At 55.7% G+C, this 57,671-nt stretch carries 50 protein-coding genes, 1 other RNA gene and 1 riboswitch (1 of these 52 running past the window's edge); of the genes, 33 read left to right on the forward strand and 18 right to left on the reverse strand.

All coding sequences use genetic code 11. The features are described from left to right. The coding region (locus ABNS66_RS04575) for a penicillin-binding protein activator (protein ID WP_348655232.1) at positions 1-1,636 on the reverse strand (1,636 nt) is incomplete at its 3' end. Between the two features lie 15 nt (positions 1,637-1,651). Between ABNS66_RS04575 and rsmI the strand changes: the two genes are divergently transcribed. The 21 genes from rsmI to mutT all read left to right on the forward strand — a co-directional run bounded on the left by rsmI (position 1,652) and on the right by mutT (position 25,490). After that, positions 1,652-2,497: a 16S rRNA (cytidine(1402)-2'-O)-methyltransferase gene (gene rsmI / locus ABNS66_RS04580; protein WP_286838408.1), complete on the forward strand. Its 846-nt coding sequence runs from the start codon at positions 1,652-1,654 to the stop codon at positions 2,495-2,497. 45 nt (positions 2,498-2,542) lie between these two features. After that, an RNA gene (rnpB, locus tag ABNS66_RS04585) (RNase P RNA component class A) lies at positions 2,543-2,893 on the forward strand. A gap of 291 nt (positions 2,894-3,184) precedes the next feature. Next, the gene (gene mraZ, locus ABNS66_RS04590; RefSeq protein WP_027874545.1) at positions 3,185-3,628 is read left to right on the forward strand and encodes a division/cell wall cluster transcriptional repressor MraZ; all 444 of its coding nucleotides are present in this window, start codon (positions 3,185-3,187) and stop codon (positions 3,626-3,628) included. A 9-nt stretch (positions 3,629-3,637) separates the two neighbouring features. Further along, entirely contained in the window at positions 3,638-4,570 is a 933-nt protein-coding gene (rsmH, locus tag ABNS66_RS04595) for a 16S rRNA (cytosine(1402)-N(4))-methyltransferase RsmH (RefSeq protein WP_286838411.1), read from the forward strand. Continuing rightward, entirely contained in the window at positions 4,571-4,906 is a 336-nt protein-coding gene (ftsL, locus tag ABNS66_RS04600) for a cell division protein FtsL (RefSeq protein WP_204997299.1), read from the forward strand. It begins immediately after the preceding gene. Beyond that, entirely contained in the window at positions 4,890-6,611 is a 1,722-nt protein-coding gene (locus ABNS66_RS04605; protein ID WP_204997300.1) for a penicillin-binding transpeptidase domain-containing protein, read from the forward strand. Before ftsL ends, ABNS66_RS04605 begins: the two co-directional genes overlap by 17 nt. Next, entirely contained in the window at positions 6,608-8,098 is a 1,491-nt protein-coding gene (locus ABNS66_RS04610; RefSeq protein ID WP_286838414.1) for a UDP-N-acetylmuramoyl-L-alanyl-D-glutamate--2,6-diaminopimelate ligase, read from the forward strand. Before ABNS66_RS04605 ends, ABNS66_RS04610 begins: the two co-directional genes overlap by 4 nt. After that, positions 8,095-9,456 carry a UDP-N-acetylmuramoyl-tripeptide--D-alanyl-D-alanine ligase gene (gene murF, locus ABNS66_RS04615; protein WP_286838416.1) on the forward strand — a complete coding sequence of 454 codons (1,362 nt, stop codon included), beginning with the start codon at positions 8,095-8,097 and terminating at the stop codon, positions 9,454-9,456. Before ABNS66_RS04610 ends, murF begins: the two co-directional genes overlap by 4 nt. A 1-nt stretch (position 9,457) precedes the next feature. Then, positions 9,458-10,540, forward strand: coding sequence for a phospho-N-acetylmuramoyl-pentapeptide-transferase (mraY, locus tag ABNS66_RS04620; protein WP_027874539.1), 1,083 nt, complete (start codon positions 9,458-9,460; stop codon positions 10,538-10,540). Between the two features lie 13 nt (positions 10,541-10,553). Then, a complete protein-coding gene (murD, locus tag ABNS66_RS04625; RefSeq protein WP_286838418.1) occupies positions 10,554-11,900 on the forward strand; it encodes a UDP-N-acetylmuramoyl-L-alanine--D-glutamate ligase in 1,347 nt (448 codons plus the stop codon). Then, complete coding sequence (gene ftsW, locus ABNS66_RS04630) at positions 11,893-13,032, forward strand: putative lipid II flippase FtsW (protein ID WP_286693868.1); 1,140 nt, start codon at positions 11,893-11,895, stop codon at positions 13,030-13,032. The genes murD and ftsW overlap by 8 nt, the downstream gene beginning before the upstream one ends. Further along, positions 13,022-14,107 (forward strand): undecaprenyldiphospho-muramoylpentapeptide beta-N-acetylglucosaminyltransferase, encoded by a 1,086-nt coding sequence (gene murG, locus ABNS66_RS04635; protein ID WP_286838420.1) that lies wholly within the window; start codon positions 13,022-13,024, stop codon positions 14,105-14,107. Before ftsW ends, murG begins: the two co-directional genes overlap by 11 nt. Beyond that, positions 14,097-15,515, forward strand: coding sequence for a UDP-N-acetylmuramate--L-alanine ligase (murC, locus tag ABNS66_RS04640; protein ID WP_286838422.1), 1,419 nt, complete (start codon positions 14,097-14,099; stop codon positions 15,513-15,515). Before murG ends, murC begins: the two co-directional genes overlap by 11 nt. 3 nt (positions 15,516-15,518) lie before the next feature. Then, the gene (locus ABNS66_RS04645; protein WP_286838424.1) at positions 15,519-16,472 is read left to right on the forward strand and encodes a D-alanine--D-alanine ligase; all 954 of its coding nucleotides are present in this window, start codon (positions 15,519-15,521) and stop codon (positions 16,470-16,472) included. Further along, the gene (locus tag ABNS66_RS04650) at positions 16,462-17,241 is read left to right on the forward strand and encodes a cell division protein FtsQ/DivIB (protein WP_286693872.1); all 780 of its coding nucleotides are present in this window, start codon (positions 16,462-16,464) and stop codon (positions 17,239-17,241) included. Before ABNS66_RS04645 ends, ABNS66_RS04650 begins: the two co-directional genes overlap by 11 nt. A gap of 84 nt (positions 17,242-17,325) precedes the next feature. Next, complete coding sequence (gene ftsA / locus ABNS66_RS04655; RefSeq protein ID WP_204997309.1) at positions 17,326-18,555, forward strand: cell division protein FtsA; 1,230 nt, start codon at positions 17,326-17,328, stop codon at positions 18,553-18,555. Positions 18,556-18,652: 97 nt separating this feature from the next. Next, a complete protein-coding gene (ftsZ, locus tag ABNS66_RS04660; RefSeq protein WP_204997310.1) occupies positions 18,653-19,810 on the forward strand; it encodes a cell division protein FtsZ in 1,158 nt (385 codons plus the stop codon). 90 nt (positions 19,811-19,900) lie between these two features. Next, complete coding sequence (gene lpxC, locus ABNS66_RS04665) at positions 19,901-20,815, forward strand: UDP-3-O-acyl-N-acetylglucosamine deacetylase (protein ID WP_286838427.1); 915 nt, start codon at positions 19,901-19,903, stop codon at positions 20,813-20,815. A gap of 266 nt (positions 20,816-21,081) precedes the next feature. Further along, positions 21,082-23,826, forward strand: a complete 2,745-nt coding sequence (gene secA / locus ABNS66_RS04670; RefSeq protein ID WP_286838430.1) for a preprotein translocase subunit SecA — start codon at positions 21,082-21,084, stop codon at positions 23,824-23,826. A gap of 45 nt (positions 23,827-23,871) precedes the next feature. Continuing rightward, positions 23,872-25,089, forward strand: coding sequence for a bifunctional glutamate N-acetyltransferase/amino-acid acetyltransferase ArgJ (gene argJ / locus ABNS66_RS04675; protein WP_286693874.1), 1,218 nt, complete (start codon positions 23,872-23,874; stop codon positions 25,087-25,089). After that, positions 25,089-25,490, forward strand: a complete 402-nt coding sequence (mutT, locus tag ABNS66_RS04680; protein ID WP_204997312.1) for an 8-oxo-dGTP diphosphatase MutT — start codon at positions 25,089-25,091, stop codon at positions 25,488-25,490. The genes argJ and mutT overlap by 1 nt, the downstream gene beginning before the upstream one ends. 14 nt (positions 25,491-25,504) lie before the next feature. On the opposite strand, the gene ABNS66_RS04685 is transcribed toward mutT, so the two are convergent. The 5 genes from ABNS66_RS04685 to pilB all read right to left on the reverse strand — a co-directional run bounded on the left by ABNS66_RS04685 (position 25,505) and on the right by pilB (position 30,266). Beyond that, complete coding sequence (locus tag ABNS66_RS04685; RefSeq protein ID WP_348655233.1) at positions 25,505-25,732, reverse strand: DNA gyrase inhibitor YacG; 228 nt, start codon at positions 25,730-25,732, stop codon at positions 25,505-25,507. Continuing rightward, positions 25,729-26,343 (reverse strand): dephospho-CoA kinase, encoded by a 615-nt coding sequence (gene coaE, locus ABNS66_RS04690; protein WP_286838432.1) that lies wholly within the window; start codon positions 26,341-26,343, stop codon positions 25,729-25,731. Before coaE ends, ABNS66_RS04685 begins: the two co-directional genes overlap by 4 nt. Before the next feature lie 19 nt (positions 26,344-26,362). Continuing rightward, on the reverse strand, positions 26,363-27,241 hold the full coding sequence (locus ABNS66_RS04695) for an A24 family peptidase (protein WP_286838434.1): 879 nt from the start codon (positions 27,239-27,241) through the stop codon (positions 26,363-26,365). Positions 27,242-27,312: 71 nt separating this feature from the next. Beyond that, positions 27,313-28,527 (reverse strand): type II secretion system F family protein, encoded by a 1,215-nt coding sequence (locus ABNS66_RS04700; protein WP_286838436.1) that lies wholly within the window; start codon positions 28,525-28,527, stop codon positions 27,313-27,315. A 20-nt stretch (positions 28,528-28,547) separates the two neighbouring features. After that, positions 28,548-30,266 carry a type IV-A pilus assembly ATPase PilB gene (gene pilB, locus ABNS66_RS04705; RefSeq protein WP_286693878.1) on the reverse strand — a complete coding sequence of 573 codons (1,719 nt, stop codon included), beginning with the start codon at positions 30,264-30,266 and terminating at the stop codon, positions 28,548-28,550. Positions 30,267-30,424: 158 nt separating this feature from the next. Between pilB and ABNS66_RS04710 the strand changes: the two genes are divergently transcribed. The 3 genes from ABNS66_RS04710 (at position 30,425) to ABNS66_RS04720 (ending at position 34,247) form a co-directional block, all read left to right on the forward strand. Further along, the gene (locus ABNS66_RS04710; protein ID WP_286838439.1) at positions 30,425-31,723 is read left to right on the forward strand and encodes an O-antigen ligase family protein; all 1,299 of its coding nucleotides are present in this window, start codon (positions 30,425-30,427) and stop codon (positions 31,721-31,723) included. Positions 31,724-31,854: 131 nt separating this feature from the next. Beyond that, complete coding sequence (locus tag ABNS66_RS04715) at positions 31,855-32,316, forward strand: pilin (RefSeq protein WP_286838441.1); 462 nt, start codon at positions 31,855-31,857, stop codon at positions 32,314-32,316. Positions 32,317-32,852: 536 nt separating this feature from the next. After that, positions 32,853-34,247, forward strand: coding sequence for an LTA synthase family protein (locus ABNS66_RS04720; protein ID WP_286838443.1), 1,395 nt, complete (start codon positions 32,853-32,855; stop codon positions 34,245-34,247). 7 nt (positions 34,248-34,254) lie between these two features. Here ABNS66_RS04720 and nadC read toward each other — a convergent pair whose 3' ends face one another. After that, entirely contained in the window at positions 34,255-35,094 is an 840-nt protein-coding gene (nadC, locus tag ABNS66_RS04725) for a carboxylating nicotinate-nucleotide diphosphorylase (protein WP_204997409.1), read from the reverse strand. A gap of 399 nt (positions 35,095-35,493) precedes the next feature. Here nadC and ABNS66_RS04730 point away from each other — a divergent pair, with 399 nt between their 5' ends. From ABNS66_RS04730 to ABNS66_RS04745, 4 genes are all read left to right on the forward strand, one after another. Further along, a complete protein-coding gene (locus tag ABNS66_RS04730) occupies positions 35,494-37,758 on the forward strand; it encodes a DUF1631 domain-containing protein (protein WP_348655234.1) in 2,265 nt (754 codons plus the stop codon). Between the two features lie 123 nt (positions 37,759-37,881). Next, positions 37,882-38,430, forward strand: a complete 549-nt coding sequence (gene ampD / locus ABNS66_RS04735; RefSeq protein ID WP_204997411.1) for a 1,6-anhydro-N-acetylmuramyl-L-alanine amidase AmpD — start codon at positions 37,882-37,884, stop codon at positions 38,428-38,430. 35 nt (positions 38,431-38,465) lie between these two features. Further along, on the forward strand, positions 38,466-39,317 hold the full coding sequence (gene ampE, locus ABNS66_RS04740; RefSeq protein WP_204997412.1) for a regulatory signaling modulator protein AmpE: 852 nt from the start codon (positions 38,466-38,468) through the stop codon (positions 39,315-39,317). A 37-nt stretch (positions 39,318-39,354) separates the two neighbouring features. Next, entirely contained in the window at positions 39,355-40,233 is an 879-nt protein-coding gene (locus ABNS66_RS04745) for an ROK family protein (RefSeq protein WP_286839264.1), read from the forward strand. Between the two features lies 1 nt (position 40,234). Here the strand turns inward: ABNS66_RS04745 and ABNS66_RS04750 are convergent, their stop codons facing one another. Further along, positions 40,235-40,789: a cob(I)yrinic acid a,c-diamide adenosyltransferase gene (locus ABNS66_RS04750; protein ID WP_204997414.1), complete on the reverse strand. Its 555-nt coding sequence runs from the start codon at positions 40,787-40,789 to the stop codon at positions 40,235-40,237. Positions 40,790-40,917: 128 nt separating this feature from the next. Here ABNS66_RS04750 and cobU point away from each other — a divergent pair, with 128 nt between their 5' ends. The 3 genes from cobU to cobC are packed head-to-tail and all read left to right on the forward strand — an operon-like array spanning position 40,918 to position 43,093. Next, positions 40,918-41,436 (forward strand): bifunctional adenosylcobinamide kinase/adenosylcobinamide-phosphate guanylyltransferase, encoded by a 519-nt coding sequence (gene cobU, locus ABNS66_RS04755; RefSeq protein ID WP_204997415.1) that lies wholly within the window; start codon positions 40,918-40,920, stop codon positions 41,434-41,436. Between the two features lie 2 nt (positions 41,437-41,438). Beyond that, positions 41,439-42,488, forward strand: a complete 1,050-nt coding sequence (cobT, locus tag ABNS66_RS04760) for a nicotinate-nucleotide--dimethylbenzimidazole phosphoribosyltransferase (RefSeq protein ID WP_348655235.1) — start codon at positions 41,439-41,441, stop codon at positions 42,486-42,488. After that, positions 42,485-43,093, forward strand: coding sequence for an alpha-ribazole phosphatase (gene cobC / locus ABNS66_RS04765; protein ID WP_286839536.1), 609 nt, complete (start codon positions 42,485-42,487; stop codon positions 43,091-43,093). The genes cobT and cobC overlap by 4 nt, the downstream gene beginning before the upstream one ends. 17 nt (positions 43,094-43,110) lie before the next feature. Here cobC and ABNS66_RS04770 read toward each other — a convergent pair whose 3' ends face one another. Beyond that, a complete protein-coding gene (locus ABNS66_RS04770) occupies positions 43,111-43,587 on the reverse strand; it encodes a hypothetical protein (RefSeq protein WP_286839537.1) in 477 nt (158 codons plus the stop codon). Positions 43,588-43,659: 72 nt separating this feature from the next. Between ABNS66_RS04770 and ABNS66_RS04775 the strand changes: the two genes are divergently transcribed. Beyond that, on the forward strand, positions 43,660-45,297 hold the full coding sequence (locus ABNS66_RS04775) for an alkaline phosphatase D family protein (RefSeq protein ID WP_348655236.1): 1,638 nt from the start codon (positions 43,660-43,662) through the stop codon (positions 45,295-45,297). A gap of 29 nt (positions 45,298-45,326) precedes the next feature. Then, positions 45,327-47,357 (forward strand): metallophosphoesterase, encoded by a 2,031-nt coding sequence (locus ABNS66_RS04780; RefSeq protein ID WP_286839539.1) that lies wholly within the window; start codon positions 45,327-45,329, stop codon positions 47,355-47,357. Here ABNS66_RS04780 and ABNS66_RS04785 read toward each other — a convergent pair. The 9 genes from ABNS66_RS04785 to ABNS66_RS04825 all read right to left on the reverse strand — a co-directional run. Next, positions 47,334-48,806, reverse strand: coding sequence for a cobyric acid synthase (locus ABNS66_RS04785; RefSeq protein ID WP_286839541.1), 1,473 nt, complete (start codon positions 48,804-48,806; stop codon positions 47,334-47,336). The genes ABNS66_RS04780 and ABNS66_RS04785 overlap by 24 nt on opposite strands. Next, entirely contained in the window at positions 48,799-49,461 is a 663-nt protein-coding gene (gene bluB, locus ABNS66_RS04790) for a 5,6-dimethylbenzimidazole synthase (RefSeq protein WP_286839569.1), read from the reverse strand. The genes ABNS66_RS04785 and bluB overlap by 8 nt, the downstream gene beginning before the upstream one ends. Then, complete coding sequence (locus ABNS66_RS04795) at positions 49,451-50,248, reverse strand: ABC transporter ATP-binding protein (RefSeq protein WP_286839572.1); 798 nt, start codon at positions 50,246-50,248, stop codon at positions 49,451-49,453. Before ABNS66_RS04795 ends, bluB begins: the two co-directional genes overlap by 11 nt. Beyond that, on the reverse strand, positions 50,248-51,237 hold the full coding sequence (locus tag ABNS66_RS04800; RefSeq protein ID WP_286693895.1) for an iron ABC transporter permease: 990 nt from the start codon (positions 51,235-51,237) through the stop codon (positions 50,248-50,250). The genes ABNS66_RS04795 and ABNS66_RS04800 overlap by 1 nt, the downstream gene beginning before the upstream one ends. Next, positions 51,224-52,102 carry a cobalamin-binding protein gene (locus ABNS66_RS04805; protein ID WP_286839576.1) on the reverse strand — a complete coding sequence of 293 codons (879 nt, stop codon included), beginning with the start codon at positions 52,100-52,102 and terminating at the stop codon, positions 51,224-51,226. Before ABNS66_RS04805 ends, ABNS66_RS04800 begins: the two co-directional genes overlap by 14 nt. Beyond that, on the reverse strand, positions 52,102-52,704 hold the full coding sequence (cobO, locus tag ABNS66_RS04810; RefSeq protein ID WP_027874505.1) for a cob(I)yrinic acid a,c-diamide adenosyltransferase: 603 nt from the start codon (positions 52,702-52,704) through the stop codon (positions 52,102-52,104). Before cobO ends, ABNS66_RS04805 begins: the two co-directional genes overlap by 1 nt. A 35-nt stretch (positions 52,705-52,739) precedes the next feature. Then, a complete protein-coding gene (locus ABNS66_RS04815) occupies positions 52,740-54,614 on the reverse strand; it encodes a TonB-dependent receptor (RefSeq protein WP_286839578.1) in 1,875 nt (624 codons plus the stop codon). Between the two features lie 90 nt (positions 54,615-54,704). Then, positions 54,705-54,857: riboswitch (cobalamin riboswitch) on the reverse strand. Positions 54,858-54,964: 107 nt separating this feature from the next. Continuing rightward, complete coding sequence (locus tag ABNS66_RS04820) at positions 54,965-56,428, reverse strand: PEGA domain-containing protein (RefSeq protein ID WP_286839580.1); 1,464 nt, start codon at positions 56,426-56,428, stop codon at positions 54,965-54,967. 253 nt (positions 56,429-56,681) lie between these two features. Continuing rightward, a protein-coding gene (locus ABNS66_RS04825; RefSeq protein WP_286839582.1) for an AraC family transcriptional regulator crosses the window boundary here: on the reverse strand, positions 56,682-57,671 show its 3' portion. 24 nt of this gene lie beyond the right edge of the window; 990 of the gene's 1,014 nt are visible here — the last part of the coding sequence; its start codon lies off the right edge, out of view; the stop codon is at positions 56,682-56,684.

Consider the following 57,671-nt stretch of genomic DNA (forward strand, 5'->3'; position numbering starts at 1 on the left):
CCCGGGAGCGGTCAGTGTTGCCGCGGTAGCTATGTGAGGTCGCGTAGACGGGTAGGTCGCCCGCATAGTGGTAGGCCAAAAGCGGCTTCACGGCGCGGCCTTCGTTCGGGCGAGCCACCAAGAAAATCATGTCGGCATCGCTGCGGCGATAGGGTTCGAAGTAAGGCGTCATGCCAATAATTTGTTGCAGTCGACGTCGACGCTGTTCACTTTGGTCGATATGAAGCAGTTGTTTTATGCGCTTGGAATAGTCGTTGGATTTAGCGTTAAAGTTGGTGCTGTCGCTAATATAGCCGCCGGCTTGTTGCCAGCGCTGGGCGAAGGCCTGTGCCACCTTGCTGCCCCAGTTGCCCTCTGGGGTGATGATCATCGCTCGTTGTAGGCCTTTATTGCGCGCAATATCCGCAATCTGCTCCGCTTCATCTTGCGGGTTAAGGCCGAATTGATAGAGGCCGCTGGGGAATTGATCCCCTTCAATACGGTTGAGCGCCAGGGTGGGGATCGGCATCATTTTGGGGTGCTGACTAATCAGCTCGTCGAGCTTTTCCTTGCGCAGAGGGCCGATAGCCAATTCGCAGCCATCACTAATGGCTTGATCGAGCAGCCGATTGATGTCGCCGCTCCCGCTATCGTAGAGAATAATTTCCGGGGTCCTGGCCTGGTTTTCCTGCGCCTGCATGTAGGCGGCGATAAAGCCGTCGCGTATGGCCTTGCCATAACTGGCAAAGCGCCCGGTGAATGGCAGGATGAGCGCGAGTTTCGTGGGCTGGTCAACAATTAGGCTGTCGAGCTGATCCAGGCCGCCGGGTAGTGGGTGGCGACCGGGGTGGTTGGGCCAGCGTGCCAGCCATGTATCGCGCTGGCGAATCTGCGCTTCAATATCGCCCTGATTGTCTTTGGCAACCGAGGCAAGCTCGAGCCAGCCAAGATAGTCGCGGTTGCTGGCGCTGTCGAGTTTGTCGAGCAGTACGGACGTTGGAATCTGCATCAGCGATTGCCAAATAGCATCGCGGTTCTGCTCCTGCTGACTGCGGGTGAGCAGCGGATCGATAAATATCCATTCCCGTACGGCGGCAAGGTGGTCGCCCTCAATGGCAAACAGCGACGCCCTAAGCTGGCTGAATTGCAGTTGGCGCCGAAGGGGGGCTTCCAGCATTGCCTGCTCAATTAATGGATCTGACAGCTGGATCAGCGCCTCGCTAAATTCCGCGTGCGCGCGGTGAATTCGCGCTCTGACAAGGGCCAGGCGAAGTGCTTGATTCGGGGTTAATTCCGGTGCGACCAAATCTCGTACGGTGTCGTCCGCGCGCCCCATCTCTCCGTCTCTAAGAAGCACTTCGGCCGCGCGCAGTTGAAGCTCCTGCGCGGCTTCTGGGTCCAGACTCATGGCTTGTTGCAGCCACAATTCAACATCTTCGGATTTCGCCGTGGCAGGGTTAAACTCGAGTGCTTGCCGGTTTATCGGGGTGCTGGGGCGCTGGCGAATCTCATCGTAGCTTGTCAGGGGTTCCTGCTGCGTAGCGGTTGGCGAACTCGGTGCGCTGGAACAGGCAGCGAGTGCTGCGCCAATGATCGCGAGCGCGAAAAATCTTGTCTTCATCATTATGCCGTTGTTAGTCTTCGCCAGCTGGTTCATTAGAGGATAGTCCTTTTGGAGTCGACTCCCACGCTTTTCGTCGTTGCCACACCTCTCGGGAATCTCGCCGATATGGTACCCCGAGGGCTGGAAGTCCTACAATCGGTAGATCGGATTGCAGCGGAGGATACGCGCCGCAGCGCCCCTTTATTGGCGCATTTCGGTATTACTACCCCTATGATCGCCTACCATGACCACAGCGGCAGCAAGGATACCGATCGCTTGCTCGATATTCTGCGCAGCGGCGGTAGTATCGCGCTCATTTCTGATGCCGGTACGCCGCTGATCTCAGACCCCGGTTATCGCCTTGTCGATGCAGTGTTGGCGGAGGGGTTTCGGGTATCGCCCATTCCTGGAGCAAGCGCTCTGATAGCGGCTCTGTCGGTCGCAGGTTTGCCGTCAGACCGTTTTACATTTGAAGGGTTTATGCCCGCCAAAGAGCAGGCCCGCCGCAAGCAGCTGGATGCCCTCAAAGCAGAGCCTCGCACCATGATTTTTTATGAGGCTCCCCATCGGTTGCTGGATTGTGTGCGGGATATAGCGCGGTGCTTTGGCGGTGATCGTGTGGTGGTGTTGGCGAGGGAGCTCACTAAATTATATGAGACGGTGGCAAGGCTTCCCGCTGATGAATTGGCTGCGTGGGTGGCTGGCGATCGCAATCAGCAGCGGGGTGAGTGTGTGCTGTTGGTGGCTGGGTATCAGGCGAAGGAGGGCGACCTTAGTCCGGAGGTAGTGCGCTGCTTCGATATACTTCGCAGCGAACTGCCGATGAAGCAGGCCGCTTCGATAGCGGCGAAGCTTACCGGTGTTAAGAAAAACCGTCTTTATCAATACGGGTTAGAGCAACCCCTAAAAAAATAGCCGCTCGGGCTTGTGTCTTTTTAAAGTACTGGTTATTCTTACAGTTGAGTCGGCTGGGCGGCCGCTCTGCGCGCAAGCGCGGGGAGGAAAGTCCGGGCTCCATAGGGTAAAGCGCCAGGTAACGCCTGGGGGGCGAGAGCCTACGGAAAGTGCAGCAGAAAATATACCGCCTACGTAGCTTCGGCTGCCGGTAAGGTTGAAATGGTGCGGTAAGAGCGCACCGCGCGACTGGCAACAGTTCGTGGCATGGTAAACCCCGCTTGGAGCAAGGCCAAATAGGAATCCTACGCTGCGACCCGCAGTGGATTCGGGTAGGCTGCTTGAGGTTTGCGGTGACGCAGGCCCCAGATGAATGGTCGTCCACGACAGAACCCGGCTTATAGGCCGACTCATTTTTCTTCTCTTTCTGATTATTTCTCCGATAACGAGCTATCTACTTAAGGATTTACTTTAAGTAGTGTTTTTATGTGCTTGTTTTCTATGCCTTAGTTTTCTTTGTTTTTGCAAGTTCCGCGATTTTACCTGCCATTTCACAACATATTTGCGAAAAATCCCTGCGTTTTGCGGTGCGTCTTCCTTGACATAAATGCTGCACAGTTCATATAGTGTCGCGTAGTGGTGAAAAGTGGCATTTTGTGGGTTTAGGTGGTGTGAAAGTGGATTCTGAAGGGATAAAGGTGGGCTAGCGTGTTTATCGGCAGCTACGCAATCACAATGGATGCAAAGGGGCGCATGGCGATTCCAGCCAAAGTGCGCGATGCCCTGTCGTCCGTGTGTGAGGGGCGTTTGGTTGTCACTGCTCACACAGAAGAGCGCTGCCTGTTGGTCTACCCCGAGCCCCAATGGCTGGATTTACAGCCAAAAATTGAGGCCTTGCCCAATATCCATCGCAAGGCCAGGCGCATGCAGCGCTTGTTGCTTGGTTATGCCACGCCGCTTGAGCTTGATGGCAATGGGCGCGTGTTATTGCCACAGACCCTGCGTGACTACGCAAATTTAGAAAAGAAATTGATGCTTATCGGGCAGGGGAAAAAATTAGAGCTTTGGAGTGAGTCGGGCTGGAACCAGGAGCTCGATACCGGCGATGACGATGAGTCGATGCCGGAAGAAATGCTGTCGCTGTCACTTTAAGGGGGCGCTTTGGAACAGCATCTGACGGTACTGCGCAACGAGGCGGTTTCGGCACTCATGGGGCCAAGTGATGGCTGCTATGTGGACGGAACGTTTGGGCGTGGCGGCCACAGCCGGTTAATCCTGGAAAGCTTGGGCGAAGCGGGACTGCTAATGGGGATCGATAAAGATCCTCGTGCCTGTGAGTCTGGCGCTGCCTTAATGGCTGAAGATCAGCGTTTCCAGATGCGCAAAGGTTCATTTGCCGAGCTGGACGAATTGCTGGAGTGTGCCGGTTGGCGCGAGGGTGTCGACGGCGTGCTGCTTGATCTTGGTGTCTCGTCGCCGCAGCTGGATGAAGCCGAACGCGGCTTTAGTTTTCTGCGCGATGGCGACCTTGATATGCGCATGGATACCGAGTCAGGCCAGAGTGCAGCGCAGTGGTTGGCTGAGGCGGAAGAGAGCGATATCGCGCGGGTGCTCAAAGTCTATGGCGAAGAGCGCTTTGCCAAGCGTATCGCGCGAGCGATTGTTGAGGCTAGAGCGGAACAGCCAATAACAAGAACGCTGCAGTTGGCAAAAATTGTGGCGGAGGCGAACCCCTCTTGGGAGAAGCACAAGCACCCAGCAACGCGAGCGTTTCAGGCGATACGCATATACATCAATAACGAATTGGGCGACCTAGAGCGCCTGCTAGAAAAAGTTGTTGAGCGCCTGCGGCCCGGCGGTCGGTTGGTTGTTATCAGTTTCCACTCGCTGGAGGACCGCATCGTAAAGCGTTTTATGCGTCGACAAGCCCAGGGCGAGTCGGTGCCGGCGTATTTGCCTGTTACCGATGATCAGGTTGGGCGGACGATGCGACTGGTCGGTAAAGCAGTGAAGCCGAGTGAGCAAGAGGTGACAGCGAACCCCAGAGCGCGCAGCGCGGTGATGCGAGTTGCTGAAAAACTGGGGGAGCGCTAGGTGGCGGCCGCTGGCAAGCCGAAAAAAAAGCAGCGTGAGAATGCTGAGGTTGCGCCTTTTGGCGGGTTTTGGGTGCCGCTGCTGTTTGTTCTGGTTTTGGTGTCAGCGTTGGCGCTGATTCAAAGCTCGCACAAATCGCGCAAGTTATTTAGTGAACTACAAGATTTGCGACGCGACGCTATGCAGTTAGATGAAGAGTGGGGGCGTCTGTTGTTGGAGCAGAGCACATGGGCGTCGCCCGATAGAGTGCAGAGTCTGGCTGAAGATAAATTAAAAATGAAAGCGCCTGATATGCGTGAGGTAGAAATGGTTAGGGGTTATGGCAAAGCAGGTTAAAGCACCGATATCGCCTTGGCGGTTTCGCGTTGTTGTGGCCGGCCTGCTGGTGCTGGCTGCCATGCTGCTTGCGCGCACCCTGACCTTGCAGGTGCTTGATGTTGATCGCGGCTATGAGTTCCTGCAGGGGCAGGGTAATGCCAGGACGATTCGCAGCGAAGTCATTCCCGCGCACCGTGGCATGATCTCGGACCGCAATGGCGAACCGCTGGCGGTTAGCACACCGGTAGCGTCAATTTGGGCAAACCCCAGAGAGCTCGGCAAACAGAAAGACGCCTGGCCGAAGCTGGCGCGTGCACTGTCGATGTCGGTTGCAGAGTTGTCCAGAAAAATGGAGCGTTACAGCAATAGCCAGTTTATGTACCTGCGCCGCCATCTCGCACCGCAAGACGCGAAAGCTATCCTCGCATTAAAAGTGCCAGGGGTTTACCTGCAGCGCGAATACCGGCGGTTTTATCCCGCGGGTGAGGTCACGGCACATTTACTGGGCTTTACGAATATCGATGACCGAGGTCAGGAAGGCTTAGAGCTGGCCTATGACGAATGGCTCAACGGCGAGCCCGGCCGCAAGCGAGTATTAAAAGATCTGTACGGCAATATTATTAGGGAGATCGATGCCGGGAAGGAGGCGAGCCCCGGAAAGAGCCTCCAGCTCAGCATAGATTTACGCTTGCAGTACTTGGCCTACCGAGAATTAAAAGCAGCACTTAAACGAACCGGCGCTAAAGCCGGTTCGGTCGTTATTCTCGATAGTAAGAGCGGTGAAGTGTTAGCGATGGTGAATCAACCCTCGTACAACCCGAATAACCGCAGTCAGCTTAATCCGAGCGCGCTGCGCAATCGCGCTGTTATCGACATGTTTGAACCGGGTTCAACGGTGAAGCCGATGACATTGGTCGCTGCACTCGAGAGTGGCCGCTATCAGCCGGATACCGAAATAAACACCCACCCCGGTTATATCAAGGTGGGGCCTAAGCTACTTGAAGATCATCGCAACTACGGCGTGCTGACCGTAGCGGAAGTATTGAAAAAATCCAGCCAAGTCGGCACTACCAAAATTGCACTGTCGCTGGACGAGCAAGAAGTGTGGCGTGTTTTTCAGCGATTCGGCTTTGGCCGTGATACCGGCTCCGGGTTTCCCGGGGAGAGCAGCGGAGTACTGCCTAACCGTCCGAATTGGCGAGCGATCGAGCGGGCGACGTTGTCCTTTGGTTATGGCATGACGGTTACCAACCTCCAGCTCGCTCAAGCTTATTCCGTATTTGCGAACCACGGCGTGTTTCAGCCGGTGAGTATGCTGAAGCGTCAGGAGCCCGCCGAGCACAGGCAGGTGATTGCTCCGAAAGTCGCCCGCCAGGTGGTTGATATGCTGGAGCTGGTTACGCAGCCTGGCGGCACAGCCACGCGAGCCCGCGTAGCGGCATACCGCGTTGGAGGAAAGACTGGAACATCGCACAAAGCCGTTGCTGGTGGCTATGCGGAAGACCGCTATTTTTCGCTGTTTGCCGGCGTGGCGCCGGCCAGTGACCCGCGCATTGTTGCAGTCGTGACGATTGATGAGCCGGAAGGTGATTATTTTGGCGGGCTAGTGGCCGCGCCGGTATTTTCCAGTGTCGTTGCCGACGCGCTGCGCTTGATGAATATTGCGCCGGATGATGTTGAGCCTGAAGCCGAAGGCGAAGACCGGGGGGATGCCGCCGCATGACCTCTGTAGCCCGCTATAGCAAGCCGAGTGAGCGCAGCCTGGGTGACTTGCTGCCTGGTGTCAGTGCCGATGTGGCGGCAATTCCCGTGGCTGGCCTGTGCCTGGATAGCCGAAAAATTAAGCCGGGCCAGGTTTTTCTGGCATTAAAAGGCCATGCTCACGATGGTCGTGACCATATCAATGCGGCCGTCGCGGCAGGTGCCGTTGCGGTTATTGCCGATGCGCCGTGTGACACTTCGGCATGGTCGTTGCCGGTGTTGCCCGTTGACCAGCTGGCTGAGCGCGTTAGTGAAATTGCCGGTAAGTACTTTGCTCACCCTTCGCAGGCTATGCGCCTGATAGGCATAACGGGCACCAATGGCAAAACCAGCTGCAGTTGGATGTTGGCGCAATTGCTTGAGGCCATGGGCGAGCCCTGCGGGATCGTCGGTACCTTGGGCAATGGTCGTCTGGGCGACTTGAAACCAGCCGGAAATACCACACCCGACGCGGTATCCATACAGGCGCTGCTAGCCAGTTGGTGTGAGGGCGGCGCGCGCTGGGCCTCTATGGAAGTGTCCTCTCACGGCTTGGCGCAACACCGCGTTGAAGCGCTGCATTTCGACGCGGCGATATTTACCAATTTAAGCCAAGATCATCTCGATTATCACGGCAGCATGGCGGCGTACGCTGCGGCGAAGGCCCGTTTGTTTAATTGGCCAAATCTGGGGCTGGCGGTCATCAATCGCGACGACGAATTTGGTCGTCAATTGATAGCCAGTGCAGCGGCGTCGCAGATAATTGATTACAGCCTGAGTGATGCCGCTGCGCAGATCTATGTTGAGCGGCTGGCAAGCGATATTTCCGGCAGCCGAGCCGTGCTGCACAGCCCCTGGGGGCGGATCGATATTGATACGCCGTTGTTGGGCGACTTCAATTTGGCCAACCTGGCAGCCGCATGCGGTGTGTTGCTCGCTCGGGGCATTGCTCCACAGCAGATTGCCAATGTATTGGAGGCTCTGCAGCCAGTGCCGGGCCGAATGCAGTGCTTGCGCAGTGAAGACGGGGTGCTGGTTGTGATCGACTACGCCCATACCGAAGATGCCTTGACGAAAGTGCTCGATAGCTTGCGCCCGGTATGCAGTGGCCAGCTGTTTTGTGTGTTTGGTTGCGGTGGCGAGCGAGACCGTGGCAAGCGCCCGTTGATGGGGCGCGCAGCCGCCGCTGGGGCTGATCGTCTTTTTGTTACTAGCGACAACCCTCGCAGCGAGGCGCCACAAGACATTATCGATGATATCTGCGCTGGTATTTCTGACCTTAGTGGCGTTGAGGCAGAGGTTGATCGCGAGCGTGCCATATTGGCGGCGATTACCGGTGCTCAGCCGGGTGATGTGGTGCTTATAGCCGGGAAAGGCCACGAGCAAAGCCAGGATATCGGTGGTCAACAGCTTCCTTTTAGCGACCTAGCGGTGGCCCATCGGGCTATCGGTCGCAGGGAGGCAATATGATTCAGCCAATGTCGCTGTCGACAATCGCTGCACTTTGTCAGGGACGCGTTTACGGCGAGGATGTAGCGGTGTCTTCGGTGGAGATCGATAGCCGCCGTAGCCGTGACCAAAGTCTTTTTGTCGCGTTGCCGGGTAAGCACGTTGATGGTCACAACTTCATTGACGCAGCGGCGGAAAATGGCGCTGCTGCAGCGCTTGTGAATACAGTGAGTGAACGTCTGCCCTGCGTTCAAGTTGAAGACAGCTATGCCGCTATTGGCGCAATTGCCCGGGAGAATCGCCGACAATACCGCGGCGCGTTGGTCGCGCTGACTGGCAGCAGCGGCAAGACATCAACCAAAGAAATATTGGCGGCGCTGTTGAGCGTGCGTGGCAATGTGTTGGCAACGGCGGGCAATTACAACAATGAACTGGGTGTTCCCCTTACGTTGCTGCGACTGAGCGCTGAGCACGATTTTGCGGTGATTGAAATGGGTGCCGCCAAGGCTGGCGACATTCGCTACCTGTGCGACTTTGCTAGCCCTCGTGTCGCGATTTTGACCAACGCACAGCCGGCACATATTGAAGGCTTTGGCTCGCTGGATGGCGTGGCAAACACCAAGGGCGAAATATTTGAAGCCCTTCCGGCTGATGGCCTGGCGGTCATTAACGCCGACGATCAGTACTGCTCGCGCTGGCAAGAAAGGGCCGCGCATTGCCGACGGGTCACGTTTAGCGTCGAGTCTGCGTCGGCAGATATTTACGCCAGCGATATTCAGTTGCAGGCAGGGAAGTCGCTATTCACCTTGCACTGCCCGGAGGGCAGCGTAGCGGTCGAGTTGCCCCTGCCGGGTCGCCATATGGTTGCCAATGCCCTGGCGGCGGCGGTGGCCGCATTAGCAATGGGCGTTGAACTTGGGCAATTGCCCGAGGGGTTCCGGCGGGTACGAAATGCCAAAGGCCGGCTGTCGCGGGAAACAATTGCAGGTGTCACGCTTATCGACGACAGCTACAACGCCAACCCTGGCTCTGTGCGAGCGGCGATTGATGTTCTGGCCAATGAGCCAGGGCAGCGGGCACTGGTGCTTGGCACCATGGCTGAGCTGGGCGAGAACGCCGCTGACCAGCACCTGCGAATTGCCGAGTACGCCGCGAAAGCGGGTATCGAGCGTTTCATTGTCGTTGGCGAATATGCCAATGCGATGGCGGCGCGCTTTGGCGAGGGCGCGCGCGCTTATGGCGATAATTCAGCGCTGCTATCGCAGCTGGCTGATGACACACAGGGCATTGATGCCGTGCTAATTAAAGGATCCCGCAGCGCCGCAATGGAGGCCGTGGTGCAGGTATTACAACAACAATTGTCCAAGGGGGACAGCTGACATGCTGTTACTGTTATCAGAATACCTGAGCCAGCATATTAGCGGATTTGCGGTTTTCCAATATCTTAGTTTTCGCGGCATTCTCGGGGTGTTAACCGCTTTGGCTATTTCGTTGTTAGTCGGGCCGGCGATGATCCGCAAGTTGAACTTCTATCAAATTGGTCAGGCCATTCGCGATGATGGTCCGAAGTCCCACCTGAGTAAATCCGGGACTCCGACCATGGGCGGCGCCTTAATTCTGGTCGCGATATTTACCAGTACCTTGCTGTGGGCCGACCTGCGCAACCCCTTCGTGTGGACAGTATTGATCGTCACCTTTATTTTCGGCGCGGTGGGCTGGGTTGATGACTACCGCAAGGTTATCGAGCGCAACCCCCGCGGACTGCCCGCGCGATGGAAATACTTCTGGCAAAGTGTTGCGGGCATCGGTGCGTCGGTTTTCTTGTATATCACCGCAGACAGCCCCGTCGACACTACGCTGTACTTCCCGTTCTTTAAAAATCTCAGCTGGCAAATGGGGCCGCTGTTTATGGTGCTGTGTTACTTCGTGATCGTTGGCGCCAGCAACGCGGTGAACCTGACTGATGGTCTAGATGGCTTGGCGATTCTGCCCACGGTATTGGTGGGCGCAGCGCTGGGCTTGATCGCCTACCTTACCGGGCACGTGAAGTTTGCCGAATACCTGCATATTCCTTACGTCGCGGGCGCAGGGGAGCTCATTGTGATATGCGGCGCCCTGGCTGGCGCCGGGCTCGGTTTCTTGTGGTTTAACACCTATCCCGCGCAAGTTTTTATGGGTGATGTGGGCGCCCTGGCTCTGGGGGCAACCCTGGGTTGTATTGCGGTGATTACCCGCCATGAGATCGTGTTTTTCATCATGGGCGGCATATTTGTATTGGAAACGGTGTCGGTCATTTTGCAGGTTGCATCGTTCAAACTGACGGGACGGCGCATTTTCCGTATGGCGCCTATCCATCATCACTTTGAATTAAAGGGGTGGCCTGAACCGCGGGTAATCGTACGTTTTTGGATCATTACTGTGATGCTGGTGCTGTTTGGCCTGGCAACATTGAAACTACGGTAATAAGAGAGTCAAGGTGAGCGTAATAGCGTCGGACAATAAACGCGTCATTGTGGGGGTCGGAGCCACCGGGCTTTCTGTTGCCCGCTATTTGAGTGCGCGTGGCTTGCCCTTCACTGTTGCCGACAGTCGAGAGCAACCGGCAGGGCTCGATGCGTTTCGCCAGGCGTTCCCCGATGTTGAGCTGCAGCTTGGCCCCTTCTCCGAAGACCAGTTTATCGGCGCCAGCGAATTGCTGGTGAACCCGGGTATCCCGTTGAGCGAGCCGGCGATTGCAGCGGCCTCGGCGGCGGGCATTCGCGTCAGCGGTGACATTGATTTATTTCACCAAGCGGCGAGTGCGCCGATTGTGGCAATAACCGGATCGAATGGGAAAAGTACGGTCACCACGTTGGTGGGCTTAATGGCTGAGCGGGCCGGCATTCGCGTTGCGGTCGGCGGGAACCTGGGCACGCCAGCGCTGGAATTGTTGGACGACGATGTCCAGCTGTATGTATTGGAGCTCTCGTCCTTCCAGCTAGAGCGCTGTGCAATGCTTGGTGCAGAGGTGGCGACAGTGCTGAATATCAGTGCTGATCATTTAGACCACCACGGCACCATGCTCAACTATCACCAAGCGAAACACCGAATTTTTCAAGGCTGCAAAAAAGCCGTTGTCAATGCTGACCAGTCACTCACGCAGCCCCTGGTGCCCGACGATGTCGAGGTATGGAGCTTTTCGCTGGGCCACTCAGATTTTCGGCGCTTTGGCGTTTTGGAGCAGCCGGGCGGACGCTACTTGGCGCTGGCGCGCGAACCGCTAATGGCGGCAAGTGAATTGCGCATAGCGGGGCGCCATAACCTGAGCAATGCATTGGCGGCACTGGCCATAGGCGCCGCAGCAGGAATTGATACACCGGTAATGCTTGACGCCTTGCGAGAATTTTCGGGTCTGCCGCACCGCTGTGAGTTTGTGGCAGAGATCGATGGCGTGCGTTTTTACAATGACTCGAAAGGCACCAATGTCGGGGCATCGGTCTCGGCAATAGAAGGCTTAGCTGAGAGTGGAAAAATCGTATTGATTGCCGGTGGTTTGGCCAAGGGCGGGGAGTTTTCGCCGCTGGCTGAAGCCATGCGCAGAAGCGGCCGAGCGGCAGTGGTGATTGGCGAGGCGGCCGCCGCGATCGAAGCCTGTCTCGCAGAGCACGTACCTTGTCGACGCGAGCAGAGTATGGCTGCTGCTGTGCAAGGCGCGTTTGCCTTTGCTCAAACTGGAGACGTTGTACTTCTCTCTCCGGCCTGTGCAAGTTTCGACATGTTCCGCAGCTACAGCGATCGCGGCGAACAGTTTAGTGCCGCTGTGCGGGAGCTTGCCCATGGTTAAGCCCCTGATGATTTGGCAGGAAGTTCAGCAAATAGATCGGCACTTGCAGCTGCTGTTATTGGCATTGCTGGCAGTGGGCTTTGTCGCGATGACCTCGGCATCGGTAGAACATGCCGCGAGTCGCTATGGCGACACGTTCTTCTTCGCTAAGCGCTACGGCATGCATTTTACGTTGGCGCTGGCATTGAGTGCGGTGATGTATCTCACCCCCATCGATTTTTGGGAGAAAACCGGTTGGTTGTGGTTGCTGATTGGCTTCTTGTTGTTGGCGCTGGTGCTGGTGCCGGGCGTTGGGCGTGAAGTAAACGGCAGTCGCCGCTGGTTGGCGGTGGGGCCGTTGACGCTACAGGCCTCGGAATTTGTGAAGCTCTTTGTCATCTTTTATTTGGCGGGCTATCTGGTTCGTCGCGGCGATGAAGTGAAGGAACGGTGGTCTGGGTTTATCAAGCCGATGGCCGTGCTATTTGCGCTGACGCTGTTACTGATGTTGGAGCCGGATTTTGGTGCCACGGTGGTAACTGCTGGCACTGCCTTTGTCATGATTTTCTTGGGCGGCGTGAAACTTGGTCAGTTTTTACTGGTCATTCTTGGCTGCGTTGCGGGCGCCGTTGCGCTGGTGATTTTTGAGCCCTATCGGATGAAACGTTTAACAGCATTTACCGATCCTTGGGCGGACCAATTCAATAGTGGCTATCAGCTCACTCAGTCATTGATTGCTTTCGGTCGTGGCGAGCTGACGGGCGTTGGTTTTGGCAACAGCGTACAGAAGCTGTTTTACCTTCCCGAAGCGCACACGGATTTTGTGTTCGCAATTTTTGCCGAGGAGTTCGGGTTTATCGGCACCTTGGTCATTCTGGGGCTCTTTGTTGGGTTGGTGGGACGTATCTTGGCGATTGGGCGGCATGCGGAGCTTACCAGTAGGCGTTTTCATGCGTTCGTTGCCTACGGTGTAGCGATGATGATCAGCGCCCAGGCATTTATCAATATGGGAGTGAATACCGGCTTGTTACCGACTAAGGGCCTGACCCTGCCCTTCTTTAGTTACGGCGGTAGCAGCTTGATGGTGTGTATGGCCATGGTGGCATTAGTTGCGCGTATAGAACGTGAATGCAGGGGGGAACATGGCCGATAAACCCTGTGTACTTATTATGGCGGGCGGCACCGGCGGGCATGTTTTTCCGGCGTTATCGGTGGCCGGGGTATTGTCCGAGCGCGGTGTTGATGTGCATTGGCTGGGCACTGCTGCCGGTATTGAGGCGCGCCTGGTCCCCGCTGCGAATATTCCTTTGCATTGTTTAAATATGGCGGGCGTGCGCGGTAAGAACCCGATTTTTCGCATTGCTGCCTTGTTTAAGGCGGGGACTGCGGTGCTGCAAAGCATGAGGCTGCTGCGAAAGATCGAGCCGTTTTGCGTTATTGGTTTGGGGGGCTACGCCTCTGGGCCTGGCGGATTGGCCGCAAAAATTCTGGGTATCCCGGTATTGATACACGAGCAAAACGCCGTCGCCGGCACCACTAACCGGGTGTTGGCGAAGCTCGCGCGGCGCTGCCTGACCGGTTACCCAATTGCACTTGGCGGTGCGAAAAGCTGCTATATCGGTAACCCCGTGCGTGCCGAAATCGCAAATATTGCTGCACCGGAGCAGCGTTTATCCGGCCGTGACCAAGGCTTACGGGTGCTTGTACTGGGAGGCAGCTTGGGCGCGAAGGCCATCAATGATTGCATGGTCAATGTGTGGCCATTGCTGTCAGGGCTCACCGGGGTGCAACTGTGGCATCAGACTGGTCGCGCTCACGAGGGTGTGGTGCGGGAGGCCTACCAAGCCATCGGCGCCGAGGTGCGCGCTGACGCCTTTATTGATGATATGGCAGAGGCTTACAGCTGGGCTGATGTAGTGATATGCCGGGCGGGGGCGCTGACGGTAGCCGAGCTTGCGGCGGCAGGTTTGCCAGCCATTCTTATTCCCTTGCCGCATGCCATTGATGATCATCAGCGGGCCAATGCCCAGTGGTTTGTCGACGGTGGGGCAGGTGAAATCCTCGACCAAAAAGAGCTGACTCCCGAGGTCTTGGCGGCACGCTTAACTGACCTTGCGGCGCAGCCAGCCTTGCGTCTGAACCAAGCTCAATCGGCGCGGGCCCTGGCCAAAACTGATGCTGCCGAGGTGGCTGCGGACTACTGTATGGAGTATGCCGATGGTCACTAAGCATCCTTTCATCGTTCCAGAGATGCGCCGCGTGAAGCGCATTCACTTCGTGGGTATTGGCGGCGCAGGAATGTGCGGTATCGCCGAGGTATTGCTGAATCTGGGTTACGTTGTTTCTGGCTCGGACTTAAAGGCATCGCCCAGCACGGCGCGGCTGCAGCGCTTGGGCGCCAGTATTGCTTTCGGTCATGAGGGTGAGCGCATTGCCGGTTGCGATGTTGTGGTTGTCTCGAGTGCGGTGAACAGCGACAACCCCGAAGTTATTGCCGCGCGCGAATTGCGTATTCCCGTTGTGCCTCGCGCGGAAATGTTGGCCGAGCTGATGCGTTATCGGCACGGCATTGCAGTTGCGGGTACCCATGGAAAAACGACGACAACCAGCCTGATTACCTCCATTTTCGCCGAAGCGGGCCTGGACCCGACATTTGTTATTGGTGGGTTGGTAAACAGTGCGGGCACCAATGCGGCGCTGGGCGAAAGCCGCTACCTGGTTGCCGAGGCCGATGAGAGTGATGCCTCGTTTTTGCATCTGCAGCCCATGGTGTCAGTGGTGACCAATATTGAAGCCGACCACATGGATACCTACGACGGCGATTTTGGCCGTTTGAAGAAAACCTTTATCGAGTTTTTGCACAACCTGCCGTTTTACGGTGTGGCTGTGGTCTGCGTCGACGACCCGGTGATTCGTGAGTTGCTCCCTGAGATTGGTCGCCAAACGCTGACCTATGGCTTTTCGGAGGACGCGGATTTTCGTATTCAAGACGTCAAGCAGGACGGACTGAAAAGCCATTTCACCGTTGCGCGGCGCAGTGGCGAGGCCTTATCGCTGTGTATTGGGCAGCCCGGTATTCACAATGTACTCAACGCCACAGCGGCTGTGGCGGTGGCGAGTGACGAGCGTTTGGCTGACGAGGCCATCTGTCGAGGCATTGCAAACTTTCAGGGCGTGGGGCGGCGCTTCCAGCGTTATGGCGAACAAGCACTTGCCGACGGCAGCTTTATGTTGGTCGATGACTACGGCCATCACCCCACCGAGGTCGCCGCCACTCTGGCCGCTGCGCGTCAGGCGTGGCCGGATCGGCGCCTAGTGATGCTGTATCAGCCTCACCGCTACACCCGTACTCGCGATCTTTACGAGGATTTCGTCAAGGTACTGGGCAGCGCCGATGCGCTGGCGTTGTTGGATGTTTATGCCGCCGGTGAGAATCCGATCCCCGGTGCCGACAGTCGCAGCCTGTGCCGCAGTATCCGCTTGCAGGGGGCGCTTGAACCGCTGTTTATCGATGGGCCGGAACGCGTTTTTGAACAGCTCAAGCCTCACTTGCGCCCCGGCGATGTGCTGTTGACGCAAGGTGCCGGCAATATCGGCGCCGTTGCGCAGCAACTGGCCAACCAGGATTGGACATAAGTAATGACGAAAGTAGTGCTCAACGACATTGTGCAGGCGACAGACGGCAGAGTCGCTGTGCTGCTGGGTGGCAACAGCGCGGAGCGTGAAGTCTCGCTGCGCAGTGGCGCGGCCGTTGCTGACGCGCTAGCCGCACAAGGTTTGGCGGTCACTAAGATTGATACCGCTGGCGATGGTTGGATGAGTGAGCTTGCGGCGTTCTCTAACTGTTTTTTGGCGCTACATGGCCCCGGTGGCGAGGATGGCACCGTTCAGGGCGCACTGGAGTGCCTGGGTGTGCGTTACACGGGCAGCGGCGTCATGGCCTCTGCGCTGGCAATGGACAAGTTGCGCTGCAAATTATTGTGGCTGGGCTGCGGGCTTAGCACGCCGAAGTTTGTGGAATTGGACGAGCGCAGCAATTGGTCGGCGATCGCCAACGAATTGGGTGAGGCCATTGTAAAGCCCGCCTGTGAAGGCTCGAGTATTGGCATGTCGAAGGCGTGTAATGCCAGCGAATTAGAGCAGGCGTGGCTTGCCGCAAAACCCTATGGGCGGGTGTTCGCTGAGCAGTGGGTAAGCGGTGGTGAATATACCGTGGCGATACTCGATGGCGAGGCCTTGCCTGCGATTCGTTTGGAAACTGATGCGGCGTTTTACGACTTCAATGCCAAGTATTTGTCGGATAGCACCCGCTATCACTGCCCAGCGGGACTGAACGATCACGATGAGGCGGAGTTGCGTGACCTCGCTTTAAAGGCCTTCAACGCGGTTGGCTGTCGAGGTTGGGGGCGCGTTGATGTAATGCGTGGTGCAGACGGCCGTTTTTACTTGTTGGAAGTCAACACCGTACCGGGGATGACGGATCACAGTTTGGTGCCAATGGCCGCTAAACAAGCAGGCATGAATTTCGAGCAGTTGGTACTGCGGGTGCTGCACAGCAGCCTCGCCGGTGAGGCAGACGCGAATGGCCGCTAAGCAAAACCGCTTTAAAAGCTCGCGCAAAGAGACAGAGCGCAGCAAGCGCGGCAATCGCCGTGAGTGGGGGCGAATAGCCAACCGGCTGCTGTTGTTAGTTGCTGTGCTTGGCTTTGTTTACGGGGTGGAGCGGCTGTCCGCCAAGTTGGATGCCATACCGGTGGAGCGGGTGGTGTTTGCCGGTGACTTGCAGCGTGTGGATCGCGATGTGTTGGTTGAACGGGTTACTGGTCAGTTAGCGGTGGGATATATCGGCTTGGACCTCGAGGCTATTCAGGCCGAACTTGAGCAGGAGCCATGGGTATATCGCGCAGTGGTGGAGCGGCTTTGGCCGCGGGAATTGAAGATCACCATTGTTGAAGAAACCCCGATAGCCGTGTGGGGACGGGGCGGTTTGCTTAACCATCGAGGGCGGATTTTCGTTCCTCAGGATGGCAGTGATTACGGTGCAGACTTGCCGCGCTTAGATGGCCCGAAGGGCAGTGCGATAGAAATAATGCGGCAGTACCGGTTGATGAGTCAGTTGCTGGGTGACGAACAGCTCACCTTACAACACTTGGAAATGGATGCGCGAGGCAGCTGGACCGCCCGCATCGACGAGAATGTGGAGCTGGTGTTGGGGCGCCAGGAGCCACTGGAAAAATTACGGCGATTTCTGTGGGTTTACCGCAAGTATTTAGCGGCAGATTTCGCCACCGTTGCGCGGGTTGATATGCGCTACATAAATGGTCTCGCGGTTGCGCGGACTCAACACAGTGATAAGGGATAAACATGCACAGTGCGTTAGGAAAAATAGTTAGCGGCAATGCACGCTCACACTATGCGCCGTGCAGAGCTTGGGGGAAGTGCAGCTATGTCTAGTTCAAATGCCGGAAGAATGGTTGTCGGCCTCGATATTGGCACGTCGAAAGTCGTGGCGATTGTCGGCGCCATTAACGACGAAGACAAACTGGAGATCGTTGGCATTGGCTCTCACCCATCGCGCGGCTTAAAGAAAGGCGTGGTGGTGAATATCGAGTCCACCGTGCAATCCATCCAGCGGGCCATCGAAGAGGCTGAGCTGATGGCGGGTTGCGAGATCCACAGTGTGTATGTCGGGATTGCTGGCAATCATATTCGCAGCCTGAATTCCCACGGTATTGTCGCCATCCGCGATCGCGAGGTCTTCCAGCTGGATCTGGATCGCGTTATCGATGCCGCGCAGGCGGTAGCGATCCCGGCTGATCAAAAGGTGCTGCATATCCTGCCGCAGGAATTCGTTATCGATGAGCAGGAAGGCATCAAAGAACCGCTCGGGATGTCGGGGGTTCGGCTAGAGGCAAAGGTGCACTTAGTTACCTGTGCGGTGAATGCCATCCAAAACATTGAGAAGTGTATTCGTCGCTGTGGGCTGGAGGTTGAAGACGTCATTCTGGAGCAGCTGGCATCGAGCTATTCCGTGCTGACTGACGACGAAAAAGAGCTGGGGGTTTGTCTGGTCGACATTGGCGGTGGCACCAGCGATATCGCCATCTTTACCGACGGTGCCATTCGCCATACGGGTGTGATTCCCATTGCTGGCGACCAGGTGACCAATGACATTGCGATGGCGTTGCGCACACCGACCCAGTACGCCGAAGAGATCAAAATTAAATACGCCTGTGCCTTAACCCAGCTTGCCGGTGAGGGCGAGACGATCAAGGTTCCCAGCGTTGGCGAGCGGGCGCCGCGTGAGTTGTCGCGTCAGGCGCTGGCAGAAGTCGTCGAGCCCCGCTACGACGAGTTGTTCACCTTGGTACAGGCGGAGCTGCGACGCAGCGGCTACGAGGATTTGTGCGCGGCCGGCATCGTGCTGACCGGTGGCACCTCCAAAATGGAAGGGGTTGTTGAGCTTGCCGAGGAAATTTTCCACATGCCGGTGCGCATTGGCTCACCGCAGGATGTTCGCGGTTTGAACGACATTGTGCGCAACCCGATCTATGCAACCAGCGTGGGCCTGCTGCACTACGGCATTAAGCATCAAACCGAAAGTGGTGGTCATGGCCGCGTACGCCAAGACGGTTTCGTATCGCGGCTCAAGAGCTGGTTTCAAAACAATTTTTAACGAATCTGCAGCGGCGCCGATGTTGCCGCAGATGATAACGAAGTAGTAACGGGTCGTGTTTGGCAGCACGGCCAATATTGTAAAAGGGAGAAAGACCATGTTTGAACTCGTAGATAACGTTCCTCAGAACGCTGTGATTAAGGTTGTTGGTGTCGGTGGTGGCGGCGGTAATGCCGTTAAGCACATGATCGCTAACTCGGTAGACGGCGTAGATTTCATCTGCGCGAATACCGATGCGCAGGCGCTAACCGACGTCATGTCTAAAACTGTGCTGCAGTTGGGCACAACGATTACCAAGGGCTTGGGTGCTGGCGCGAATCCAGAAGTGGGTCGTCAGGCCGCCATGGAAGACCGCGATCGCATCGCCGAGGCGCTGGAAGGTGCTGATATGGTGTTCATCACCGCGGGTATGGGCGGCGGCACGGGTACCGGCGGTGCGCCAGTGGTTGCTGAAGTGGCGAAAGAGCTGGGTATTCTTACCGTTGCAGTCGTGACTAAGCCCTTCCCGTTTGAAGGTAAAAAGCGCTTAACCGTTGCCGAAGCGGGAATGAAAGAACTGCGTCAGCATGTGGATTCGCTGATCACTATCCCCAATGAAAAGCTGCTGCCAGTGCTGGGTAAAAACACCAGTCTGCTCGACGCTTTTAAAGCTGCTAACGACGTATTACTTGGCGCTGTACAGGGTATTGCCGACCTGATTATCCGCCCGGGTATGATTAACGTCGACTTTGCTGACGTGCGCACAGTGATGTCAGAAATGGGTATGGCGATGATGGGTAGCGGTATCGCTCGCGGTGAAAATCGCGCCTGTGAAGCGGCTGAAGCGGCGATTCGCAGCCCACTCCTAGAAGACGTGAATTTGGAAGGGGCGCGGGGCATTTTGGTTAATATTACCGCAGGATTGGACCTCTCCCTAGGCGAGTTCAGCGATGTCGGGGATACTATCAAGGAATTCGCGTCCGAGGACGCAACCGTGGTGGTTGGTACGGTTATCGACCCAGAAATGAGCGAAGAGCTGCGGGTTACTGTGGTGGCGACAGGCTTGGACGGTGTGGCACAAGAAGTGCCCTTGAAAGCCGTTGAAAATAAACCTGTTGAGCGTGCGAGTGACTACCGCAAGTTGGACCGCCCAACCATTATGCGTAATCAACAAGCGGCGGCAGCGCGCGAAGCGGTTGCGGCGGCGCCTGTCGTTGAAGACAAGGATATGGAATACCTGGATATTCCAGCGTTCTTGCGCCGTCAGGCAGACTGATACGCAGCAGCGTTAGTCGCGCGGGCGCCGCCGACCTTAGGTCGGCGTAGCGTGCGATGGCGTCTTTGCGTCTTTAAAAGAGTATAGAAAATGATCAGACAACGAACATTGCGCAATACCATCCGGGCGACCGGGATAGGTTTGCATACTGGGGAAAAAGTCTTTTTGACCCTGAAGCCAGCGCCCGTTGATACGGGTGTGATCTTCCGGCGAACGGACCTGAACCCCGTTGTCGAGATTCATGCTCACGCAGAGAATGTCGGTGATACAACGCTCTCCACAACGTTGGTTAATGGTGATGTTCGCGTGTCGACCGTAGAGCACCTGCTGTCAGCGATGGCAGGGTTAGGTATCGACAACGCCTACGTGGAGCTGAGCTCCTCAGAAGTGCCCATTATGGATGGCAGTGCGGGTCCGTTCGTGTTTTTGATTCAGTCTGCGGGAATCGAAGAGCAGGGCGCGCCCAAAAAGTTCATCCGTATTAAACGTCCAGTTACCGTGAAAGACGGCGATAAAGTCGCGAGTTTTCTCCCTTTTGACGGCTTTAAAGTTTCTTTCACGATCGACTTTGATCACCCTGTTTTCAGGGATCGGACAGGGCACGCTGAGTTGGATTTTTCCAGCACCTCTTTTGTTAAAGAGGTGAGCCGCGCTCGCACATTTGGGTTTATGCATGAAATCGAATACCTGCGCTCCAAGGGTCTAGCCCAGGGCGGCAGTGTCGACAATGCCATCGTGGTGGACGAGTACCGTATTTTGAACGAAGACGGCCTTCGCTATGAAGACGAATTCGTGAAACACAAAGTGCTCGATGCTATTGGTGACCTCTACCTCCTGGGTACCAGCCTTATCGGTGAGTTCAAGGCGTTTAAGTCTGGCCACGGCTTAAATAATGCCTCGCTTCGCAAACTCATCAAAGAGACTGACGCCTGGGAGTGGGTGACCTTTGAAGACCCCGCCGACGCCCCCATCACCTATGCCGCTGCGGCTGCAGTTAACGCGTAATTTCTGGCCATTTCCGGCGCGAGCAACGGCCGCCGGGAATGGCAATCTTTTCTCATCTATGCGATATTGCCACCCGGTAGCGCAGTGCTCGCACAGCTCCTGCTCGCGCCCACTTGCTGGGTGTCGGTCGCAGTGATCTTCACCGATACGCCCTTGAATTTTTGTCATCTGGCCCTCATTGACGTAGTTTAGCGTGGCGCTGCCATTAGGGTTCACAGGCCCTAGCACGCAGGAACTCATATTCCCCGGGAAAGCAACGACTCATCATGATCACATCCGTAGTCAAAAAGGTATTTGGAAGCAAGAATGATCGCGAGCTGAAACGCATGCGAAAAGTTGTTGCACGTATATCCGCCATGGAACAGGAGCTAACCGCTTTAGACGATGCCTCGCTCCAGGCCAAAACCGGTGAATTTCGCCAGCGATTGAGTGCCGGCGAGTCCTTGGATCAGCTCTTGCCGGAAGCGTTTGCGGTGGCCCGAGAGGCTGGCCGGCGGGTGCTCGGTATGCGTCACTTTGATGTGCAGTTGATCGGTGGTATCACCATGCACGAGGGCCGTATTGCGGAGATGCGCACGGGTGAGGGTAAAACGCTTGTGGCGACATTGCCGGTCTATCTTAACGCGCTTGCAGGCAAGGGCGTGTTCGTTGTTACCGTGAACGATTATCTCGCCCAGCGTGATGCCAACTGGATGCGGCCACTCTACGAATTTCTCGGCTTAAGTGTGGGTATCATTCGCTCTGGGCAGGGTGCGGAAGAGAAGCGCGCCGCTTATGAGTCGGATATCACCTACGGCACCAATAATGAATTTGGTTTCGACTATCTGCGCGACAATATGGCCTTCGCGATTGAGGACCGTTATCAGCGCGAATTGAATTTTGCCATTGTCGATGAGGTCGACTCGATCCTGATCGACGAGGCGAGAACGCCGCTGATAATTTCTGGGCCGGCGCAAGACAGCTCAGCCCTTTATAAACAGATAAACCGTTTTATTCCCCAGCTGCAGCCCGTGCCAGAGAGTGAAGGCGAGCCACAAGCGGGTGTTGAAGCGGCAGAAGGCCATTACACCGTTGACGAGAAAATGCGTCAGGTGGAGCTCAACGAGGCAGGCCACCAACTGGTTGAAGATCTGTTGATCCAGGCCGGCCTGTTGGAGGAGGGCGACAGCCTGTATTCGGCTAGCAATCTTAGCCTCCTGCACCATGTTAATTCGGCGCTTCGTGCCCACGTGCTGTTTAACAACAACGTGGAATACATCGTTCAAAATGACCAGGTTGTGTTGATCGATGAACATACTGGCCGGACAATGCCAGGGCGACGCCTGTCTGAGGGCTTGCACCAAGCGATCGAAGCAAAGGAAGGGGTCACTGTTCAAGCTGAGAGCCAAACGCTGGCGTCGACAACCTTCCAGAATTATTTCCGCTTGTTTAACAAGCTCGCCGGTATGACGGGCACGGCAGACACCGAAGCCTTCGAATTTAAGCAGATCTACGGTTTGGACGTGGTGGTCATTCCCACCAATAAGCCCAATGCGCGTCGCGATTTGAATGACCTTGTATACCTGAGCAAAGAAGAAAAGTACGACGCCATTGTTGAAGACGTTAAGGGCATTGTCGAAACGGGCGCCCCGGTTCTGGTGGGTACTGCCTCGATTGAAACGTCTGAGGAAATGTCCAAGCGCTTCAAGCAAGCGGCAATCCCTCACAAAGTGCTGAACGCGAAGTATCACGAGCAAGAAGCAGAAATTATTGCTCAGGCGGGGCGCCCCGGCGTGGTAACGATTGCCACCAACATGGCGGGTCGAGGCACCGATATTGTACTCGGCGGCAGCGTCGATGCAGAAATTGAACAGCTCGATTCGCCCTCAGACGCTGTGATCAGTGAGCTTCGTGAGGCTTGGAAACTGCGCCATGAGCAGGTGATTCAAGCGGGTGGTTTACATATTATCGGCACAGAACGTCACGAGTCTCGCCGTATCGACAACCAGCTTCGCGGTCGTGCGGGGCGCCAGGGCGACCCGGGTCTATCGCGGTTTTACTTGTCTCTGGAAGACAACCTGATGCGTATTTTTGCCTCGGATCGGGTTCGCGGCATTATGCAGGCATTGGGCCTGGAGAAAGGCGAAGCCATTGAGCATCGCATGGTTTCAAACGCCATTGAGAAAGCGCAGCGCAAGGTAGAGGGACGCAACTTCGATATTCGCAAGCAATTGCTGGAATACGATGATGTTGCCAATGACCAGCGGCAAATTATCTACCAGCAGCGCAATGAGCTGCTGGAGTCAGACGACATTAGCGAGATGCTATCGGCTGTTCGCAACGACGTGGTGCAAGATGTCGTCAGCGAGTATATCCCTATGCAGAGCATGGTCGAGCAGTGGGATGTTGCGGGCTTGGAGCGCCGTATCGAAGCGGACTTCGGTGTGAAGTTGCCGATTGCGCAGTGGCTGGATGAAGACAAAAAGCTGCAGGAAGAGGGCGTTCGTCAGCGTATTATCGACGCCGTCGACGCTGCCTATGCCAGCAAGTGCGCGCAAGTTGGGCCGGACATGCGCAAAATTGAGCGCCACATTATGCTGCAAGTGCTCGATACCCTGTGGAAAGAGCATCTGGCAACGATGGATCACCTTCGTCAGGGTATTCATCTGCGCGCTTTTGCGCAGAAGAACCCAAAGCAGGAATACAAGCGCGAGGCCTTCGAGTTATTCCAGCAAATGTTGGAGAGCTTAAAGCACGAGGTTGTGCGCTTCCTGTCGCATTTGCAGCTGCAGCAAGATGAGAGCGCTGAAGCACTTGAGCAGCAGCGCCGCGAAGAACAGGCAAAGCGCGCGATGGAATTCCAGCACGCGGAAAGCTCTGCGCTGGACGATGAGGGGCTGCAAGATGAGCCCAGCGACACGCCAAAAACCCCCGAGACCTTTGTTCGAGAGGGACGTAAGGTTGGGCGCAATGAGCCCTGTCCCTGTGGTTCAGGCAAAAAATACAAACAGTGCCACGGTAAGTTGGACTAACCCTTAGCCTTGTTGAAGGGCAGACAGTCAAAATAGGAAACAGTGATGGCAGTGGGTTCGGGGAAATTTGGGCATTTGCACACCGTGCCAGGTGTGCGTCTTGGTATTGCCAGTGCGGGTATCAAGAAAGTCGGCCGTAAAGATATTGTGGTTTTCGAATTGGCGCCGGGCAGCAGTGTTGCCGGCGTGTTCACGCAGAATGCATTTTGTGCTGCGCCGGTAACGGTGGCCAAGTCTCATATTGCTGGTGCTGAGAGCCGTTACCTTCTGGTGAATACCGGCAATGCAAATGCAGGCACCGGTGAGCAGGGCATGCGCGATGCTAAGCGCTGCTGTGAGGCCTTGGCTGAGCTGACATCGGTATCCCCCGAGCAGGTGTTGCCATTCTCAACAGGTGTGATCGGCGAGTCTCTGCCGGTTGATAAAATACTGACGGCGTTGCCCGATGCCTTGTCTGACCTATCAGAGGATAACTGGGCGGCGGCGGCCAGCGGTATCATGACGACGGACACGCGTCCAAAGGCCTGCTCGCGTCAATTAGAATGGCAAGGCAGCACGATTACGATCACCGGTATCTCCAAGGGTGCCGGCATGATCAAGCCGAATATGGCGACGATGCTTGGCTATGTAGCCTGCGATGCACGCATTGAACCGGGCCTGCTTCAGTCCATGGTCACGCGCTGTGCTAATGGCTCGTTTAACCGCATCACGGTTGATGGCGATACTTCGACGAATGACGCTTGCATGCTGATCGCCAGCGGCGAGTCGGGGCTGGAAGTGACTGAGCAAACGCCGGAATTGTTGGCCGCCTTGCAAGCGCTGTTGGATGAGGTTTTTCTGGAGTTGGCGCACGCCATTGTGCGCGATGGTGAAGGCGCTACCAAGTTTGTAGAAGTGGCGGTGAGTGGGGCGCGGACGTCTGACGAGGCGCTAAAAGTGGCCTACACAGTTGCCGAATCTCCTCTGGTGAAAACTGCCTTGTTTGCCAGCGACCCCAACTGGGGGCGTATCCTTGCGGCCATCGGGCGCGCAGGTGTCGAACGCCTAACGGTTGAAGATGTCAGGGTTCACCTTGACGAGGTGTTGATTGCCGAGCGCGGTGGCCGTGCGGCCTCTTACACTGAAGAGGCTGGTGCTGCCGTGATGAAGAAAGACGAGATTGCTATCCGCATTGATCTCGGTCGCGGCAATGCGCGGGAGACGGTGTGGACCACCGATTTTTCTTATGACTACGTCAAGATTAACGCGGAGTACCGCAGCTAGTGGCGGTCGTGCACGTTGCAGTGGGTGTTATCTGCGATGACCAGCACAATATCCTGATTGCCAAGCGCTCTGCAGACCGCCATCAAGGGGGCCTGTGGGAGTTCCCCGGAGGCAAGGTGGAAAGCGGCGAATCTCTGGTTGAGGCGTTAGAGCGGGAGCTGCAAGAAGAAATAGGGATTAGTCTTGTGCCTGAGCAGTGCTCGCCGCTGCTCAAGATCGAGCACGACTACGGGGATAAACAAGTTTGTTTAGATGTGTGCTGGGTCAGAGGGTTTCGCGGCCAGCCAGAGGGCCGAGAGGGGCAGCCCCTAATGTGGGTTGCACCGCAGAACTTAAGTCAGTACCCCTTTCCCGAAGCAAATCGCGCGATTATCGATGCCATAATGGCGAGTGCAGGTTAACAGGCACTCGCCAATCAGCGCGGCTTGTAGTCGTCGTTTAAGTCGCCACTCAGAATATCTTCATAATCGGGTTGCCCCGGAATATGGTGTTCCTCGTTTGACCAAGCGACAAAATCCTGATTTTTGCAGTTCTCGCTGCAAAATGGGCGGTAAGGGTTGCCGCTGTCCCATTTTAATTTTGCGCCACAGTTTGGGCAGGGCACGATGGTGCTAAGTGTCGTGGGCTTGTTTGCTGTGCTCACTGCGCTTTTTTCTCCTCGGCATAGGCCAAGTACTGCTGGTGCAGTGTTTCCACTTTTACATCCAATTGTTCGATATCGCCACTATTATCAACCACATCATCGGCGGCATCCAACCGTTGTTGGCGGCTGGCCTGGCTGGCCATAATCCGCTCTACTTGGGCCCGGTCATTGTCATCACGCGTCATTGTGCGAGCAACCTGGATGGACTCCGGAACATCGATCACTAATAGGCGGTCACAAAGCGCCTTCTGCCCACCCTCTACCAGTAATGGCGAAACGTAAATGACGTAAGCGCCTTTGGCTTGCTCAAGCTGGTTTAGCGTCTCGGTGGCAATTAGCGGGTGCAGGAGTGCCTCTAACCACTGCTTGTCTTCGGCATTGCTGAATATTCGTTTTCTCAACTCCGCGCGCCGGAGTTCCCCGTTTGCATCCACAATCGCATCACCAAAATGCTGTTGAATAGCCTTTAATGCGTCGCTTCCTGGTTCAACGACCTGGCGGGCTATCACGTCTGCGTCCACGACGGTAATGCCGCGCGTTGCAAAGCGGTCCGACACGGCGGTTTTACCGCTGCCAATGCCGCCACTGAGTCCTACAATGAAGTTGCTCACAATCGAAATTCCGTGTTTATCAAAGCGGTGGTAGCCCGGCGAACGTCAGATAGCCGTTCAATAAGGCAGGGCCCCAAAATAAGGCGATCCAGCCTGCCATCGCAAGGTAGGGGCCAAAGGGAATGGTGCCGGCATTGTCCCGACCTTTGATCGCCAGCAGCATGCCGCCGAGCACCGCGCCGACTACCGATGACAGCAAAATGATAACCGGCAGCATCTGCCAACCGAGCCAGGCACCGAGGGCGGCCAGTAGCTTAAAGTCGCCGTAGCCCATCCCCTCTTTGCCTGTTGCCAGCTTAAACAGCCAGTAAACCGACCACAGAGACAAATAGCCAAAGATCGCGCCCCAAACGGCGTCCTGAAGCGGCACGGTCCCACTCAAGGCGTTGTACGCCAGGCCGAGCCAGAGCAGTGGCAGGGTCAAGCTGTCTGGCAGGAGTTTGTGGTCGATATCTATCATGCTCATCACCAGCAGCAGCCAACTGAAGACAATGACGGCTGCGGTGTGCCAGGACATACCGAACTGAACGGCGGCAAAGACGGCGAGGATGGCCGTTGCGAGTTCTATCGCGGGATAACGCAAGCCGATTCCCGCTTTACAGTTGGCGCAGCGACCGCGTAAAAGTATGAAGCTGATAAGAGGGATATTCTGCCAGGCTCTCACGGGGGCGTGGCAATGGGGGCAGTGCGAATGGGGGTAAGACAGCGTAAAGTGTTCCTGCGAATCCGTCCCGTCCTGCTCCAGAATGAGCCTGCACTCCTGCTTCCAGCGCGCCTCCATCATTTTGGGTAAACGGTAAATAACAACGTTAAAAAAACTGCCAAACAATAGGCTAAAGACGGCGAGCAGCGCCATGCTTAGCGCTGGGTTGGAGTGTAAATAGCTCAGGGTAGACATGAATAAAACCTAGCGTTGCGCCGCGCAATGTTGGCTAGCGGCGCTTGAAGTAGTGGACAAGCCCGAGATGGTTAAATCGCGGAACCCAGCATGAAGATTGGTAGGTACATTGCGATCATCAAACCGCCAACCAGCACGCCGAGAACCGACATAATGAAGGGCTCTAGCAGCGCCGTCAGAGAGTCTACCGCATTGTCCACGGCCTCTTCGTAATGATTGGCCACTTTATCGAGCATTTCGTCCAGCGAGCCAGACTCTTCACCTATCGAGACCATCTGCAGCAGCATGGTGGGGAAGAGATTAGTAAAGCGGATGGCAGAATACAGCGTCTGCCCCGTGGTCACGTCGTCGCGAATTTGAATAATGGCTTTGTTGTATACGGCATTGCCCGCGGCGCCGGCAACAGAGTTGAGGGCATCTACCAGCGGAACACCGGCGCCGAAAGTGGTGGCGAGGGTGCGAGAGAAGCGGGCAATGACCGAGTTGTAAATAATATCGCCGACAGCGGGTATTTTAAGAGAGACCTTGTCGACCCAGTCTGAAAAAGCCTGAGAGCGCCGGCGTGCCTGACCAAAGGCATACACCGATACGCCAATAGCGGCGAACATAATATACCAATTGGCCTGCATCCACTCCGACATCCCTACCACAAGTTTGGTGAATGCTGGCAGATCTGAGCCGAAGCTTTCAAAAGTAGCGGCAAACTGGGGAACGACCTTGATAAGCAGTATCGCGGTGACCACGATGGCGACGACAATAACCGCAATGGGGTAGGTGAGGGCTTTTTTGATCTTGGCTTTTAGTGCCTCGGTTTTTTCCTTGTAGGTCGCTACACGGTCAAGCATGAGTTCAAGCGTACCGGATTGCTCGCCGGACTCGACCAGGCTACAAAACAAATCATCGAAGTACTTGGGGTGTTTGGCGCAGGCGGCGGCAAAGCTGCCGCCGGAGGCTACATCGTTTTTAATGGCGTTGACCAGCTCGGTCATTGTCGGGTTGCCCGCGCCCTCGGCGACAATGTCGAAGCTTTGCACCAGCGGCACCCCGGCTTTAAGCATGGTGGCCATTTGCCGGGTGAAAATGGCGATATCTGCCGGTTTGATTGGCTTTTTGCTACTGAACAGTGGCTTGGGCTTACGCTTTACAACCTTGGGGGCAATGCCCTGCTTGCGCAACTGCGCCTTGGCAATCGCCGGAGAAATAGCAACCATTTCTCCACGGGTTTTTCGGCCTTGCTTATCGGTACCCTGCCAGACAAAAACGGCATCTTTATTCTGTGCGGCCATAATGCTTCTCGAATCTTGTTTTAATCTTTGGTCACGCGGTTAACTTCACTGAGGCTGGTGACGCCTTGTGCGCACTTCTTGAGTGCAGACTGGCGCAAATTATTAAAGCCTTCTCGTTGCGCCTGGTCGGCAATTTCCAATGAGTTGCCGTTCTCCATGATAATACGAGAGATATCTGGTGTTATGCGAACAACTTCGTATATCCCAACGCGGCCTTTGAAACCGTTGTTGCAGCGCTCACAGCCAACCGGCTCCATAATCATAGCTGAGCTTAGCATTTCTTCCGTAAAACCTTCCTCTAACAGGGTTTCTTTAGGGATATCTGCAGGTTTTGCGCATTCCTTGCAGAGCCTGCGAGCCAGACGCTGGGCAATAATTAAGCTGACGGAGGTTGCCACATTGAAGGCGGGCACACCCATGTTCAGCAGGCGGGTTAAGGTTTCCGGGGCACTATTGGTGTGCAGGGTAGATAAAACCAAGTGACCAGTCTGCGCGGCCTTAATAGCAATTTCGGCGGTTTCGAGGTCCCGTATCTCACCCACCATGATAATGTCGGGGTCCTGACGCAGGAAGGATCGCAGGGCCTCGGCAAAGCCCAGGCCGACCTTGGTATTCACGTGTACCTGGTTAATGCCTTCCAGGTTGATCTCTACCGGGTCTTCTGCCGTGGAGATATTGAGCTCTGGGGTATTGAGAATGTTCAGGCCGGTATACAGCGATACCGTCTTACCTGAGCCTGTCGGCCCCGTCACCAAAATCATACCTTGAGGCTGGTTGAGGGCCGATAGGTACATCTCCTTTTGCTCGGGCTCATAACCCAGAGCGTCGATGCCCATTTGTGCGGAAGACGGGTCAAGAATCCGCAGCACGACCTTCTCTCCCCACAGCGTGGGCAGCGTGTTTACACGAAAGTCGATAGCGCGGGTTTTGGACAGCTTCATTTTTATGCGGCCATCCTGGGGGATGCGTCGCTCAGAGATATCCATTTGTGACATAACTTTCAAGCGCGCAGCCAGTCGAAAGCCCAGTGATGCCGGCGGGCGGGCGACTTCCTGCAAAATACCGTCGGTGCGAAAGCGCACACGGTAGGTCTTTTCGTAGGGTTCGAAGTGAATATCGGAAGCGCCGCCGCGAATCGCGTCCAGCAAGACTTTATTTACGAATTTGACGACGGGCGCTTCGTCGGCACCGCTGCTATCGCCTTCAGCAGCAGCGTCCTCGTCTACCGCCTGAACGTCCAAGTTCTCCAGGTCGATATCATCCATCTCACCCAGGCTGTCGGTGAGAGACTCTTCCTGGGCGGCCATATAGCTATCGATGGCTGCGTTCAGCGCGGACTCCTCAACAACAATGGGCTCAGTGCTGAGGTTGGTATGAAATTTTACCTGATCCAAGGCGTGGAGATTGGTGGGGTCCGACATGCCTATATAGAGGCGCTTCCCCCGCTGCCACAAAGGCACAATGCGGTGGCTGCGTATCAACTTGCTGTCTACCAGTTTTTTCGGCGCCAAGTCGATATTGAAGGCCCGCAAATCCAAAAAGGGAATGCCAAACTCATCCGCGGCTGCCTCGGCCACGGCGATGCCATCCACCAGCTTGCTGGCCACCAAATGGCTGACAAAGCTTTTCTTCTCTTTGCTCGCGGCTTCTTGCGCCCTGCGAATGCCGGCCTCATCGATTAAACCGTCGAAGACCAGTCGGCGAGCCAAACCGGTTAAGGGCGTGCTGGAAGAGTTCATAAGCCGTTCTTTTTCTTGGTGTTGGATAGAGAAATATCGAAATGCATACAGTACTCTAGCACGCTCGCTCGGGTAGTTGGATAGGGAGTTCAACAGGAAAGTCTCCTCCCATCGAGTGTCGACACACTTGCCCCATCTGGTATTGGAGAAAAATAATAATGGCGTCCTTGCCCTCGCTAAAGGCTTTCGGCTTTGATCTAAAGCGTCCCGCAGACTTGCTGCAACTAATCTTGCTACTGTTGGTGTTCTCAGTCGCCCTGCTAACCGGCACTTGGGATCTGGGCAACTCCCGGATTGTGATGTACCACCAGCTGGTATTTATCGCCGCGTTTGCGTTGCTACAGGCTTGGCGGGTTGCGTGGTTGCCGCTCATTCGCGATAACCGTTGGATTTTGGTGCTTACACTTGCTTGGGTGGTGTCGGTTTCGGTGTCTTTTTACACCTCGCCGCTGAATTTACAGTTTCTGACGGTGGCGCAGTTTCGCTATGCAGAGACGCTGGTACATATTTTTTTCTTCCTTTCGTTATATGTTTCTAACCAATTAAGCCCTTTGCTAATCAAGAAGGTACTGACCGCTATTGTATTCAGTAATGCGCTGGTTGTAGTGCATGCCTTTTTAACGTGGCACTTTAGTCCGGAGCTCAATATCCATACTCACAAGATGTGGTTTAGCAACTTCCCGATGGCAGGTCATGCTCGGCACGCAGGTTACAATATGCTCGTAGCGGTATTGGCTGCAATTGGGTTGGTCATATCAAGCCGGCAGCGACGCGGCGCACTGCTGGCGACTATAGGCCTGATAGTGGTTGGTAGTTGCCTTGTTTGGTTGGGCGGGCGTGGTTCCATGCTCTCAGCGATTATAGGCCTCCTAGTTGCTGGGCTAGTGTTCCGGCCCAAAATAGCGCCATTTAAGAAGGCGGCGATTGCTGGGGCGATAGTGCTATCGGTATTTTTCGCCGAGCAGTCGTCGCACTTTGGTTTTAACGGGCTGGGAAATTCTGTTGCGCGTTCAGTCGCCGCTGAGGATCTTAATCGTCTGTCCTCAAGCCGCTTGGCGATATGGCGGGACTCACTAGAAAAGCTAGACGGGCATTGGCTAAAGGGGCTCGGCTCTCAAGCTTATCTATTGCTGCCAGACAAGATCGCCCGAAAAACCTCCATGCCTCATAACGTTTTTGTTCAGTTCCTGCTTGAGTGGGGGGTAATTGGCACGCTGTTGTTTTCTGCACTATTCGCCACTTTGCTGTACCGCATTGCTTGTGTATCCGCTCAGTCGCAGGGGCAAAGCGAGCTTGGGTTGGTATTTTCTGCGTCGGCGATTGTTGTTGCTCTGTCGGCACACGGCCTAACAGATGGCACCTTTTACCACGGAAAGGCGAGCTTTTATTTGGCGTTGACGGCCGCGCTTTGCTTTGCGTTCACTAAGCGTCAAAATTTGGCAATAGCTGACAAATAGTGTCACTGCTTGTGCTGGCAGTTCGGTTAAAGCCCGTATTTTACGAAGCGAGGCGGGTTGGCACGAAAACCGCATAGCTAATTACAGGTTGATAGTGGTCAATCGCAATAAATAAGTATCTGGAGAAGACTATGAAGCAAGTACAGCAGGGTTTTACACTGATTGAATTGATGATCGTGGTGGCGATTATCGGTATTTTGGCAGCGGTCGCATTGCCTGCTTATCAAGATTACACAGTTCGTGCGAAAATGTCTGAGGTCGTTCTCGCGGCGTCTGCGTGCCGTACAACTATTACTGAGGTGGTCCAGAGCTCCGACAGTCTGCCGACGGCGGGAAATTGGGGGTGCGAAAGCTCTACTGCCACTTCTAAGTACGTAAAATCTGTGGCTACGGACGGTAATGGCGTAATCACTGTTACTGCAGATGGCATTGATGCTGCAGTCAATGATGAAACGATCACTTTAATTCCGACTACCGCAACTGATGGTACAGTGACTGCTCCAACAGCTGGTGGATCTATTTACGAATGGATTTGTGGTGGTACTGGCACATCTGTCCCAGCAAAGTATCTACCCGGTTCATGTCGCGGTTAATATCGCTTAAAGCGATTGGGAGAGGCGTCCAATAGGGCGCCTTTTTTATTTGGAGTTCTGCAACGTTGTCAGCCCTTGCACTTTTTATCCTTACCACACTTTCGTATTTTGGCTCTGTAAACCCAAATCCTTTAGGACTGATTAGCGGCATCTTCATTTTTTGCGCTGCCGTTGCCATACTGTGGTGGCTGGTGGGCGGAAAGCGCGGTTGGTTGGGAAGTTTAGTATCCTGCTTGTTGGTCGCATTATTTCTTTTGCTCACTGTCTCTAATTGGTGGCACTTTCAATATTTTCAGTCTTACTTTAATTATGAAGCGCTTGCCTTAATTGGTGATGCGCCTGAGGCGCTGAAAAGTGTTTCGCAATTTGAATACACACGCGAAGCCGTCGTCCTCGCCGTCGGAAGCCTACTTCCTTTAGTGCTAGCGCAGCTATTTAGTCTGCCTCTTATACCGCGCTCGCCGCGCGTGCGGTATGTTGGCGCGGCAAGTTTTTTTGCCGCAGCGCTGGTTTCAGGTGGTATCGTTCACAGTTCAGTGGCGAACTATAAAAGCGTGGGGATATTCAGTTTGTCGCCGGCTTACCTCCATCCCGTGCATGCTTTTTTCATGTCGATGTCGAGTCAGCAAGAGCATGTTGGCGCGGAGTTCGAGGCGCTTAATTTATTCCAGCAGGCGAACCGTGGCGACTCTACATTTGTTGAGCGCAGTAACAAAAATATCATTGTTATTATGCTTGAATCTGTTCGTGCTTCCCAGCTGGATTACTATGCAGCATTGGGTGGTAAGGAGGGTATAGCGGCGACCCCTGTATTCAACGCCTTTGCTGCCAACAATATTTCGGCAAAGAATTTTTACGCCAATACCAATTTCACCGTGAAAGGCGAGATGGCGATTTGGTGCGGTCTGTTGGATCGCAACGCCAAGCCGCCGCTGTCGACGATTAGTGAACAGCTAGCGAACAACTTACCTTGCATGCCGTCAATGCTTCGCGACTTGGGGTATGACACGCGCTTTTATCACGGCTATCAATCGCGCTTTTATAACCGCCGTGCGTTTTTGCCTAAAGTGGGTTTTGAAAACAGCCTCTTCTTTGCTGATGTGAGTGAGGGGCGTTCGGTTGAAGAAATTGGCTGGGGTATTTCCGATGAGGCAATGCTGGGCCTGATGCTCGACGAGCTTCAGTCGCTAGCTTCGCCATTTTTTGCTCATATCACCACGCTCAGCAGTCACTACCCCTTTCATTGGCAGTGGCCGGAGGCATCCCAGTCCGCCCAGTTCGTGGAGAGCGGGGATAAGCTTTACGACAATTACCGAAGGGCCGTGGCCTACGAAGATTACGCTTTTGGCAAATTTTGGGAGGCTTTTAAGCGCTCCCCTCTCGCTGAAAATACGATTGTTGTCGTCACGGCTGACCACGGCGTGTGGACGTTTTCGCCGGAGGATGCGGCGCAGGGCGACAATGTTGTGCTGGATGAAAAATTTTTCCGTATGCCGTTGGCGATATACCATCCTGACGTGGACGAGCCTCAGGTCATTGAGCAGGTTTCCAGTCAAATTGATATTGCGCCGACGCTACTGGCAATGCTGGGTTTGCCCCATGACGAGTTTGTTGGAAAGAACATGCTTACCGAGGTGGAGCGGCCCTGGGCGCTGATGATGAAAAGTGGCCAGCTAGTGGTGCGCGTTGAGAATATGCTTTGCCGGATAAACGGGCGGGAATGTGCAGGCCTGCATCAAGAATGCATCGCCCACCAGTTTGGTGAGCTCTTTCTGAAGAAATTCACTGACATGCAGGCTTGTTATAACGTTGATGGCGACCTGCTTCAGGGCGGCACTTATTCAGGAGTGGCAGAGAGTGAGCCGTGGTTGCAGCACGGTTTCAATCTCATTAATTATCACAATAAGCGTGCGCTTGGTGCTACCGACTAAGGGCTTCTTATGTCAGCCGCATCGACAAATCCACTGCCCTGGCATGCTTAGTCAATGCGCCTATCGAGATGTAATCAACGCCGGTCTCTGCAATTCCTGCCAGTGTGGCTTTGCTAACATTTCCCGAGGCCTCTAGTTTGGCGCGGCCTGCGGTTAGGTCCACGCCTTTGCGCATATCGTCCAGGCTGAAGTTATCCAGCATGATGGTGTCAGCGCGGGCGTCGAGGGCTTGTTCCAGCTCGTTCAATGACTCTACTTCAACTTCCACGGGTTTGCCTGGTGCCAGCTGGCGGGCAGCCGCGATAGCGTTGGCGATGCTGCCGGCAGCTGCAATGTGGTTCTCTTTAATAAGGAAAGCGTCGTAAAGGCCGATGCGATGGTTGTGGCAGCCGCCGCAGGTTACAGCGTATTTTTGCGCGGTGCGCAGGCCGGGAATGGTTTTGCGGGTGTCCAGAAGTTTGACCTGGGTATGCGCCACAATGTCGGCGTAGTCTCGGCAGGTAGTGGCGGTGCCAGAAAGCAGCTGCAGAAAATTGAGAGCACTGCGCTCACCGGTCAGCAGGCTTCTGGCTTTTCCTTGTAGCTCAAATAACACGCTATTTGGTTCAACGCGGTCCCCGTCTTTGACGTGCCAGGTAACTGTGACTGAGTTATCAATTTGTCGAAATACTTCGTCTACCCAGGCCTGCCCGCATATAACCGCTGCCTCTCGGCTGATAATTTTTGCAGCGGCGATTTCTGTGTCCGGGATTAACATGGCGGTGATGTCACCGCTGCCGATATCCTCCTTCAGTGCTGCGCGTACAGCGGATTGAACGTCGTTTTCAGTGGCTGTCGGGAGGGGCATGGATAGGCCTCAATGGCAAATTTACTGATAAAAATTTATGGCGATTCCGCTGGCAACAACACAGTTGCCCCTAGTCTTCTAGGTAGTTTCCCGCGCTGGTCGCTGGGAAATGGCAGCTGCTATAAAACGCCTAAGTGAAAGGTTGCGGATGCGCGACGCAGGCGGAGTTTACCAAGATGGGAGGTATAGGTGTAGTTGAGTGCGCAGATATGCATAATTCGCTACTGACGACTCAACGACACTTTGGTATAACTGTGTGACCTAGGAAGGGTTGAAGCAAGCAAGGACGGCTAAGGTCGTGTCCCGAGCGGTGGGTTTCCAATACATTGCCATCGCATATCGAGATACAACGTACAAATAGAATACTAGCAGTTCGACAGATGGCTGGCAGAAATCAAAATGACTGATAAACCCAACAATGTTGTGGATTTAACCACACGCAGAGACCCGACACCCGGCGCCGCTGACGCCAGTGTGGCCGAGTTGCCTGCCGGTATGGCGGCCCTGCGTGAGAAATGTCAGTTATTCTTGGCAGAGCGTCTTACCAGCTTATTGGACGATGTCGATGACACGCTCTTTGAGCTTGCGGACGAAGCGAGCAGTGCCAAAGAACAGCATCTGTATTTTGACTCGATGCGTGAAATTCGCGTTCATCGCCAAGTGATAGAGCAAAAATTTAGCACAAAACTTCGCGACAATTTTACGGATCAGCTGAACGCCGCCGTCAACGGCGCTGCAGACCGAGGTCGAGCTAAGTTAAAGCTGCTTGAGTCAGATGCTCTGGAAGAGCTGGTTGCTATTGAAGGCATGGCGAAGAAAGCCGAGCGCCAGCACTTGCAACAATTGTGGCAGTTGAGTGTTGCCTGGCAACATAGTGTTGGTGGCGAAAGTATCAGTGCGGCGGAGTTGCCAATGGGGCCGGCAAAAATTGCCAAGGCCTTCAGTGAGGCATGCCGCGACCTGAATATCGATATCAAAGCCCGTTTAATACTGTTTAAGATGTTCGACAGCCAAATCATCTCCCGCTATGGCGAGCTGTTTGATTTGATGCTGCCGGTGTTGGAGACAAGCGGCGTCGCCTTGGAATCAGAGCAACCTGAGCCTCGGCAGCGCGAAGATGAGTCCTCGGCGGCAACGGAGTCCTCCGGGGCTGTGGATGAAGGGAATTCGCGGCCGGCTGCTGAGTTGGTAAATCAATTGGTCGATGCCATGGACGAGGTCTTTCAACAGGCCTCTGCGAATGAGTCGGCGACTCTTTCCAAGCCGTCGTTTATGGTCGCCCTGCAAGATATGCAGGACGAGCAGTTTAGCCACTTGAAAACCCGGGGTGCGGCGAACGACAGTCACGCATTTCTTGAGATTTCGCAAAAGCTGGTTTCCCGGCTACGCGAAGTGAGCCGGGTTTCGCAAAATGATGCGTCGGCGCTCTCCCTCGAGAGAGATCAGGATACCGTGCATTTCGTCGGTACCTTATTCCAGTATATGCTCGAAGGCGATGGGCTTTCCGATCCTCTGAAGCGCTTGTTGGCTCACTTGCAGATCCCGATTCTAAAAATGGCGATGCTGGATAAGAGCTTCTTTAGTCGAGAAGAGCACCCGGCCAGAAAGTTGCTCAGTGCGATCGTTGGCGCGGGTATTGGTTGGTCGCCTGTTTCCACGCCCGAAAAAGACCCGCTGTATAAAAAGCTTGAAGAAGTCGTCATGCGTATTCTGGGTGATTTCGGTGTAGATACTCAGGTTTTCGTCGACGTTTTGACGGAGTTTGGTAAATTTCAGGAAAAGGCCCAGCGTCGCGCCGAGTTGGTGGCTCAGCGCACAATCAACGCAGAGGGCGGTCGGGCAACTGCCCAGGCGGCGCGCTCATATATTTCCGGCTTGCTGGAAGACAAGCTCAGCGAGGCGGATTACCCTCCGGTGGCCCGCAAAGTCTTGTTAGACGGCTGGAGTAAGGTACTGTTCCTAAGCTATGTGCAGTCTGGCCCCGAGAGCGCAAGTTTCAAAGACGAAGTGCAATTTGTTGAGCGCTTTTTGTGGAGCGTTGCCCCAAATAATGAAGCCGAGCACCGCAATGAGCTGATTACCGCGCTGCCGGTGCTGATTGAAACGCTTCGACTCGGGTTTAATCGGGTGTCGCTAAATGCGTTCGAAACCGGTAAGTGGTTTGAGCAGCTTGAGCGTTTGCACCTAGCTAAATTAAGCCGAAATGAGGCGCCGTCGGCACCGCGCGCGGCAGATGAAGAGCAAGCATTAGAAGATTTGGACGCCGCCTTGGCAGAGCTCGATGAGCCAGCGGTGGTATCAACGGAAAACGTTACTGCCGATGAGGCGGTTGAGCCTGAGTTAAGTTCAAATGAGTCGCCGATTGACGATGCGGCAAGCACCGCCGCGGCGCTTGAGGCCTTGCGCGTTGGCAACTGGGTGGACTTGCGTCAAGACGACGGAAAAATGCTGCGTTGCCGCTTGGCGGCAGTGATTAACGGCATTGGTAAGTACATCTTCGTCAATCGCGCTGGAATTAAAGTCGCTGAATACGATATGGATACCCTGCGATCAGCAGTGGTTGACGGCGATATCGTGCTGATCGAAGACGACAGAATGTTTGACCGGGCACTGGAGTCGGTGATTAGTAACCTGCGTGACATGCACGACAAGCCGCTAAGTTAAGGCATCTCTGAGTTATCACCGAATTAATCAGAGGCGCCTTAAGTACTGCGCGGCTGGGCTTGTCCGGCCTCACTAAATTTCTCATGGCCTGGTATACTTTCCCGCAGAAACGCGGGAGTGCAGATGTACACGATTGATAAAAATGGGTGGTTTGAACACGCCCGCAAAACCCCCTCCGAAAACTTCAATGCTCGCCCCGAAGGGGAGGAGATTGACCTTCTGCTCATCCACAATATCAGCCTGCCACCCGGGCAGTTTGGCACGGGCTGCGTGCCGCAGTTTTTTTGTAATACCTTGGACTGCAGTCAGGATCCGGCGCTGGCCGATATTCAGGAGTTGAAAGTCTCGGCGCACTTATTCATTGACCGAGAAGGCGAGTGCTTCCAGTTTGTCTCCCTGCTCGACCGCGCCTGGCATGCGGGGGTGTCGCAATTTTGTGGCCGGGACAACTGCAACGACTTTAGTATTGGCATTGAGCTGGAGGGTGAAGACCACCGCCCCTATACCGAGCGGCAGTACCACGAGTTAGCGGCAGTCACGCGCGCCTTGCGTCAGCGGTTTCCAAAAATTAATCTAGAGCGTATCGTTGGGCACTGTGATGTTGCGCCCGGAAGAAAAACCGATCCGGGGCCGGCCTTTAACTGGGACAAATTGCGCGCCTTGTTAGCTTAACGCCTTCCTGTAGCGGTAATGAGTGGAAATTAACTATGGAATTTTTCGCGATTTTGATCGCTTGGGGTGCGGTACAGTTCTGGGGTAGCGCGGAACTGTTCCAGCGCGATAGTTGGGTGGTGCAATACCGTCAGCTGCTGAAAGGATTTGCCAGTCCCGCTCTTCGTTTGGGGCTTTTTGTATTAGTGCCGGTGTTATTACTGGCGCTGCTGTTGTGGTTGATTGCTCCGCTCGTTTTTGGCTTACCGCTGTTCTTAATTAGCGTGGCGGTATTGCTATACAGCCTGGGAAGGGGAGACTTTCAAATACAGCTGCGCCTCTACCTAAACAGCTGGCAGCGCGGAGATTTAGAAGGGGCCTTCCTCTATGGTCAGCACTTTAGTGAGGAGCTCTGTGACAGCGGTGCGGACAATGCCCTGCAAATGCACAACGCCGTGCGCAAGGCCGTGTTCTATCAGGGGTTTGAGCGCTGGTTTGCGGTGGTGTTTTGGTTTTTTGCCTTGGGACCGGCAGCGGCATTGCTCTACCGTTTGGTGTTCATGACCGCGCAAGATGCCCTTGCCAGTCAGCAAGAGCGGGATTTAAGTAAAAACTTACTCTACTACCTGGAGTGGTTGCCCGCCCGCCTGCTCGGTTTTGCCTTCGCACTGATTGGCGATTTCGAGGGGTGCTTTGGGAAATGGCGGGCTATGGTGCTGGGGGATCTACCCAGCGACGCTTACCTGGATGAGCTGGGAAGCTGTTCTATGGCCTCAGCGGTGAACGCTGAGCTCGATGGTGATCAATTCGTTCAGCAGGCAGCGCAAGAGTTGCAAAAAGTGCAGCAGTTACTTTCTCGCAGCCTACTGTGTTGGATCGCCGTGATGGCGTTAATGCAGTTGTTCTAGGGCGTGCTAAAACAATGAGTGTTAACAGGCCCTAGGTATGCGTATTGGCATTGATCTCGGCGGCACCAAAATTGAGGCCGTCGCCATGGACGACGGCGGCGACATTCTTTACCGGCAACGCACGCCGACTCCTCGCGATAATTACGCCGTCATTCTCCGTGCTATTGCCGACCTTGTTGAACGCGTTGAAACGACGCTCGGCCAGACGGGCAGTATTGGTATTGGCACGCCGGGCGCCGCCTCAGCGGTCGACGGCAGGATGAAAAATTGCAATACCACCTGTTTGAACGGGCAAGCGCTACAGCGGGATTTAGAGGCGTTGATGCAGCGCCCGCTGCGCCTGGCGAACGATGCGAACTGTTTCGCCTTGTCTGAGGCGGTTGACGGCGCGGGGCAGAATGCGAGCAGTGTCTTTGGTGTCATTATTGGGACCGGCATTGGCGGTGGCTTAGTGTTTTCTAAGCAGCTTCACGTGGGCGCAAATGCCATCGGGGGAGAGTGGGGGCATAACCTTATGCCAGGCGCTGACGAGGGGCGACAGTGTTATTGTGGTCGCCGCGACTGCATAGAAACCTACCTCAGCGGCGCAGGTCTGCTGCAGAGTTACCAGCGGAATCAGGGGTGTGCTGACAACGTACAAGGCATTGTGGCTGACGCCGAAGCCGGTAGCGAGCGCGCTCGTGCGCAGCTTGACGATTACTGCGAAAAGCTGGCCAGAGCCCTGGCATTAGTCGTCAATACGGTCGACCCAGAAGCGATTGTGTTAGGCGGTGGCCTTTCTAATATTCCACTGCTCTATACCAAGGTGCCTGAATTATGGGACAAGTGGGTATTCAGTGACCAATGCCGCACGCAATTATTGCCCGCGCGCTATGGTGATAGCAGCGGCGTTCGCGGTGCGGCCTGGCTGTGGTGAGTTAGCGTTTATCGGCGGGTTGCCAAAGTACTTCATTGTCGCCATTGCGGCGCGCAAGTAGTCGCGCCATCACAAATAAAAAGTCAGAGAGGCGATTGAGGTACTGCCTGCTAGTGTCGTTGATGGCTGTCTCGCGGTGCAGGGCAACAAGGCTGCGCTCCGCGCGACGGCAAATGGCTCGAGCAAGGTGGCAGGCAGCGGCGGGTTTATTGCCGCCGGGTAAGATAAAGTTCTTCAGTGGCGGCAGGTCGTCGTTGAGGGTGTCCAGGCTCTCTTCAAGTTCGCCGATGCGCTCTGCACTAACCAGGGTGTAGCCCGGTACAGCGAGTTCACCGCCAAGGTCGAAAAGGTCGTGCTGAATGCGTGCCAGTAGGCGAGCGTAGTCGTCTTGCTCGGGGAGTTCGGCAATCAGTACGCCCACTTGTGAATTGAGTTCATCTACTGTGCCTATCGCCTCCATTCTGGCGTGATCTTTGTCAATCCGCGAGCCGTCGCCCAAGCCCGTTGTCCCGTCGTCTCCGGTGCGGGTATAAATCTTGGATAAACGGTGTCCCATATTTCCCTCTGCTGACTGCTGTCTTGTAGAATGACGTGCCGGTGCGGAATTTCGCTGCCGGCGTAAGTATACGTGACTTACAGAAACTGGGCAGCCGAGTGCCCATAAAAACGATAATAGGAGTCAGGGTGCTGGAATTATATTTAGGTGGTGCGCGGTCTGGTAAAAGCCGCTTGGCGGAACAGCGCGCCTGCGACAGTGGCCGGGAATTGATCTACATCGCCACAGCAACCGCGGGGGATGCTGAAATGGCTGCACGTATTGCCCATCATCGGCAGCAGCGTGCAGGCTGCGGTTGGCACACCGTTGAAGCGCCTGAGCAGCTTTGCCAAGCCATTGCCGAACACGCCGCTGAAAACCGATGCATCTTGGTAGACTGTTTAACGCTGTGGTTGAGCAACTGGCTCATTAAAGATGATGAGCAGCAATGGCAGGGTGTAAGAGCCGGGTTTCTGCAGTGTATCCAGCGTAATCCAGGGCAGGTGATACTGGTCAGCAATGAAGTTGGTCAAGGCGTTGTTCCCACTGGAGCGCTGACTCGCCGCTTTGTAGATGAAGCGGGCCGCTTACATCAGGACATCGCCGCTGTCGCCGACCGGGTGGTATTTGTTACAGCAGGCTTGGAACAAGTGTTAAAAGGGAAATAACCGTGACTGAGTGGTATTTAGAGGCGGCGCCAGAGCCGGACGAGGAAATGCGCGCCGCTGCGCAGCAGCATCAAGACAATTTGACCAAGCCGCGTGGGGCTCTGGGGCGACTAGAAGATGTTGCCGTGCAACTGTCGGCGGTTCAGCGCACGTTGACTCCCAGGCTTGATCGGGCATTTATCGCAGTTTTTGCCGCTGATCACGGCGTCGCTGCCGAGGGCGTGTCGGCGTATCCCCAAACGGTAACCGCCGAGATGGTGCGTAATTTTGCCAGCGGTGGCGCGGCAATCAGTGTGTTGGCCGACAGCGTCGGCGCGTCGTTTAAAGTGGTGAACACCGGAACAGTGTACGCGATTGAAGACCTGCCCAATGTGGTTGATCGGCGCGTGGCTGCCGGAACACAAAATATGTGTGTCACCGAGGCGATGGATCGTGAGCAGTGCCTGGAGGCCTTTGCCGTGGGCCGGGATATTATTGATGAGGCGGGGGAAATTGATATCTTCCTCGGCGGTGAGATGGGCATCGCCAACAGTACCTCTGCTGCGGCACTTGCGGTGGCGCACACGCGGCTGTCGGCAACGGCAATGGTGGGGCGCGGTACCGGTATTAGTGAGCAGGGCTTAGCCAAAAAAGCGGCGGTGGTCACGCGAGCAATGTCGCGGCACTTGCCGCATATGAAAGACGGCGTCGAAACCTTGCGGCGTATCGGTGGATTAGAAATTAACGCCTTGGTGGGGGCCTATATTCGCGCCGCGCAGAAAGGCATCGTTGTTTTGGTTGATGGCTATATTTGCACGGCGGCAGCAATTTCTGCCGTGAAGGTGAACCCTTCTATTCGACCGTGGCTGTTCTTTTCTCATTGCTCGGCTGAGCCCGGCCACAAGCGACTTTTAGCGAAAATGGACGCGCAGCCGCTGTTAGAGCTGGATATGCGCTTGGGCGAGGGCAGCGGTGCCGCACTGGCTCTGCCAATTTTGCGTGCGGCCTGTCGACTGCACAACGATATGGCTAGCTTTGAGCAAGCCGGAGTAAGTCGAGGTAGCGACGCGTGACGGTAACAAGCAGCCGCATTGACCTGCTGCGTCACGGCGCCTGCGAGGGCGGCGAGATATTTCGCGGCAGTACCGATGTTGCCTTGAGCGAAACCGGCTGGTCGCAAATGCGTGACAAAGTCGCCAGCGTGGACGAGCCTCACTGGGATCATATTGTCACCTCGCCGTTGCAACGCTGTGCGCGTTTTGCTGAAGAGCTTTCTAGCAAACGCGGCATCGCTCTCTCGGTGGACGAGAACTTGCGCGAGATTCATTTTGGCGACTGGGAGGGGCTGCCGCACAGTGAAGCCCAACAGCGAGACCCAGAGGTGTGGCGTAAGTTTTGGCAGTCACCGGATTCGGCCAGCCCGCCCAATGGCGAGGCGATGAGTGACTTTTGCGCGCGGGTGACAGGAGCACTGGATACCATTGCCCAGCAGCACAGTGGGCAGTCGGTATTGCTGGTGGTGCACGGCGCGGTTATCCGCGTGATGATATGCCATTGGTTGGGTATGCCAATGGGCGCAATGACGCGGCTATCGGTGCCCTATGCCGGCTTTAGCCGCTTTCATATTTACCACCAAGATGGTCGGGAGCCGTGGGTGCAGTTGCATAGCCACGGCTAGGCCTTCAGTGGTGTGGATTACGGGCGTTCGATTTTCGGGGCGGATAGCGCCTTACTGCCTGCAATAAACCACTTGCCGTCCCGGCGCACAAATTGATAACGGGCGTGATGGCGCTGGGTTTCCCCGGCTTTGAAACTACCAAAACTGCTTTTGTACTGTTTGTATTCCATATTGAAAGGCGCGAGCTTTCGCATGCCGACCACAGTGTCGAAGTCTTCAGGGAAGCGCAGCGTCACATAGACGTCAGCGCTAGCGGACTCGCCGCCGTCGTTTTTATTCAAGACCTCGACACTCTCCAACTCGAAAAATGCGGGCTCAGCCAATTCGGCGATGTTTATCTTTAACAATTCTTGCACGGTGTAGTCGGTAAATGCGATGGGCTTCTGGCTGCAGGCAGCCAGCACTATCGCTGCGGCAAACACTGCGAAAATGCGGCGTAATGCAAAGGGAAAAATACACATAAATAGGTAGCTCGTTAGAAACATAACTGTCATCTTTGGGCAGTAGGCTCCTCTGCGTGCGAGATTTGCATGCTTCACGCCCTGTTTGATGACAACGAGTACACTATGGATCGCCGACTATTTATCAAAGCGCTTACTACTGCCAGCATTGGCATACCTATACTGACAGCCTGCGGGGGCGGTAGCAATAACAGCGGCGGTGGCGGTGGTACCGGTGGCGGCGTAACGCCAAGTGCGGGGCTGCAGTTTGAACACGGTGTTGCCAGTGGTGACCCCTTGGACGACCGCGTAATTTTATGGACGCGAGCAACGCCAGCGCTTGGCCACACCGGCGATATTACGGTGCTGTGTGAAATCGCCGAAGATCCGGGTTTCGAGCGCATTGTGCTTTCAGAAACCCTGAGTAGTAATGCCAATCGCGACTACACAGTAAAGTTTGACGCTGCCGGCCTACTGGCTGACCGACGCTACTGGTACCGGTTTAAAGGTGCCGACAGCAGCTCACCGGTTGGCCGCGCGCGAACCTTGCCCCTGCCAGGTCAATACACTGACCGCCTGCGCTTTGCCGTGTGCTCGTGTAGCAGCTATCCCCACGGTTACTTCTCGGTATACCGCATGATGGCAAACCGCGCCGACCTCGACTTTGTCATGCACCTGGGCGACTACATCTACGAATATGGCCAGGATGAGTACGGCGACCATCCAGAACGTCTGCTCGATCCGGCCCATGAAATTGTCAGCCTGGACGATTACCGGCGCCGCTATGCGTTATACCGTCGCGACGTCGACCTTCAGGCCGCTCATGCCACTCACTCCTTTGTTACGGTATGGGACGACCATGAAACCACCGACAATTCTTATAAAGATGGCGCGAACAATCACAACGAGGGCGAAGGTGATTGGTTTGAGCGTAAACGCTTAGCGATTCAGGCCTATTTTGAATGGCTGCCGATCCGTCCGCCAACCGCAAGTCAGGACAGTATCTACCGCGCCTTCCGCTTTGGCGATCTGGCTGACTTTGTCATGCTCGATACCCGTTTGGAAGGCCGGGAAAAGCAGCTCGATAACCCGGTTGATCCGGCGCGCATTGAGCAACGTGACCTGCTGGGGCAAACGCAAAAAGACTGGTTTAAAAATCAGTTGGCGGTGTCTCAGGGGATATGGAAATTCGTCGGTCAGCAAGTCATGTTTGCGCAGCTGCAGATCCTTGAGTTGCAACGCCTGCTGCCAGGTGTCCCGACTAACGATTTCAGCCCGCTCATTGCCGTCAATATGGACCAATGGGACGGCTACCCCACCGAGCGCGAAGAGATACTCGATTTCATCGACGAGCAAGGTATTCAAAACACCGTAATTCTAACCGGTGATATCCACACCAGTTGGGCGAATGAGGTGTATAAAAGCAGTGCGATCTTGACCAGCGGTGTATTGGATGAGCCCTTGGCCGTCGAGTTCGTGACCAGCAGCATTACCTCGCCCGGCTTCCCAGACGGCGCCGCCGAGTTGGTATCGGCAGTGCTGCCCGTGGCGAACCCGCACATGAAATATACCGACCTGAAAAACAAGGGTTTCATCTTGATGGACGTCACTCGCGAACGCACACAGGCGGAGTATTACTACGCTGCTGATATCAGTCGCGCTGACCAGTCCGGGGTGGAAATGGACAAGGTTAAAACATTGTCTGTGAATGCCGGCAGCAGCCGCTTAGTCGAAGATACCCCAGTGAGCCGTCCGCGTAGCTAAGCCGCTGTAACAGAAAAGGAAGTAGATAAATGTCTCATTTGTACAACGCACTGGGTCGCGCTCTGGTATTTGGCGCAGCGGTGGCCTTGAGTGCCTGCGGTGGTTCCTCATCAAGCAGTAATAGCGTTTCGACGCCTGGTGTTGATAACGGCGTTGAGCAACCCGTTGATGGCAACGCCGACACCCTGCGCTTTATTTTGCTGGGTGACAGCGGCAGCGGCAGCGATGGTGCCTATGCAGTCGGGCAGGCGATTGAAAAGGTCTGCGCGGCTCGCGGGTGCGACCTTGTTCTTGGATTGGGCGATAATATCTATGAGTCCGGGGTGAGCTCGGTGATGGATAGCCAGTTCGAAGAAAAGTTTGAACAGCCTTTTTCCCCCGTTGATCTGCCGTTCTATTTTGTTTTGGGTAACCACGACAACACCGAATTTTTCGGTGGCGATGGTGCGGGAAATGCCAACGGTGATTTCCAGGTTGATTACCATTATCGCGACAGCGAACACCCCGATGCGCCCCGCGCCAGCGACCGCTGGAAGATGCCTGATCGCTATTACCGTTTTACTCAGGGGCAGCAGGAAAATGGCCAGCCCTTGGTGGAGTTCTTCGCCATTGACTCCAGCCAGGTGGCTGGCGGTTTCCCCGATAGCGATGAAAATTACGCCTACAACAGTTACGGTCTGGCGCAGGCGCGTTGGTTGAAAGCGTCAATCGATGCCAGTCAGGCCAAATGGAAAATGGTGTTTGCTCACCACCCCTATGTTTCCAATGGTAGCCACGGCAATGCCGGTAATTATGACGGCGTCCCCGGCTTCTTGCTGCCGGTTCTCGCGGGCGAGCGCTACAAGGCTTTCTTAGAAGAAACCATGTGTGACCGTGCCGACTTTTTCTTTGCGGGCCACGACCACGACCTGCAGTGGCTAATGCCGACGCCATCGTGTGGAAAGACGGAGTTCATTCTATCTGGCGCGGGAAGTAAAACCCGCAGCCTGGTGCGGCGCGACGAAAATCCCGTGTTCTACGAGCGCGGCGACAGCTACGGGTTTTTCTGGGTAGAAATCAAAGGTGACCGCATGCGTGGTGAGGCCTATGAGGTTGATCCCAATGACCCTGCTTTAGGACTGGGCTCGCTCTCCGACCCCCAGCCGGCTTATGGCCGTCAGACACCGCAACAGCCCTCACAGGGACTGGCGGCAAGCGATGCCTTTAGCAACCCCTTGCAGGGCGATCCGAGCTTTGATGTGTCGTCGGAGCAGGGCAACCTCGACCCTGTGCAGGAGCAATTGCGCGCTGGTTTTGATGGTTTGGCTGCAGCCGTACCGGAAGAGAATCTGGCGGCAGTCATTGCCTCGGTGGGCGCTGCGACGGAAGGCTTGATTGAAGTCGTGGACGCGCTGGCAAGTGGCGCCCAAGCCGCTGCGACAGAGCAAAACCCGGAATTGATACTGGCGGGTTCTGCCAGGGCGTCGCAGGCATTGCTGTACTCGTTGCAGCAGTTGCAAGCCATTGCCGACCGCGATGATTTGCCCGCACCGTTTGATCAGTTAGCGCCAGCACTGGATGCTTTCAAAGCCGCCAACAACCAAGATGGTGAACAGCCGCCCGCGGACTTGCGCAGTTTGACTGACCCGCTGCGGGGCCTGGCTGGCAATATTCAGGGCATAGTCGATGCCATTGAAGAAGAGGCCGGTATCGTCCCGGTGGTGGGTGGCAGCTTTGCCCTGCTGTCCGAGCTATTACTGGACGTGGGCCGCAGCATCGACGCCATCGGCAATGTCAGCGTTAGCGAGCTGGGGCAAGTGCTGTCTTCTACCGTGGAAGACCTGTTGAATAATATTCTCGTGGGTGTGATCCCCATTGAGCAGTTTGCGCCGGCTGAAGTGACTCAGGCCATCGGTTTGGGGCCGGCCTTCCTGAGCAGCGCTTTGCTGGCCGTCACCCGAGAATTGGGCTTCCATATTGATAACTTGCTGTTGTCTCAGTTGGATCCGCTGATCGGCGCTCTGGATCAACTGCTGTTGCGGCCGCTGTTTGATGCCTTAGCGGGACTGTCTGAATTCTAGTGAGCAGGTATGGAGCAGTTTATCGAGATCGATGTGCTGCTCCACGCTGTCGGCAATGCGGTCTAGGTTCGTTTCTATGACCGCGTCGTAATTGTAGGCAGCCTGCTCGGTGGCACCAGCCCAGGTGAGCAGCTGTTGCCGAGCGTGGTCATCGTCGAACAAACCGTGGATATAGCTGCCCAGTACTTGTCCGTCGTCGCTAATGGCGCCGTCAAGGTGGCTTCCCAAATCGGCAAAATGGCGCGCGAGGCCGGCGCCCTCACTGACCCCAGCGTGAATTTCATAACCGCGAATTGAGGTCGCTTTGTCGTTGAGGTAGCAGTGCCCGCTGACTTGGCGCAGGGTTTTCTCGCTGGCCAGTGTGGTGGTGATATCAAGAAGGCCTAAGCCCTCACTGCTACCGGCTGGGCCTTCAATACCCAGCGGGTCGTGCAGTTCACTGCCCAGCATTTGAAAGCCGCCGCAAATCCCCAACACTTTGCCACCGTAACGCAAATGACGTTTGAGCTGATCGGCCCAGCCATTGTCGCGCAGCTGTTGTAAGTCAGCGCGCACGCTTTTGCTGCCGGGTAGGATGAGCAAGTCGCAAGGCGGCAGTGCATCGCCCTTGCGCACGAAGCAAAGGTCAACATTGGGGTGCAGGCGAAGGGCGTCGAAGTCGGTGTGATTACTGGTGCGGGGCAATACCGGTACCGCCACCCGCAAACTGACATTCTCGCGAATTTGCTGGGTATCAATGGCATCTTCGGCTTCCAGGTGCAGGTCGTGCAAATAGGGCAGTACACCTAATACCGGCTTGCCGGTGCGCGCTTCCAGCCAGTCCAATCCGGATTGCAGCAGGGCAATATCGCCGCGAAAACGGTTGATGACGAATCCAACAACCCGCGCTTGTTCGCTTTCTGACAACAACTCCAGCGTGCCCACCAAATGCGCGAAAACGCCACCGCGATCGATATCCGCAATCAGTATCACCGGGCAGTCAACCGCTTCTGCAAACCCCATGTTGGCAATATCGTTCGCGCGAAGATTGATTTCAGCGGGGCTGCCGGCGCCCTCCACCACAACCCAGTCGTATTGTTGAGAAAGGCGCTGGTGGGACGCCAATACCGCCTTTCGCGCAGTCGCTTTATAGCCGTGGTAGTCCTGCGCCTCCATATTGCGCAGGGCCTGCCCATGAATTATCACTTGTGCGCCGGTGTCACTATTGGGTTTAAGCAGAACCGGGTTCATATCGCTGTGGGGGGCTAGTCCGCAAGCCCGCGCCTGCACGGCCTGGGCGCGGCCGATTTCCTTGCCATCGGGGGTGACGGCGCTGTTAAGCGCCATATTCTGTGGCTTGAACGGCGCGACATGTAAGCCGCGGCGATGCAGGGCGCGACACAGTGCGGCGACGAGAACGCTTTTGCCGGCATCGGAGGTGGTGCCCTGAACCATTAGCGTATTAGTCATCGTCTGCCTCGTTCTCGGTTTGCCAGCCATCCTCCATAATGAGTGTGTGGAGGGGGCGGCGTTGATCCCACTGCGCCGTCTCCAGCATTGGGCGGTCGTAAAACTCCTCTACGGGTCCCAGACACAGCAGGGCAATGGGGTGGCTACCGTCCGGCATTTTTAGCAGTGCCTTCAAGGGTTCTGGCTCAAATAGCGATACCCAGCCCATCCCTAAGTTTTCGGCGCGTGCAGCCAGCCAAAGGTTTTGTATGGCGCAGGCGGCGGACGCCAGGTCCATTTCCGGCAGGGTGCGGCGGCCGAACAGGTAGCGCTCTCGCTGGTCGCACAGCGCCACCACAATGAGTTCGGCGCACTCGCGTATACCTTCTACCTTTAGCTGTAAAAACTCACTACCGCGTTCTTCCAGTGCCTCGGCTGAGGCAGTGATCTCCTGCTGCACCAAGTCATAGAGTTGTTCCCGGAGCCGGGGCTTGCGGATGCGGATAAATCGCCAGGGTTGCATGTAGCCGACGCTGGGCGCTTGGTGTGCGGCGCTTAGCAGGCGTGTCAGTGTGGTGTCGTCAATCTCGCCACCGGTGAAGTGACGCATATCCCGCCGCGCGGCAATCACGCGATAGATGGCGTCGATATCGTCGCGGCTAAAGTCAGTTTTCATTGCCGGTATGTCGCTGAGTGCGGGGAATAAAAACGCGCTGGCCTTGGTCTTCGAGTACGGTAAGTGGTTGCCGATACAGTTTTTCCAGGGCGGGGGCTTGCAGCATGATCGAGGCGTCTCCCCAGCAGGCATTGCCGTCGGGGTAGAGCAGAAGTAGCTGATCGCAGTACCGCGCTGCCAGGTTGATGTCGTGCAGGCAAAGCAGAACGGCATTTCCCTGTGCGGCCTGTTCGCGCATCATCGACATAACGGCGACTTGGTGGTGAAGGTCCAAGTGATTACCGGGCTCGTCGGCCAGCCAAATATCCGCTTGCTGAGTCATGGCGGTGGCAATGGCCAGGCGCTGTTTTTCGCCGCCGGAAAGGCTGCTCACCAGGCGCTGCTCCATGCCACTTAACTCCATTCGCGCAAGTGCGGCGCGAGCGATCTCAAGGTCCTCGGCAGACTCCATATCCCAGGCGCTTAAGAAGGGGTGGCGGCCGATCATCACCGATTCCATCACCGTTGCCGGGAAGCTGTCCGAGCGCTCCTGAAAGACAACAGCCATTTGCTGGGCGATTTGCCGCCGGCGCAGCCGTTGAATGGCCGAACCTGCGAGATATACCGTACCTTTACGAGGTTTGCGCAGTCCGGCCAGGGTATGGAGTAGGGTGGTTTTACCCGCGCCGTTGGGGCCGAGAACGCCCCAAACTTCGCCGCGCTGAATCGCAAAGTTAAGCTCGCTGCCATCGCTGCGACCCGGCACATCAATGCAAAGCTGGGCGGCTTGTAACAAGACCTCGCTCACTATCGGCTCCGGTATAACAGTAGCAAGAAGGTGGGAACGCCGAGCAGGGCGGTGATAACGCCAACGGGCAATTGCTCCGGTGCGATGATGGTTCTGGCCAGCGTATCTGCCAAGGTGAGCAGTGCACCGCCTGCCAAGGCGCAGGCGGGGAGAATCAGCCGCTGGTCATTCCCCAATATCAGCCGCAGCATATGTGGCACGACCAAGCCAACAAAGCCGATGCTGCCGGCGGTGGTGACCGCCAAAGCGGTGAGTAGGCTGGCGGCAATATAAATACTCCACTCCATGGGCTTAACGGCAACGCCCAGCGCGGCTGCTTGCAGCGGGCCGCGCGCCATTGCATTGAGGCTGCGCCCGAGTGGCAGCAGAAGCAGAGACAGAGCGAGTAGAGTCGTCAGTGCTGGCCACGGGCTGCGAGCATAGGCGAGATCCCCCATCAGCCAGAACAGCATGCCGGGCAGGCTTTCGGTGGGGGCAATGGCAAGCATAAAGGTGACCACGGCTCCCCATCCCGCCGCAATAACCACACCGGTAAGCAGTAAGCGTGTGGGTGTCCAGCTGCCGGTGCCGTGGGCTAAGCCGAATACCGTGATCGCCGATACAATGGCGCCGATGAAAGCCGAGCCTGAAACCGCCGCACTGCCCAGACCAAGCAGCATGGCGCTCAGGGCGCCCACCGCCGCGCCACCGGAAAGGCCGAGCACATAGGGGTCCGCCAGCGGGTTGCGCAGCAGCACTTGCATAAGTGCGCCCGCCACGGCCAGTAGCCCGCCGGTGGCAAAGGCGGCGAGGCTGCGCGGTAATCGCAGGTCGAATATCAGGGTGTGGTGTAGGGGTTCTCCCTCTCCTTGCAGCACCGCCCACAGCTCCGCGGTGCTAATGGCGACACTCCCAGTGCTTACACTAAGCGCAACGGCCAACAGCGCGCCGAGGCTGAGCAGGGCGAGTGCGGGTAGCAGGCGCGGGGTGTGATAGCTAGCGGCGGCCACGTGCGGTGTCCAGGTGCTGGCACAGCATACGGGTGCCGCTGAGGAGTCTTGGTGTTGGCCGTTGCAGGGTAGAGGGCGGAATAAAGAACAGATTATCTCTCTGCACGGCCAGCAGGCCTGAGTAGGGGCGCCAGTCGTCCAGCCAGCTGCGATTTTCTTCTCCCATGCCGCCGGCGATAATGGCTTCGGGGTTGGCGGCTAATACGGCCTCGTGGTCGATGCGAGCAGCCAAGCGCGGCAGGTTGCCAAAGACGTTTATGCCGCCGCACAGGCGTGTCGCTTCGCTAATTAGGTGTTGGTCGTTAACCGTCATTAAGGGGTTAACCCAAATTTGCTGAAAAACGCGAACGCTCTCAGCGTTCTGGTACTGCTTGCGTAAGGCGGATATGCCTTGGTCAAAATGCTCGGCGGCGGCATTTGCTGCGGGCTCGCTGCCGGCCAGCTCGCCAAAACGGCGCAGGGTGCGACTAACATCGTCAAAGCCGCGCAGCTCGCTGTAATACACCTTAAGCCCCAGTGCTTCGAGTTGCGCCAGTTGCTCTGTCGGGTTGCCACTGTGCCAGCCGATTAGCAGATCTGGTGTTAAGCTGAGAATCGCTTCAAGATCAAAACGGTTGTAGCTTCCTACTCTCGGCAGGGCTTTCGCTTCATCAGGGTGGTCACTAAAGCTGACGGCGGCGATTAATTTATCGCCCGCGCCTGCGGCATAGAGCAGCTCCGTCGCACCGGGTGACAGGGCGATAATGCGCGCAGCCGGAGCATCCAGGCAAACCTTTACGTTGCGGTCATCGTCAACGCAGCGCTCACTGCCGGCGTTTGCTATGTGCGCGAGCAGTAGGCTGAGTACGACAAGTAGGCGGCGCATCAATACTCCACGCCTTTTCTCGCCTTAATGCCCGCGCGAAAGGCGTGTTTTTTATCATCGATCATCGATACGGTGTCGGCCAGTTCTTTGAGGGCTGGCGGCGCACCACGGCCAGTAATAATCACGCTCTGCTCCCGAGGGCGGTTGCGCAGCGCTTCGTAGACTTCTTCGGCGTCGATGTATCCGTACTTCAGTATGTAGGTCAGTTCGTCGAGCAGCACCAAGTGTAATGAGGCATCGCTCAACAGTGTTTTCGTTTGCTGCCAGGCTTGCTGAGCGGCTTCGCGATCGCGTTCCCGGCTTTGTGTTTCCCAGGTAAAACCGGAGCCCATCACAATGAAAGGCACCTCGGGACAACGCTGTTGCAAGAAATTTCTCTCACCGCAATCCCAGGTCCCCTTAATGAACTGCACCACCGCGGCCTTGTAGCCGTGACCAATACAGCGAATCACCGTGCCAAAGCCCGAGCTGGATTTCCCCTTGCCCGGCCCGCTTAAGACGATAAGCACGCCGCGCTCTTCGGTCGCTTTCGCGACCTTGGCGTCGATCAGTGCCTTCTTCTTCTGCATGCGCTGTTGGTGGCGCTTCTCTTCTTCATTCATTGTGACGGAGCTCCATCGCAGTCTACGCGTTCGCCTTAGGGGGCGTAGGTGACGCTTAGCAGGGCTTCACGCCCAATTGACTCATAGTTGCCGAGGCTGAAGTGTCTGGCGCTAACGTAGTCTTTGTCAAACAGGTTCTTTACCAGCAGTTGCAACTTGAGGCTGTCATTGATCTGGTAAGAAACACCGGCATCGACCAGGCCGTAGCCCGGCAATTCGTCGGTATTGCTGGTGTTTTCGTAGCGGTCACTGGTCAAGCGAACACTGGCATTGACTCCCCATTGCTGCCATTGGCGGTCAACATCGATGTTCACCTGACTATCGGCGCGGCGGCGCAACTCCTTGCCTGAATTTTTATCTTCAGTATCCAAGAGCGTTGCATTGGCTTCGATATGCCACTGTCTTACTACGGTTGCTAAGCTTAGCTCCAGGCCCTCGATGCGCGCTGATTCAATTTGGTCCGGCCCGAAGGTGGCTGGGTTGTATTGAATGAGCTTATCCACGTCATTGATGAAATAGTTAACGCTCCACTGCCCCCAGGCGTGTTTGCCGCGCAACTCCAGCTCCCGGTTTTTAGAGCTTTCAGGCTCGAGGTTGGGGTTGCCGTAGCCGGGGTAGTAGAGGTCGTTAAAAGTGGGGGCGTTGAAGCCCTCGCCGTAGGCGGCGATCAATTTCATGCCCATGGGTAAGTCCAATCCGGCGGCGGCGTTGCGGGTGTCGCTGGAGCCAAATTGTTCATTACTGTCGTGACGCCAGCCCAATGCGTAGTCGATGCGGCCATAGTCGGCCTGCCATTGCGCAAAGCCTGCATTGTTCTCGCGTTCGTCTTTGCCGTAGCTCAGCGTGCTATCGACCTCGTCATTAATATGCTCGCCACCCAGGGTGAGTACGTGGTGTTTACCGAGCTGCCAGTCATTCTGGGCAGTGAATTGCTTGCGAGTGGTTTCGAATACATCGCCGCGAAGATTCGCGGCAACCAACGCGGGGTCGCGATAGCGATAGCGCGTTTGGCTTTCATCGGTAGATTGGCCCGCGGTAAGCTTCAGTGCCCAGTTGTCGCTTAGCTGAAATTCACCGCGCAAACCCGCGACGGTAACCGTGCTGTCTGTGTAGGGCTCGCAGGCAAAGTTATTGGGAAACGGTGCGTAGCAGTTGGTGTCGTATTCGCTCTCGCTATCGCTGTGCTGGTACAGCGCGTGAACTTTGGCGCGTGCGTTAAAGCGATGTGACACGCTGAAATTGATAGCCTGCTGCTCAAAACCGTCGTCATCGCCGTGGCGCAGTGCCTTGCTTGTGGTGTTGTCGACGCCGTCGGTCTCCTCGTACAAGCCGCTTAGGCTGAACTGAGTGTCGGCGTTTCCGCCGTTTACGGCAGCAACCGTTTTAACAGTACCCTCGGTGCCCGCGCTAAGTTGTACAAAGGGTTTCACGCCATCGGTGTCGTGGTACTTCTTGGTGATGATGTTAATGACACCGCCAATCGCCTCGGAACCATACAAGGCTGAGCGAGGCCCGCGAACAATTTCTACGCGCTCGATCAGCTCCGGGGGCAAGTTAGTGAGCGAGGGACTGCCCAGTGTTGCTGAGCCTACCCGCACGCCGTCAACCAACAGCAGCGTATGATTACTTTGGTTGCCGCGAACAAACAAGCTGGTGGCGGCGCCGCGGCCACCATTGCGCACGAAGCTGATGCCAGCGGCGCGAGACAGCAATTCTTGCAGGTCGAGCGGTGCGATACGCTCGATATCGGCGCGCTCGAATACCGTGACTGGCGCCAGTACTTCGGCAATGCTTTGCTCAGTGCGCGTGGCGGTAACGACGGTGGTTTCTATTTCGCCGGCGCTGGTAATCAGCGGGCTGGATAAGGCTGCAAGCAGAGCAGTGTTCACAGCAAGTGGACGGTTTTTCATGACTTACCTCAAAGCTAAAAATAGGAAGCAATGAGGGAGGGATAGTGGTGATATACAAGTATATGACCGCTGATGAAGCCCTCCGCTACATCGGGTGATAACTGATTAGGCCGGTTCCGGGCTCTCACCAAAGGTGATTACCGTTGCGGGGGCAGCGTCGGTCTTGTCGAGTGGTCGACTCACCGAACTTCCCGTTTAACCCTCAAACTAATGTCTTTGGGCACCTAACACAGGCGGCGCAACTCTATTCGGGCGAGAAGGCGTTGTCAAATATTCAGCGCCAACGCTCGACTGCGGGCGCCAGGTTCGCAAGCTGGCGGGCTGGCTTGCCAGCCCTGCTTCCGTTGGTATTAATGGAGGTACTTGTCTAGGTCGATCAGTGACTTAGCATTTTCCTTTACCAGTATATCGATAATAAATTCCCGCTCAGGCGTGATGACTTTCATCTTGTGTTTTCCAGAAGGCATATTGGGTAATTTGGTTGGCGGCGTGCGAGAGATGCCGTTTATTTCCAGCTGAATATCGTTGCGGGTCGTCACGATTACGAGCACACCAGTCGATTGCACCACTTTTCCTGCGCCTAATTGTTCCGACATATTGCCCGAGGGTTGCATGTCGAAATCATAGGCAAAGGCGTCGTCGGCTTCTATTTGGACGCTAATCGTCTTGGCACCGAAGAAGTCCTTCCGAACTTGTATGGTGTGCCGACCCTCGGTGAGCTTGCCTACGTAGGGCGTGGCTTTACTTATCTTTCCGCTGGGCTTGCCATCGATGTATACGTCGACATTGTCCATGTTTGCGGTAAGGCGAATATAGCCGCTGCCAAGCTTTTCAAGCCGACTGATCTCTTGGTGGAGCTCCGTGCCATCAAAATAGCGCAAGGGGTAACTGGCGGTGCTGTGATTAGTGGAAAAGCTAAGCGGGACAGTAATTTCCTTGAGCCAAGCATCAATCAGGTGGTGGTATTTCTTTGGCAGCTGACTGAAAAAATGCGCCTTCGAAAAGCCGAGGTGCTTGTTGGCTGTCGCCACCTCTATTACGCCGTCATCTACCGTAATTGTCATACCGTCAGGTACATTACCAGCCCGGGGTTGAACCTGAGCCTTCACGCTGCGCTGGTTTTTGAGTACCCGCTTAAACAGTGCATCCTGCTTGACGATATTAACGACCGTATCTGTGATGTTGCGCTCATTGAGCTCGCCGCCAGGTGCTAGCCTTTTTAAGACATTACTCTGATAGCGATTTAGTCTTTCGCCGTTACGGTATGTTATGCAGCTGTGCAAAGCCGACATGTCTAGGCTGCACAGTATGGCATCACCCTGTTCCGGGACGGATACTTTACCTCCGCTCTCGAGGCGCTTTGTCGTCTCCCATATGAGGCTGGGTTTGCCACTGATACGCCGGTTGCGAGTGGTTGAGGTTTCGGCGCTATGCAGCGGTGACAATAACTCGGTCAGTGCCTGGCTTTGCTCCAGGTAAAGGCGCTTCTTCTTTTTTGCGCCGGCGACGCGATGTTTGTAGTCGTCGTCAGAAAACGCCGCCCAGGATTGAATGTAGTCAATGCTCTTGATGTGCGACTCGGTGAGATTCGCCTCGCGATCTATGGTGTACGCCAGGACAATTTGCTGGGGTGTTTCGGTGCGCGTTGAAATTTCAAATTTTTCCGCCTGTACGTCCATGTGCTCAACAATAATTTTTGTTTGATGGACAAGTTCGTCGGGGTAGTACTTGTAGTACTTTGTTGCACAGCCTGAGGAAAGGATAGCCAGCAGGCATAGAGTGAAAACAGAAAGTCCCTGTCGATAACGCGTCATTTGCCATGAGTCCTGAAAAATACGAGTAAGGTCGCCGCAGGCATTGTGGCCTACCTGGCGACCAATTGTAGCGAAAATAAAGCGCTTCTGACTTGCAAGCTGCTGAATAAAAGCAGATTAAATGGGCTGCGGCGGTCGCCTTTTTGCTCCTCATGCGGCGTGTTAGCAGGTGGTTGTCGTAGAGTTTGCTTGTCGCGAATGGCGCCCACTTATGCTTTGCGGTCAGGTAAAGAGCGATGCCAGGGTAGAGAGGTTAGACCTTGTTTTGATTTTTTCGGTACTGGCCGGGAGACTGGCCGTGCCAGCGCCGAAAGGCGCGGGTGAAGCTTGCTGTATCCAGGTATCCGAGCTGGGCGGCGAGTTCTTCCAGCGTCATCAGGGAGTTTTTTAGCAGTTGCTCGGCGAGTGAACGTCGCTCGTCATCAACCAGTTGCCGGAAGCTGGTGTTCTCCTCTTCTAGGCGACGACGGAGGCTGCGCGGTGAGATCGCCAGTGCTGCCGCCGTGTCTTCCAGTGTTGCGCTTAGCCCGAGTTGACAGAGGATCTGGCGACGGACTTGTCCGGCGGTTCCGGTTTCTTGCCGACGTGCCAATTGCGTGCGGCACTGGTCTTCCAGCATTCTCACCAGGTGCGGGTCGTAAGTGGGAAGCGGTCGGTCGGCGTCTTCCGGGGCGATTAACACGGCGGTTCGCGGTGCAGCGAAATGTGGGTTCCAGGCAGCTAAGGTCTCGCTTTTCTCAAGCTCCGCGGTTTGCAATAAGTCCAGCTCCACGGCTTGCACGCTAATGCCTGACAAACCGAGTTCACGCAGTAAATTGAGCGCAGTTGCCAAATCGCGAAGTTTCAGAAATTCCCTGAGCTCGAGTGGGATGGTATCGCCGTTGAGTACAACGCCGAAATGCGTGTCGTTGTCGATCAGGCTCAGTTGGCAGTAGGCAGTGCTTAGCGGCAGATAGCGCATGGCATGTTGCACCGCGTCTCGCAGGCTGCGGCAGGTGCGAAGCGTGAAGCCCCATAAGCCGAAAGTGGCGATGTTGTAGCGCAGGCCCAGTTCAAACCCGATGGCGGGGCTGCCGCCAAGGGCATGCATCACATTCGCGATGACCTGCATTTCCTGCTCGCGGGTAATCAGGCTTTCTGTTTCGGCAAGGTCACTGCCGGAAATACCGGTGTTTAGCAGGCAGCATTGTTGGCTAACGCCGCGCTCGGCTGCAAAGTTCACCATGACCTGGGCCATGGTAAT

The sequence above is a fragment of the uncultured Spongiibacter sp. genome, assembly GCF_964011655.1.
Taxonomy (GTDB): Bacteria; Pseudomonadota; Gammaproteobacteria; order Pseudomonadales; family Spongiibacteraceae; genus Spongiibacter; species Spongiibacter marinus.

Excerpts from the sequence above, each read along its gene's own strand:
- ABNS66_RS04605 (WP_204997300.1), top strand. The coding sequence starts at position 4,890 with ATGGCAAAGCAGGTTAAAGCACCGATATCGCCTTGGCGGTTTCGCGTT.
- ABNS66_RS04610 (WP_286838414.1), top strand. The coding sequence starts at position 6,608 with ATGACCTCTGTAGCCCGCTATAGCAAGCCGAGTGAGCGCAGCCTGGGT.
- murF (WP_286838416.1), top strand. The coding sequence starts at position 8,095 with ATGATTCAGCCAATGTCGCTGTCGACAATCGCTGCACTTTGTCAGGGA.
- mraY (WP_027874539.1), top strand. The coding sequence starts at position 9,458 with ATGCTGTTACTGTTATCAGAATACCTGAGCCAGCATATTAGCGGATTT.
- ftsW (WP_286693868.1), top strand. The coding sequence starts at position 11,893 with ATGGTTAAGCCCCTGATGATTTGGCAGGAAGTTCAGCAAATAGATCGG.
- murG (WP_286838420.1), top strand. The coding sequence starts at position 13,022 with ATGGCCGATAAACCCTGTGTACTTATTATGGCGGGCGGCACCGGCGGG.
- murC (WP_286838422.1), top strand. The coding sequence starts at position 14,097 with ATGGTCACTAAGCATCCTTTCATCGTTCCAGAGATGCGCCGCGTGAAG.
- ABNS66_RS04645 (WP_286838424.1), top strand. The coding sequence starts at position 15,519 with ATGACGAAAGTAGTGCTCAACGACATTGTGCAGGCGACAGACGGCAGA.
- ABNS66_RS04650 (WP_286693872.1), top strand. The coding sequence starts at position 16,462 with ATGGCCGCTAAGCAAAACCGCTTTAAAAGCTCGCGCAAAGAGACAGAG.
- ftsA (WP_204997309.1), top strand. The coding sequence starts at position 17,326 with ATGTCTAGTTCAAATGCCGGAAGAATGGTTGTCGGCCTCGATATTGGC.
- ftsZ (WP_204997310.1), top strand. The coding sequence starts at position 18,653 with ATGTTTGAACTCGTAGATAACGTTCCTCAGAACGCTGTGATTAAGGTT.
- lpxC (WP_286838427.1), top strand. The coding sequence starts at position 19,901 with ATGATCAGACAACGAACATTGCGCAATACCATCCGGGCGACCGGGATA.
- secA (WP_286838430.1), top strand. The coding sequence starts at position 21,082 with ATGATCACATCCGTAGTCAAAAAGGTATTTGGAAGCAAGAATGATCGC.
- argJ (WP_286693874.1), top strand. The coding sequence starts at position 23,872 with ATGGCAGTGGGTTCGGGGAAATTTGGGCATTTGCACACCGTGCCAGGT.
- ABNS66_RS04695 (WP_286838434.1), bottom strand. The coding sequence starts at position 27,241 with ATGTCTACCCTGAGCTATTTACACTCCAACCCAGCGCTAAGCATGGCG.
- ABNS66_RS04700 (WP_286838436.1), bottom strand. The coding sequence starts at position 28,527 with ATGGCCGCACAGAATAAAGATGCCGTTTTTGTCTGGCAGGGTACCGAT.
- pilB (WP_286693878.1), bottom strand. The coding sequence starts at position 30,266 with ATGAACTCTTCCAGCACGCCCTTAACCGGTTTGGCTCGCCGACTGGTC.
- ABNS66_RS04710 (WP_286838439.1), top strand. The coding sequence starts at position 30,425 with ATGGCGTCCTTGCCCTCGCTAAAGGCTTTCGGCTTTGATCTAAAGCGT.
- ABNS66_RS04715 (WP_286838441.1), top strand. The coding sequence starts at position 31,855 with ATGAAGCAAGTACAGCAGGGTTTTACACTGATTGAATTGATGATCGTG.
- nadC (WP_204997409.1), bottom strand. The coding sequence starts at position 35,094 with ATGCCCCTCCCGACAGCCACTGAAAACGACGTTCAATCCGCTGTACGC.
- ABNS66_RS04730 (WP_348655234.1), top strand. The coding sequence starts at position 35,494 with ATGACTGATAAACCCAACAATGTTGTGGATTTAACCACACGCAGAGAC.
- ampD (WP_204997411.1), top strand. The coding sequence starts at position 37,882 with ATGTACACGATTGATAAAAATGGGTGGTTTGAACACGCCCGCAAAACC.
- ampE (WP_204997412.1), top strand. The coding sequence starts at position 38,466 with ATGGAATTTTTCGCGATTTTGATCGCTTGGGGTGCGGTACAGTTCTGG.
- ABNS66_RS04745 (WP_286839264.1), top strand. The coding sequence starts at position 39,355 with ATGCGTATTGGCATTGATCTCGGCGGCACCAAAATTGAGGCCGTCGCC.
- ABNS66_RS04750 (WP_204997414.1), bottom strand. The coding sequence starts at position 40,789 with ATGGGACACCGTTTATCCAAGATTTATACCCGCACCGGAGACGACGGG.
- ABNS66_RS04770 (WP_286839537.1), bottom strand. The coding sequence starts at position 43,587 with ATGACAGTTATGTTTCTAACGAGCTACCTATTTATGTGTATTTTTCCC.
- ABNS66_RS04775 (WP_348655236.1), top strand. The coding sequence starts at position 43,660 with ATGGATCGCCGACTATTTATCAAAGCGCTTACTACTGCCAGCATTGGC.
- ABNS66_RS04780 (WP_286839539.1), top strand. The coding sequence starts at position 45,327 with ATGTCTCATTTGTACAACGCACTGGGTCGCGCTCTGGTATTTGGCGCA.
- ABNS66_RS04785 (WP_286839541.1), bottom strand. The coding sequence starts at position 48,806 with ATGACTAATACGCTAATGGTTCAGGGCACCACCTCCGATGCCGGCAAA.
- bluB (WP_286839569.1), bottom strand. The coding sequence starts at position 49,461 with ATGAAAACTGACTTTAGCCGCGACGATATCGACGCCATCTATCGCGTG.
- ABNS66_RS04805 (WP_286839576.1), bottom strand. The coding sequence starts at position 52,102 with ATGCGCCGCCTACTTGTCGTACTCAGCCTACTGCTCGCGCACATAGCA.
- cobO (WP_027874505.1), bottom strand. The coding sequence starts at position 52,704 with ATGAATGAAGAAGAGAAGCGCCACCAACAGCGCATGCAGAAGAAGAAG.
- ABNS66_RS04815 (WP_286839578.1), bottom strand. The coding sequence starts at position 54,614 with ATGAAAAACCGTCCACTTGCTGTGAACACTGCTCTGCTTGCAGCCTTA.
- ABNS66_RS04820 (WP_286839580.1), bottom strand. The coding sequence starts at position 56,428 with ATGACGCGTTATCGACAGGGACTTTCTGTTTTCACTCTATGCCTGCTG.